Annotated in this window: 57 protein-coding genes and 3 tRNA genes (1 of these 60 running past the window's edge); 34 read left to right on the top strand and 26 right to left on the bottom strand. The window is 71.2% G+C overall.

Annotation, left to right across the window (positions count from 1 at the left end):
* Nucleotides 1-534 carry the 5' portion of a TetR/AcrR family transcriptional regulator gene (locus tag EG812_RS22165; RefSeq protein WP_126712644.1) on the bottom strand. Its footprint begins 63 nt before the window's first position, so the window shows 534 of its 597 coding nt (coding positions 1-534); its start codon is at nucleotides 532-534; the stop codon falls past the left edge of the window.
* Between the two features lie 100 nt (nucleotides 535-634).
* Here EG812_RS22165 and EG812_RS22160 point away from each other — a divergent pair, with 100 nt between their 5' ends.
* The gene (locus EG812_RS22160; protein WP_233579575.1) at nucleotides 635-1,792 is read left to right on the top strand and encodes an FAD-dependent oxidoreductase; all 1,158 of its coding nucleotides are present in this window, start codon (nucleotides 635-637) and stop codon (nucleotides 1,790-1,792) included.
* A gap of 35 nt (nucleotides 1,793-1,827) precedes the next feature.
* Nucleotides 1,828-2,343: a DUF3592 domain-containing protein gene (locus EG812_RS22155; protein ID WP_158632532.1), complete on the top strand. Its 516-nt coding sequence runs from the start codon at nucleotides 1,828-1,830 to the stop codon at nucleotides 2,341-2,343.
* Nucleotides 2,344-2,350: 7 nt separating this feature from the next.
* Here EG812_RS22155 and EG812_RS22150 read toward each other — a convergent pair whose 3' ends face one another.
* Complete coding sequence (locus tag EG812_RS22150) at nucleotides 2,351-3,031, bottom strand: TetR/AcrR family transcriptional regulator (protein ID WP_043719289.1); 681 nt, start codon at nucleotides 3,029-3,031, stop codon at nucleotides 2,351-2,353.
* Between the two features lie 105 nt (nucleotides 3,032-3,136).
* Here EG812_RS22150 and EG812_RS22145 point away from each other — a divergent pair, with 105 nt between their 5' ends.
* Nucleotides 3,137-3,826 carry a DUF4386 domain-containing protein gene (locus EG812_RS22145; protein ID WP_013730917.1) on the top strand — a complete coding sequence of 230 codons (690 nt, stop codon included), beginning with the start codon at nucleotides 3,137-3,139 and terminating at the stop codon, nucleotides 3,824-3,826.
* 64 nt (nucleotides 3,827-3,890) lie between these two features.
* Nucleotides 3,891-4,379, top strand: a complete 489-nt coding sequence (locus tag EG812_RS22140) for a DUF8243 domain-containing protein (protein WP_013730916.1) — start codon at nucleotides 3,891-3,893, stop codon at nucleotides 4,377-4,379.
* 56 nt (nucleotides 4,380-4,435) lie between these two features.
* Here EG812_RS22140 and EG812_RS22135 read toward each other — a convergent pair whose 3' ends face one another.
* Nucleotides 4,436-6,805 (bottom strand): glycoside hydrolase family 65 protein, encoded by a 2,370-nt coding sequence (locus EG812_RS22135; RefSeq protein WP_126712642.1) that lies wholly within the window; start codon nucleotides 6,803-6,805, stop codon nucleotides 4,436-4,438.
* A gap of 56 nt (nucleotides 6,806-6,861) precedes the next feature.
* Nucleotides 6,862-7,569 (bottom strand): prepilin peptidase, encoded by a 708-nt coding sequence (locus EG812_RS22130; RefSeq protein WP_126712746.1) that lies wholly within the window; start codon nucleotides 7,567-7,569, stop codon nucleotides 6,862-6,864.
* A gap of 667 nt (nucleotides 7,570-8,236) precedes the next feature.
* On the opposite strand from EG812_RS22130, the gene EG812_RS22125 reads away from it, so the two are divergent.
* From EG812_RS22125 to EG812_RS22070, 12 genes are read left to right on the top strand one after another with little or no spacing between them, the layout of a single operon-like run.
* Nucleotides 8,237-8,803, top strand: a complete 567-nt coding sequence (locus EG812_RS22125) for a hypothetical protein (protein ID WP_126712641.1) — start codon at nucleotides 8,237-8,239, stop codon at nucleotides 8,801-8,803.
* 44 nt (nucleotides 8,804-8,847) lie between these two features.
* Entirely contained in the window at nucleotides 8,848-9,768 is a 921-nt protein-coding gene (locus tag EG812_RS22120) for a hypothetical protein (RefSeq protein ID WP_043722583.1), read from the top strand.
* Nucleotides 9,765-10,427 carry an SAF domain-containing protein gene (locus EG812_RS22115; protein WP_013730911.1) on the top strand — a complete coding sequence of 221 codons (663 nt, stop codon included), beginning with the start codon at nucleotides 9,765-9,767 and terminating at the stop codon, nucleotides 10,425-10,427. The genes EG812_RS22120 and EG812_RS22115 overlap by 4 nt, the downstream gene beginning before the upstream one ends.
* Nucleotides 10,427-11,227 carry a CpaE/TadZ family protein gene (locus EG812_RS22110; protein WP_126712640.1) on the top strand — a complete coding sequence of 267 codons (801 nt, stop codon included), beginning with the start codon at nucleotides 10,427-10,429 and terminating at the stop codon, nucleotides 11,225-11,227. The genes EG812_RS22115 and EG812_RS22110 overlap by 1 nt, the downstream gene beginning before the upstream one ends.
* Entirely contained in the window at nucleotides 11,217-12,752 is a 1,536-nt protein-coding gene (locus EG812_RS22105) for a TadA family conjugal transfer-associated ATPase (RefSeq protein WP_126712639.1), read from the top strand. Before EG812_RS22110 ends, EG812_RS22105 begins: the two co-directional genes overlap by 11 nt.
* Nucleotides 12,753-13,658: a type II secretion system F family protein gene (locus EG812_RS22100; protein WP_502697208.1), complete on the top strand. Its 906-nt coding sequence runs from the start codon at nucleotides 12,753-12,755 to the stop codon at nucleotides 13,656-13,658.
* Nucleotides 13,655-14,518 carry a type II secretion system F family protein gene (locus EG812_RS22095; RefSeq protein ID WP_013730907.1) on the top strand — a complete coding sequence of 288 codons (864 nt, stop codon included), beginning with the start codon at nucleotides 13,655-13,657 and terminating at the stop codon, nucleotides 14,516-14,518. Before EG812_RS22100 ends, EG812_RS22095 begins: the two co-directional genes overlap by 4 nt.
* 30 nt (nucleotides 14,519-14,548) lie before the next feature.
* Nucleotides 14,549-14,743, top strand: coding sequence for a hypothetical protein (locus tag EG812_RS22090; RefSeq protein WP_013730906.1), 195 nt, complete (start codon nucleotides 14,549-14,551; stop codon nucleotides 14,741-14,743).
* Nucleotides 14,744-14,745: 2 nt separating this feature from the next.
* A complete protein-coding gene (locus EG812_RS22085) occupies nucleotides 14,746-15,189 on the top strand; it encodes a TadE/TadG family type IV pilus assembly protein (protein WP_050814516.1) in 444 nt (147 codons plus the stop codon).
* Complete coding sequence (locus tag EG812_RS22080; RefSeq protein ID WP_013730904.1) at nucleotides 15,174-15,641, top strand: TadE/TadG family type IV pilus assembly protein; 468 nt, start codon at nucleotides 15,174-15,176, stop codon at nucleotides 15,639-15,641. Before EG812_RS22085 ends, EG812_RS22080 begins: the two co-directional genes overlap by 16 nt.
* Nucleotides 15,638-16,063, top strand: coding sequence for a pilus assembly protein TadG-related protein (locus tag EG812_RS22075; protein ID WP_013730903.1), 426 nt, complete (start codon nucleotides 15,638-15,640; stop codon nucleotides 16,061-16,063). Before EG812_RS22080 ends, EG812_RS22075 begins: the two co-directional genes overlap by 4 nt.
* A gap of 16 nt (nucleotides 16,064-16,079) precedes the next feature.
* On the top strand, nucleotides 16,080-17,279 hold the full coding sequence (locus EG812_RS22070) for a LysM peptidoglycan-binding domain-containing protein (RefSeq protein WP_126712637.1): 1,200 nt from the start codon (nucleotides 16,080-16,082) through the stop codon (nucleotides 17,277-17,279).
* A gap of 25 nt (nucleotides 17,280-17,304) precedes the next feature.
* On the opposite strand, the gene EG812_RS22065 is transcribed toward EG812_RS22070, so the two are convergent.
* Complete coding sequence (locus EG812_RS22065; RefSeq protein ID WP_043719279.1) at nucleotides 17,305-18,156, bottom strand: Rieske (2Fe-2S) protein; 852 nt, start codon at nucleotides 18,154-18,156, stop codon at nucleotides 17,305-17,307.
* 287 nt (nucleotides 18,157-18,443) lie between these two features.
* Between EG812_RS22065 and EG812_RS22060 the strand changes: the two genes are divergently transcribed.
* Nucleotides 18,444-19,241 (top strand): hypothetical protein, encoded by a 798-nt coding sequence (locus tag EG812_RS22060; protein ID WP_233579574.1) that lies wholly within the window; start codon nucleotides 18,444-18,446, stop codon nucleotides 19,239-19,241.
* Between the two features lie 22 nt (nucleotides 19,242-19,263).
* On the opposite strand, the gene EG812_RS22055 is transcribed toward EG812_RS22060, so the two are convergent.
* The 6 genes from EG812_RS22055 to EG812_RS22030 all read right to left on the bottom strand — a co-directional run bounded on the left by EG812_RS22055 (nucleotide 19,264) and on the right by EG812_RS22030 (nucleotide 26,631).
* The gene (locus EG812_RS22055) at nucleotides 19,264-20,313 is read right to left on the bottom strand and encodes a C40 family peptidase (RefSeq protein ID WP_013730899.1); all 1,050 of its coding nucleotides are present in this window, start codon (nucleotides 20,311-20,313) and stop codon (nucleotides 19,264-19,266) included.
* Nucleotides 20,314-20,338: 25 nt separating this feature from the next.
* Entirely contained in the window at nucleotides 20,339-20,824 is a 486-nt protein-coding gene (locus tag EG812_RS22050) for a poly-gamma-glutamate biosynthesis protein PgsC/CapC (protein ID WP_013730898.1), read from the bottom strand.
* The gene (gene pgsB, locus EG812_RS22045; protein WP_013730897.1) at nucleotides 20,821-22,098 is read right to left on the bottom strand and encodes a poly-gamma-glutamate synthase PgsB; all 1,278 of its coding nucleotides are present in this window, start codon (nucleotides 22,096-22,098) and stop codon (nucleotides 20,821-20,823) included. Before pgsB ends, EG812_RS22050 begins: the two co-directional genes overlap by 4 nt.
* A 1-nt stretch (nucleotide 22,099) precedes the next feature.
* Nucleotides 22,100-24,301: a HAMP domain-containing protein gene (locus tag EG812_RS22040; protein ID WP_233579573.1), complete on the bottom strand. Its 2,202-nt coding sequence runs from the start codon at nucleotides 24,299-24,301 to the stop codon at nucleotides 22,100-22,102.
* Nucleotides 24,302-24,425: 124 nt separating this feature from the next.
* Nucleotides 24,426-25,646 (bottom strand): CapA family protein, encoded by a 1,221-nt coding sequence (locus EG812_RS22035; protein WP_232510642.1) that lies wholly within the window; start codon nucleotides 25,644-25,646, stop codon nucleotides 24,426-24,428.
* Between the two features lie 73 nt (nucleotides 25,647-25,719).
* Nucleotides 25,720-26,631 carry a phytoene/squalene synthase family protein gene (locus EG812_RS22030; RefSeq protein WP_126712636.1) on the bottom strand — a complete coding sequence of 304 codons (912 nt, stop codon included), beginning with the start codon at nucleotides 26,629-26,631 and terminating at the stop codon, nucleotides 25,720-25,722.
* Nucleotides 26,632-26,694: 63 nt separating this feature from the next.
* Between EG812_RS22030 and EG812_RS22025 the strand changes: the two genes are divergently transcribed.
* From EG812_RS22025 to EG812_RS21985, 9 genes are all read left to right on the top strand, one after another.
* Nucleotides 26,695-27,849 carry a polyprenyl synthetase family protein gene (locus EG812_RS22025; RefSeq protein WP_043719270.1) on the top strand — a complete coding sequence of 385 codons (1,155 nt, stop codon included), beginning with the start codon at nucleotides 26,695-26,697 and terminating at the stop codon, nucleotides 27,847-27,849.
* Nucleotides 27,849-29,351, top strand: a complete 1,503-nt coding sequence (crtI, locus tag EG812_RS22020) for a phytoene desaturase family protein (RefSeq protein ID WP_013730892.1) — start codon at nucleotides 27,849-27,851, stop codon at nucleotides 29,349-29,351. Before EG812_RS22025 ends, crtI begins: the two co-directional genes overlap by 1 nt.
* Before the next feature lie 46 nt (nucleotides 29,352-29,397).
* Nucleotides 29,398-29,988 carry an isopentenyl-diphosphate Delta-isomerase gene (gene idi, locus EG812_RS22015; RefSeq protein ID WP_013730891.1) on the top strand — a complete coding sequence of 197 codons (591 nt, stop codon included), beginning with the start codon at nucleotides 29,398-29,400 and terminating at the stop codon, nucleotides 29,986-29,988.
* Nucleotides 29,978-30,928 (top strand): MerR family transcriptional regulator, encoded by a 951-nt coding sequence (locus EG812_RS22010; protein ID WP_013730890.1) that lies wholly within the window; start codon nucleotides 29,978-29,980, stop codon nucleotides 30,926-30,928. The genes idi and EG812_RS22010 overlap by 11 nt, the downstream gene beginning before the upstream one ends.
* A gap of 115 nt (nucleotides 30,929-31,043) precedes the next feature.
* On the top strand, nucleotides 31,044-31,823 hold the full coding sequence (locus EG812_RS22005; RefSeq protein WP_126712635.1) for a polysaccharide deacetylase family protein: 780 nt from the start codon (nucleotides 31,044-31,046) through the stop codon (nucleotides 31,821-31,823).
* Nucleotides 31,824-31,977: 154 nt separating this feature from the next.
* Nucleotides 31,978-32,050 (top strand) — tRNA-Glu (locus EG812_RS22000).
* Between the two features lie 33 nt (nucleotides 32,051-32,083).
* Nucleotides 32,084-32,157: transfer RNA gene (locus EG812_RS21995), tRNA-Asp, on the top strand.
* Nucleotides 32,158-32,258: 101 nt separating this feature from the next.
* A tRNA-Phe gene (locus tag EG812_RS21990) sits at nucleotides 32,259-32,332 on the top strand.
* Between the two features lie 173 nt (nucleotides 32,333-32,505).
* Nucleotides 32,506-33,009 carry an SRPBCC family protein gene (locus EG812_RS21985; RefSeq protein WP_013730888.1) on the top strand — a complete coding sequence of 168 codons (504 nt, stop codon included), beginning with the start codon at nucleotides 32,506-32,508 and terminating at the stop codon, nucleotides 33,007-33,009.
* A 28-nt stretch (nucleotides 33,010-33,037) separates the two neighbouring features.
* On the opposite strand, the gene EG812_RS21980 is transcribed toward EG812_RS21985, so the two are convergent.
* A complete protein-coding gene (locus EG812_RS21980; RefSeq protein WP_013730887.1) occupies nucleotides 33,038-33,427 on the bottom strand; it encodes a hypothetical protein in 390 nt (129 codons plus the stop codon).
* A 153-nt stretch (nucleotides 33,428-33,580) separates the two neighbouring features.
* Between EG812_RS21980 and EG812_RS21975 the strand changes: the two genes are divergently transcribed.
* Entirely contained in the window at nucleotides 33,581-34,924 is a 1,344-nt protein-coding gene (locus EG812_RS21975) for an ABC transporter substrate-binding protein (RefSeq protein ID WP_126712634.1), read from the top strand.
* Between the two features lie 54 nt (nucleotides 34,925-34,978).
* On the opposite strand, the gene EG812_RS21970 is transcribed toward EG812_RS21975, so the two are convergent.
* The gene (locus tag EG812_RS21970) at nucleotides 34,979-35,719 is read right to left on the bottom strand and encodes an enoyl-CoA hydratase/isomerase family protein (protein ID WP_126712633.1); all 741 of its coding nucleotides are present in this window, start codon (nucleotides 35,717-35,719) and stop codon (nucleotides 34,979-34,981) included.
* On the bottom strand, nucleotides 35,716-36,639 hold the full coding sequence (locus tag EG812_RS21965; protein WP_013730884.1) for a 3-hydroxyacyl-CoA dehydrogenase family protein: 924 nt from the start codon (nucleotides 36,637-36,639) through the stop codon (nucleotides 35,716-35,718). Before EG812_RS21965 ends, EG812_RS21970 begins: the two co-directional genes overlap by 4 nt.
* A gap of 194 nt (nucleotides 36,640-36,833) precedes the next feature.
* Between EG812_RS21965 and EG812_RS21960 the strand changes: the two genes are divergently transcribed.
* Nucleotides 36,834-37,124 (top strand): hypothetical protein, encoded by a 291-nt coding sequence (locus EG812_RS21960; RefSeq protein WP_013730883.1) that lies wholly within the window; start codon nucleotides 36,834-36,836, stop codon nucleotides 37,122-37,124.
* A gap of 69 nt (nucleotides 37,125-37,193) precedes the next feature.
* On the opposite strand, the gene EG812_RS21955 is transcribed toward EG812_RS21960, so the two are convergent.
* On the bottom strand, nucleotides 37,194-37,973 hold the full coding sequence (locus tag EG812_RS21955) for a class I SAM-dependent methyltransferase (protein ID WP_126712632.1): 780 nt from the start codon (nucleotides 37,971-37,973) through the stop codon (nucleotides 37,194-37,196).
* A gap of 54 nt (nucleotides 37,974-38,027) precedes the next feature.
* On the opposite strand from EG812_RS21955, the gene EG812_RS21950 reads away from it, so the two are divergent.
* Complete coding sequence (locus EG812_RS21950) at nucleotides 38,028-38,414, top strand: PPOX class F420-dependent oxidoreductase (RefSeq protein WP_126712631.1); 387 nt, start codon at nucleotides 38,028-38,030, stop codon at nucleotides 38,412-38,414.
* Between the two features lie 95 nt (nucleotides 38,415-38,509).
* Here the strand turns inward: EG812_RS21950 and EG812_RS21945 are convergent, their stop codons facing one another.
* Entirely contained in the window at nucleotides 38,510-38,719 is a 210-nt protein-coding gene (locus EG812_RS21945; RefSeq protein WP_007073996.1) for a BldC family transcriptional regulator, read from the bottom strand.
* 276 nt (nucleotides 38,720-38,995) lie between these two features.
* Nucleotides 38,996-39,835, bottom strand: a complete 840-nt coding sequence (locus tag EG812_RS21940; RefSeq protein ID WP_013730880.1) for a DUF8083 family protein — start codon at nucleotides 39,833-39,835, stop codon at nucleotides 38,996-38,998.
* Between the two features lie 202 nt (nucleotides 39,836-40,037).
* Between EG812_RS21940 and EG812_RS21935 the strand changes: the two genes are divergently transcribed.
* The gene (locus EG812_RS21935) at nucleotides 40,038-41,120 is read left to right on the top strand and encodes a Glu/Leu/Phe/Val family dehydrogenase (RefSeq protein ID WP_126712630.1); all 1,083 of its coding nucleotides are present in this window, start codon (nucleotides 40,038-40,040) and stop codon (nucleotides 41,118-41,120) included.
* A 294-nt stretch (nucleotides 41,121-41,414) separates the two neighbouring features.
* Nucleotides 41,415-41,627, top strand: a complete 213-nt coding sequence (locus tag EG812_RS21930; RefSeq protein WP_043719245.1) for a DUF3073 domain-containing protein — start codon at nucleotides 41,415-41,417, stop codon at nucleotides 41,625-41,627.
* Nucleotides 41,628-41,767: 140 nt separating this feature from the next.
* Here the strand turns inward: EG812_RS21930 and amcA are convergent, their stop codons facing one another.
* The 5 genes from amcA to EG812_RS21905 form a co-directional block, all read right to left on the bottom strand.
* Nucleotides 41,768-42,004 carry a multiple cyclophane-containing RiPP AmcA gene (gene amcA / locus EG812_RS21925; RefSeq protein WP_126712629.1) on the bottom strand — a complete coding sequence of 79 codons (237 nt, stop codon included), beginning with the start codon at nucleotides 42,002-42,004 and terminating at the stop codon, nucleotides 41,768-41,770.
* Nucleotides 41,973-43,079 (bottom strand): cyclophane-forming radical SAM peptide maturase AmcB, encoded by a 1,107-nt coding sequence (gene amcB, locus EG812_RS21920; RefSeq protein WP_286047851.1) that lies wholly within the window; start codon nucleotides 43,077-43,079, stop codon nucleotides 41,973-41,975. Before amcB ends, amcA begins: the two co-directional genes overlap by 32 nt.
* A 168-nt stretch (nucleotides 43,080-43,247) precedes the next feature.
* Nucleotides 43,248-44,402, bottom strand: coding sequence for a phosphoribosylformylglycinamidine cyclo-ligase (purM, locus tag EG812_RS21915; protein WP_126712627.1), 1,155 nt, complete (start codon nucleotides 44,400-44,402; stop codon nucleotides 43,248-43,250).
* Between the two features lie 60 nt (nucleotides 44,403-44,462).
* The gene (gene purF, locus EG812_RS21910; RefSeq protein ID WP_013730874.1) at nucleotides 44,463-46,064 is read right to left on the bottom strand and encodes an amidophosphoribosyltransferase; all 1,602 of its coding nucleotides are present in this window, start codon (nucleotides 46,062-46,064) and stop codon (nucleotides 44,463-44,465) included.
* Nucleotides 46,065-46,223: 159 nt separating this feature from the next.
* Nucleotides 46,224-46,544, bottom strand: coding sequence for a sterol carrier family protein (locus EG812_RS21905; RefSeq protein WP_126712743.1), 321 nt, complete (start codon nucleotides 46,542-46,544; stop codon nucleotides 46,224-46,226).
* Between the two features lie 525 nt (nucleotides 46,545-47,069).
* Here EG812_RS21905 and EG812_RS21900 point away from each other — a divergent pair.
* On the top strand, nucleotides 47,070-49,067 hold the full coding sequence (locus EG812_RS21900; RefSeq protein ID WP_013730872.1) for a carboxypeptidase-like regulatory domain-containing protein: 1,998 nt from the start codon (nucleotides 47,070-47,072) through the stop codon (nucleotides 49,065-49,067).
* A gap of 99 nt (nucleotides 49,068-49,166) precedes the next feature.
* On the opposite strand, the gene EG812_RS21895 is transcribed toward EG812_RS21900, so the two are convergent.
* The 4 genes from EG812_RS21895 to purS form a co-directional block, all read right to left on the bottom strand.
* Nucleotides 49,167-49,925, bottom strand: a complete 759-nt coding sequence (locus EG812_RS21895) for a 2-phosphosulfolactate phosphatase (protein WP_126712626.1) — start codon at nucleotides 49,923-49,925, stop codon at nucleotides 49,167-49,169.
* A gap of 4 nt (nucleotides 49,926-49,929) precedes the next feature.
* Nucleotides 49,930-52,650: a phosphoribosylformylglycinamidine synthase subunit PurL gene (purL, locus tag EG812_RS21890; protein WP_126712625.1), complete on the bottom strand. Its 2,721-nt coding sequence runs from the start codon at nucleotides 52,648-52,650 to the stop codon at nucleotides 49,930-49,932.
* Between the two features lie 67 nt (nucleotides 52,651-52,717).
* Nucleotides 52,718-53,401 carry a phosphoribosylformylglycinamidine synthase subunit PurQ gene (purQ, locus tag EG812_RS21885; protein ID WP_013730869.1) on the bottom strand — a complete coding sequence of 228 codons (684 nt, stop codon included), beginning with the start codon at nucleotides 53,399-53,401 and terminating at the stop codon, nucleotides 52,718-52,720.
* Nucleotides 53,398-53,661, bottom strand: coding sequence for a phosphoribosylformylglycinamidine synthase subunit PurS (gene purS, locus EG812_RS21880; protein ID WP_013730868.1), 264 nt, complete (start codon nucleotides 53,659-53,661; stop codon nucleotides 53,398-53,400). Before purS ends, purQ begins: the two co-directional genes overlap by 4 nt.
* Nucleotides 53,662-54,108: 447 nt before the next feature.
* Between purS and EG812_RS21875 the strand changes: the two genes are divergently transcribed.
* On the top strand, nucleotides 54,109-54,789 hold the full coding sequence (locus EG812_RS21875; protein ID WP_013730867.1) for a S1 family peptidase: 681 nt from the start codon (nucleotides 54,109-54,111) through the stop codon (nucleotides 54,787-54,789).
* Nucleotides 54,790-54,816: 27 nt separating this feature from the next.
* The gene (locus EG812_RS21870; protein ID WP_013730866.1) at nucleotides 54,817-55,380 is read left to right on the top strand and encodes a YbjQ family protein; all 564 of its coding nucleotides are present in this window, start codon (nucleotides 54,817-54,819) and stop codon (nucleotides 55,378-55,380) included.
* Nucleotides 55,381-55,823: the final 443 nt, after the last annotated feature.

Here is a 55,823-nt window from a genome sequence, read left to right as displayed (position 1 = left end):
GGCCAGCGGGCCGGTGCCGTCGGTCAACGCCAGGTGGTGCAGCACTCCGGTCACGACCAGGGCCAGCGCCTCCGGGTCGGCGCTCGCGGGCACCCGGCCCAACTGCTGCTCGGCGGTGAGGTAGCGGAAGATCGCCCGTTCGACCGGTTGCAGGCCGGCGCTGCCGTCGCCCAGCACCGCTTCGACGCCGGCGGTGATGCCGGGTCGGTACGCCATCAGCCGGGTCATCGTCACAAGCGTGTCCAGCGGGAGCGCCTGGCTGATCTCGCTGAGGTTCTCGGTGATCGTCGCGCTGCCGGCGCGGGCCGGGAGCCCGGCCACTGCGCTTGCGAGTTGGAAGCTGCGGTCGACCGCGTAGCCGACGAGGAACTCGTCGAAGTTCGTGAAGTGGCTGAACAGCAGCCCGGTGGCGACGCCGGCCTCGCGGGTCACAGCCCGGCTGGTGAGCCGGCTCGGCCCTTCGCCGACGATGACGCGCTCCACGGCGGCGAAGAGGTGCTGCCGAGGTTCGGGGGTGGCGACTCCGCGCGGCATGCCTCTGATCTTAGGCGCAGGCCGGGAGGCTTCGGTTGCCCCGCATGAGCAAGTGCTCATACTATTTGAGCGTACGCTCATTTTTGGGAAGGGATACCGCATGAGGCGAGTGGTGATCGTCGGCGCGGGGATCGCCGGTCTGGCTGCGGCGGCACGGCTCGGCCGCGACGGCTGGCGCACGACCGTGGTGGAGCGGGCCCCGGGCCGGCGCAGCAGCGGCTACCTGGTGAACCTGCTCGGGTCGGGGTACGACGCCGCGCAGCGACTCGGCCTGCTGCCCGCACTCTCCGACCGCGCGCTGGGCTCCTTCTCCACCGTGCTGGTCCGCGCGGACGGTCGGCCCAAGTTCACCGTGCCGGCGGCCCTCGCCGAGGCCACCCTCGGCCCGCACGCCATGACGGTGTTCCGGGGCGACCTGGAAGCCGCGCTGTACGACGCGGCCCGCGAACACACCGACTTCCGCTTCGGCACCACCGTCACCGCGATCGAGCAGGATGCCGACCGGGTCCGGGTCACGCTCAGCGACGGCAGCACCGAGGAGGCCGACCTGCTCGTCGGTGCCGACGGGGTGCACTCCGCCACCCGGACGTCCGTGTTCGGCGCGCAGTACCGGGTCGACCTGCCGTACGTGGTGGCGGCGGTCCCCCTCGCCGAGCCGGTGGCGGAGGTGCCCGAGTCGTCCGCGACAACCTTCATCGGACCCGGCCGTACGGCCGCAGTCATCAACCTCGGGCCCGGCAGATCCTCGGCGTTCTTCACCTACCGCTGCGAGGACCCGGGGTGGGAGGTGGCGCGGGGTGCCCTCGACGCCCTGAGGGCGGCCTTCGCCGACCTCGGCGGGGGCATACCCGAGGCGCTGCGGCAGCTGGCCACCGATCCCGCCAGCGCCTACTTCGACCAGGTCAGCCAGGTGGTCATGCCCAGGTGGAGCGATGGCCGGGTGCTATTGCTCGGCGACGCGGCCTGGTGCGTCACCCTCTTCGCCGGGCACGGCGCCGCCCTCGCCCTGGCCGGCGCGGACCGGCTCGGCACCGCCCTGAACCGGCCCTACCAGGACATCCCGACCGCCCTCGCCGGTTGGGAGGCCGCGCTACGACCGAAGATCGTCAAGCGGCAGGCACTCGCCCGTCGCGGCATGCACCAGTACGCCCCACCGAGCCGCGTCCACGTGTGGCTGAACGACGTCACGATGCGCGCGATCACCCTGCCCGGCGTACGGGGTGTGCTGCGGCGCGCGGTCGAACGGCAGAACGGCTGACGCGTCCGGTTGTCGAGGGCGGGCAGGATTGCAGTGTGGGTTGGCGGGATCGGCGGAAGCCGCGCAGGCTGCGCGGCCGCTGGCTGCCCGGCTACTGGCTGCGCCACCCGCTGACCGGAATCGTGCTGCTTGTCGCCTTGCTGGCGGTGATCGTGCCGCTTGAGGTTCGGTCGATCCACCGGACCCATCGGCTGCACAACTACGGCGTGCAGACCGAGGCGACCGTACGCGAGGTGCATGCGCAGGGCCGGAACTCGTACGTGCTTGTCGCCTTCACCACCGCCGAGGGCCGCCAGGTCGTCGCGGAGGTCACCGACTACAGGTGGAACCCGGAACCGCAGGTCGGGGACGTCGCCACCGTGCGGTACGACCCGGAAGATCCACGACGCAACGTCCGCGACGTACGGATCGGTGCCGGCTACCTGGAGCCCGTGGTCGCCATCGCCGTGACGGTGATGTTCGGGGTCGGCGGCGGCGTGCTGCTCTGGCGTACCCGGTCGGTGTGGCGGCAGAACGCCGAGGACTGGCGTTCCGGACACCACTTCGCCTGACCCGGACTCAGTCGCGGGCCTTCTCCAGGCCGTCGAAGAGCAGGTCGAGAGTGAACTCGAACTCGACCTGGCTGTCGCACCAGCCGAGCGTCGGATCGTCGGCGGCGTGCGCCTCGGCCGCCACCATCGCGGTCAGGTGGGGCAGGTGGGCCGCCATCGCGGCCAACTCCTCCTCGGCGGCCTCGACGTCGGTCTCACCGCCCGCCGACGCGGGCCGGAAGACCTCCTGGGCGAAGCCGAGCGCCAGGCTGCCGAACGCGTGTAGTGCCCGGTGGGCGATCCGGTAGGAGAAGCCGCCGTCGCGCAACGTGGCGATGATGCCGTCGTAGTAGCCGTACAGGCCGACGGGGATGGTGGGGCGGGAGCCGAGCAGCGCGGGCGCCCAGGGATGACGCAGCATCACCGTACGGGCGGCCAGGAACCGTTGCCGCAGGCGGGCACGCCAGTGCCCGTCGTCAAGTGTGGTGTCGACGGCTGCCTGGATCTCGGCGACGACCGCCTCGGCGAGCCCGTCGAGCAGACCTTCCTTGCCGGGCAGGTGATGGTAGAGGGACATCGCCTCGACACCGACTTCGGCAGCCAGTCGACGCATGGTCAACGCGGCCAGCCCTTCGGCGTCCACCAGGGCGATCGCGGCGGCCAGAGCCCGCTCTCGACTCAGCGGCTCTCGAATTTTCCTCGCACCCAACCCGGCTCCCCTCTTCCCTTGACCTTACATCGTATGGTTGCCTTACGCCGTAAGGCTCGGATGTCTCGCCGCGCGACCCCGCCACCGCACACTGAAGGAGCGGCCATGCCTCCGCTGATCCGCACCGCCCGTACGACCGGGTTGCTCTACCTCGGCCTGGCCATCGCCGGCGCACTGGGCTTCCTGACCATCCGGCCCCGGATCTTCGCCGCCGGTGACCCCGAGGCGACCCTCGCCCACCTGGTGCAGAACGAGTCCCTGGCCCGCGTCGCCATCGCGCTCGAACTGCTTGTGGTGCTCACCCAGACCGGCACCGCCGTCTGGTTCTACCGGCTGTTCCGCACCGTCGACGGCGTCGCTGCCGGCTGCATCGCGGCCTTCGGCATGGTCAACGCCATCGCGATCCTCGGCAGCGCCGCGCTCCTCGCGACCGCCACCGAGGTGGCGGCCCAACCGTTCGGCGACGCCGCCGACAGCGTCCAACTGCTGTACCTGGTCAGCGGGAACCTGTGGACCGTGGGTGGACTCTTCTTCGGCCTCTGGCTCGTACCGATGGGCCTGTGCGTACTGCGGTCCGGGTGGCTGCCTCGCGCCCTCGGCTGGGTCCTCGTCGCCGGGGGTGTCGGCTACCTGCTCCACACGTTCGTCGCGTACCTCGCCCCCGGCACCGGGATGCTCGCGGACCTGCTGGTGGTCCCGGCGACCGTCGGCGAGTTCTGGATCCTCGGGTACCTGATCATCCTGGGCGTCCGCAGGTCGGCGCTGCCGACGCCGGCCGAGGCGCCGTGTCGTTGATCCGGTTGTGCCCGTTGCCCGCCGGTGCCCACGGTGGGAGCGTCGACCAACCGGAAGGTACGCCGTGACAAGCGAACGCGAGACCGTCGAGGTCGAACCCGCCCTGTTCCAGGCCGTCTACGACTCACCCGCCTCGCTGCCGGGCCGACACCGCTGGACCACCCCCGAGACGGACGTACGCCGCATCGAGAAGCTGCTCGGCATGCCACCACGCACCATCGGCGCTCCGCTGTGGGTCAGCGGCGACCAACCGGACTGCCCGAAGTGCGATCGCCGGATCACCTGGTACGACATCGTCTCCTCGGCGCTCAAGGGCGTGCACGACCCGACGATGATCGCCACGGTGATTCTCGGCGAACGCCGCTACGTCAACACCGGGCTCCCCGACGCCATCGCCGGTGTCCGCTGCGCCGACTGCCGCACCCCGATCGAGGGCCTGCGCAGCTTCAAGTGCCACAACTGGGCGTACGCCTTCGAGGAGCTGACCGCCGTACGGGAACGGATGGCGGGCGGTTCACTCCTCGGCGAGCAGCGGCGGATGCCCGTCGACTGACGGTTTGTTAATAAGGTGCCCTTCCTCTACCGGAGGCGTTAATAAGGTGCCCTTCCTTACCGCCCCTTGGGGCGGCGGCCGTCCGGGGAGGGCGGTTCGGGGCCGAAGTCGGGCACCGGCGGCATCGGCCGCGTCACCGGCTCGCCGGCGCTCACCCGCAGCCGATCGCCGTGGTGCCACAGCTCGACGGTGGTGCCGGTGGGAGCGTCGGGCAGTTCGTAGCGGGCCTGGTCGGCGGTGAGGGTGACCAGCAGCCGCTGGCCGTGCCAGCACAGGCTGAACGCCAGCCGCTCGATCCGGTCGGGCAGCCGGGGGTCGAAGGAGAGCAGTTCGCGGTCGTCGCGCATCCCGCCGAAGCCCTGCACCAGGGCCAGCCAGGCGCCGCCCAGCGACGCCAGGTGCAGGCCGTCGCCGGTCTTGTCGCCGAGGTCCTCCAGATCCTGCAACACCGACTCGGTGAACAGGTCGTACGCCAGATCGAGGTGGCCCAGTTCGGCGGCGAGCACGCCCTGCGGGCTGGCCGACAGTGACGAGTCGCGGACGGTCCGGGCCTGGTAGTAGGCGAAGTTGGCGGCCTTCTCCTCGGCGCTGAACTCGCCGGGAAACCGTTGCATGGCCAGCACCAGGTCGGCCTGTTTGACCACCTGGTGTCGGTACAGCTCCAGGTAGGGGAAGTGCAGCAGGAGCGGGTAGTCGTCCTCGCTGGTGCCGGCGAAGTCCCACTCCGGCTGCTCGGTGAAGCCGGCGGACTGCTGGTGCACCCCGCGTTTGGCGTCGTACGGCACGGTCATCGCGTCGGCCGCGGCCCGCCAGGCGGTCACCTCCGCCGGGTCGACGCCCAACCGGGTCGCCGCCTCCGGGTGGCGCTGTACCGCGTCGGCGGCACCGCGCAGGTTCCGCCGGGCCATCAGGTTGGTGAACAGGTTGTCGTCGACAAGCGCCGAATACTCGTCCGGGCCGGTGACCCCGACGATGTGGCAGCGGCCGTCGTCGGTGTAGTGCCCGAAGCCGGCCCACAGCCGGGCGGTGGCCACCAGCAGTTCCAGTCCGGGGCCGGCGAGGAAGTCGTCGTCGCCGGTGGCCGCGACGTAGCGCAGCACCGCGTCGGCGATGTCGGCGTTGACGTGCAACCCGGCCGTACCGGCGGGCCAGTAGCCGGAACACTCCTGTCCCCCGATGGTGCGCCACGGGAAGGTCGCCCCGGTCAGCCGCAGTTCCGCCGCGCGTTCGAGGGCCTGCGGCAGGTGCGCGTGCCGCCAGCGCAACGCCGATCGGGCCACCTCCGGCGCGACGTAGGTGAGCACCGGCAGGACGTAGCCTTCGGTGTCCCAGAGCACGTGTCCGTCGTAGCCGTTGCCGGTAAGCCCCTTGGCGGGGATGGTCCGGTCGCCGTCGGGGCGTCCCGCCTGGATCAGGTGGAACATCGCGAAGCGGATCGCCACCTGCAACTTGTCGTCACCGTCGAGGAGCACGTCGGCCGTACGCCAGGCGGCGTCCAGGGCCGCGCGTTGTTCGGCGCGCAGCGCGGCGAAGCCGTCGGCCCGAGCGGCAAGCGCGTCGGTCATCACCTGGTCGGCGAGGTCGTCCGGCGACGCACCGTCGACGGGCTGCCACTCGTACGCCGCGAACTTGGCAAGCGTGACCCGTTCACCGGGCTGCAGGACGCCGGCGAGGCTGAACCGGATCCGGTCCTCGGTCGCGTCCGCGCTGCTGGTGACATGCTCCGGTGCCGTCGGGTGGTGTGCGAGGGCGACGGCGACCCGCTGGTCGCTGTGCCCGGTGCGGTGCACCAGCGCCCCGGCGCTGCCGTCGAGCTGCTGCACCTCGCCGACAAGCGGATCGTCGATGACGGCGGCGGCTCGTGGGTCGTCGGCGCGGTCCTCCACCCGCTCGTTGGCCAGCAGGTCTGCGCAGATCCTCAGCTCGACCGGCCCGTGCAGGGCTTCCACCGTCCACTCGACGGCACCGACGCGACGGCGCGGCAGCGACACCAGTCGGGTGCTGCGTACCCGCACCGTGTGCCCGCCGGGCGAGGTCCACTCGGTGAGCCGTTCCAGCACCCCGGCGCGCAGGTCGAGGACCTGCTCGTGGTGGTGCAGCGTCCCGGTGCGTACGTCAAGTGGTTCGCCGTCGACCCAGAGCCGGACGAGGGTGGCGTTCGGTGCGCTGATCACCGTGTCGGACAGCTGTGGGAAGCCGTGACCGTCCTCGGGGTAGTTCAGCTTGCGCCGCTCGTGGAGGCCGTTGAGGTAGCTGCCCGGCATGTCGCACGGCCGACCCTCGTCGAGGGTGCCGCGCCAGCCCAGCCAGCCGTTGCTCAACGCGAACACCGACTCGGTCTCGCCGAGCCGGTCCAGGTCGTCGTGGGTACGCCGGATCCGCCAGCGCTCGTCGGGTGCGGACGAGCGTTCGGCTGTGCGCTGCAACTACGCCTCCTGACGCGGTGCGAACGGGGAGCATCAACAGTTCCCCGCCGGCCCGCTCACCACACCAGCAGCAGCGCCCCCACGGTGCCGAGCACCAGGTACGGCCCGAACGGCAGGTGGGACGACCAGCGGGCCCGTCGGGTGACCAGCAGCCCGAGGGCCACCAGGCCGGACAGCATCACCGCGAGCAGCAGCCCCAGCACCGGGGTCGCCCAGCCGTACCAGCCGAGCAGCGCGCCCGCGCCCAGGGCGAGTTTGGCGTCGCCGATGCCGAAGCCTCGGGCGCCGAACAGCAGCGTGGTGGTGGCGAAGAAGCCGGCCAGGCCGAGCGCGGCGGCGGTGGCGCGCAGCCAGGGTGCCGGCCCGGCGTCGACGAGGGCGGTCAGTCCGAGCAGCAGCCAGGTGCCGGCGGCGGCCGGGAGGGTGAGCCGGTCGGGCAGCCGGTGCACGGCGAGGTCGACGAAGACCAGCGGTACCGCGAAGATCAGCCACCAGGCGGCGGCGACCAGTTCACCTGCGGGCGGGCCGGCCAGCAGCAGCATGGCGAGGGCTACGACGGTGACCAGTTCGACGGTGAACGGCGGCGCGCCGATCCGAGCCCGGCAGGTGCCGCATCGGGCGGTGGGGCCGAGCGCCGGCCAGGGCCGGTCGAGGCCGATCGGGGTGCCGCAGGCGTCGCATCCGCTGCGGCGGTCGGTCCCCGTGGGCACGGCGTGCCGGGCGACGGCGTACCGCAGCAGCGGGGTGAGCGCCAGCACGGCCATCGGCCGGCGGCGGGCGGGGGTGGGTGGGATGTCGTCGGGCCGCGCCGACTCGGTGGTTGCCGGCCGGCTCACGCCGACCTCCCCGGCAAGGTGAATACGGTACGTAATCTGCCTGCTCGGATTCGCTGGTGATCCGATCGTTGCGAAACGGAACCCTGGTGGTCGGCGGAGACTCGGCCGAAATACGCGGCGCACGTAGATGGAATTCCCATGGAACGCAATTGGCGAACTCCTTGGGCGGCGAAAGCAGGGGACGGATCGGGCCACAAGCCATTTCCCATCCCACCGGCACCCGTCTCGGCGCCACCCACCCGAGGGTGGATCCCATCAGGGCGCGGACCCCACCGATCCGGCGTCGACACGACCTCGGCAGGCCTCGGCAACCCTCCGGTAACCATCGAGCACCACCACCGTTCATGACTCAGAGTAGTCACATGAATTGCCTCTGTTGCATCGGCCGGCGTCAGCTTATGCTCGCCCCTTGGATGTGACGCAACCCACGTCCGACGGCCATAACCACCCAGGACAGTGCATTTGTAGAAGATCCGTTAGGGCAAATGCGACTGCGTATTGGACCGGCCCGCAGAGGACCATCCGGTCGCGCTGCCGCACGCCCGAAAACGGCGGCGACGCCGGTCGCCGGGTCGGTACCGAGGAGGGCACGAGGGTGCGAGCACGGCAGCTGAGTCGCTGGACGGCCGGTCTGGTCGCAGTGGCCACGGTCGGCACGACCACCGCCTGCGGCAACCCGCCGACGACAGCCGGCACCACCGCGACGGACCGGAGTCGGCCGGTCGGCAACGAACGGATCGCCGAGGAGAAGGCCGCCGAGCAGGCGGCCCTGAAGGCGTACGCCGGATATCTGACCGCCTCCCGGTCGGCGAGCCGGCGCAGCGACCCGCAGCACCCGGAGCTGACCCGGTTTCTCGCCGACCCGCTGCTCACCCGGGTCCGGGTGGGCCTGATAAAGGCCCGCGCCAACGGGGCGGTCAGCACCGGCACGCTGCGCTCCGACCCCACGGTGATCTCCGTCGACCTGGACGGCAAGCCACCCACCGTGGAGATACAGGACTGCCTCGACGCCACCGGCTACCGGCTGGTCTACGTCGCCGACAAGAAGCCGGTGCCGGGCACCCGCGGTACGCGGCACCTCGCCACCGCCATCGCCACCCGCTACCCCGACGGTCGCTGGCTGATCAGCGGCGGCTCGGCCCACCAGGACCAGCCGTGCTGACCCGGGCGGCGAACCACCTCGACCGGGCCTCGGTCGATCCGCGCCTGCTGCGCCGGACGGCCGTCCGCCGGCTGCTGCTCGGCACCGCGCTGGCGCTGCTGCTGGTCACCGGTCCGGCGGTGCCGGCCGGTGCCGCCGACCCCGGTGCCGAGTGCCCGCCGGCCCAGCCCAACTGCAACGTCTGGGACGACGACCCGGGCACCCCCGGTGGTGGGGGCAACGGCGGTGACAACGGCGGCGACAACGGCGGGGGCGGTGGCGGCAGCAGCGTCTGCCGGTGGAAGGGGCAGACCGTCCCCTGCTACCGCGAGGGCATGGGCTGGTTCAACAGCCAGGACGGCTGCTACTACCGACTTTCCGAGCCACAACTGGAGGCACCCCCGGGGTGGCAGTGGTACACGCTCACCTGTGACGCCGTGTCCCTGGGCAGCGTGCGTAACGAGCTGCTGGAAGGGCCGCCGCCGGGCTTCGGTGCTCCGCCGGATCCGGAGGAACTGGCCCGCCGGGCGTTCGCCTCGATCACCCTGCTGGCCCCCCGAGCGGCGGTCGCACCCCGCAAGGACATCGGCCCCGGTCTGGTCGGGCTGCCGGTCTGGATGTGGGCCAGCCGAGGCGCCACCTACTTCGGCCCGCAGAGCGCCTCCGCCTCCGACCGGGGCCTGACCGTCACCATCCAGGCCGAGGTCGACGAGATCGTCTGGGACATGGGCAACGGCCACCGGGTCGTCTGCGACGGCCCCGGCACCGCGTACGACCGGCGGGGTCAACACGCCGGGAAGCGCTCCCCCGACTGCGGCTACCACAACGGCTACAGCAAGGCCGGCACGTACCGGGTGCAGGCGACGACGCACTGGAGCGTCACCTGGACCAGCAGCAGCGGCGCGACCGGGAGCATCGGTGGCGTCACCCGCACCACCGGCCCGGTGCAAATCCAGATCAACGAGCTTCAGGTGGTGACCCGATGAGCGTGGCGACCCGCAACGGACCCTCTCCGGTGGACGCGCCGGTCGCCCCACCCAAGGTGGTCCGGCAACGCCGGGTCCGCCCCGGGCTGCTCGGGCTGGCCGTACTGCTGATCGCCCTCGGTGGGCTGGGCTCGGCGTTCGCGGTCACCTCGGTGCGGGCGACCGGCAGTTACCTGGCGGTCGCCCGGACGGTCGAGGTGGGCAGCGTGGTCAGCGCCAGCGACCTGGTCTCGGTGCAGGTGGCCGGCGGGCAGGGCCTCGACCCGGTGCCGGCCGGACGGCTCGCCGACGTGGTAGGCATGCGCGCCGCCGTCTCGCTCGCTCCCGGGACGTTGCTGACCATGGCGCAGCTCACCGACCAACCCCTGCTCGGCCCGGGGCAGCAACAGATCGCCCTGGGATTGCGTACGGCCCAGGTGCCGGCCCCCAAGCTTCGCCCGGGCGACCAGGTTCTGCTGGTCAGCACCCCTCGCGACGACAGCAGCAGCGGCTCGTCCTCCGGCGTGACCCGATTCACCGCGACCGTCACCGACGCGGTCAGCACCGACGGCCGCGACGAGGTCGTGGTCTACCTGGCCCTGGCCGTACGGGACGTGCCGGCCGTGGTGGCGATGGCGGCGCAGGACCGGATCGCGGTCGTGCTCACCAAGGCGGCCTGATGGCGATCATCGCGCTGGTCTCGGCCAAGGGCTCGCCGGGGGTGACCACCACCGCGCTGGCCTGCGCGCTGAGCTGGCACCGTCGGGTGGTCCTCGCCGAATGCGATCCGGCCGGCGGTTCGATCCTCGCCGGCTACCTGGGCGGCGCGCTGGACGGCCCACGGGGCCTGGGGGAACTGGCCGTCGGGGAACTGCGCGACGGCAACCTGGACACCGCGTTCTGGTCGCAGCTGGTCGACCTGGACGCGCCGCGCCGGGAACGCCTGCTGCTGCCCGGCGTCGTCGACCCGGCCCAGGCCGGCAGTGTCATCCCGCTGTGGCAGCGGTTCGCGGACTTCTTCACCGGGCTGGAACGCGGCGACCCGCCGTACGACGTGATCGTCGATTGTGGACGGCTGCACGTGGTCGGCACGCCGTGGCCGCTGTTGCGGGCCGCGTCGGTGGTGCTGGTGGTGACCCGGGCGCAACTGCCCGACCTGTCCGGCACCCGCGCCATGCTCAAGACGCTCGAACGGGACTTCGCCGAGCATCGGGTGGAGCCCGGCACGCTGCGCCTGCTGCTGGTCGGCGACGGCCACGGCAAGGGCGAGATCAGCAAGGCCCTTCAGCTGCCGGTGATCGCCCGGCTGCCGCACGATCCGCGTACCGCCGGGGTGTTGAGCCTGGGCGGCACGGTGCGCGCCGGACGGCCGCTGCTGCGCGCGGCCCGCGAACTGGAGGTGCCGGTCGGCGCCCTGCTGGAACGGCGGCGAGCCCGCCTGGCCTGGCCGGTTTCGCAGGGGGTGCCCGATGCGCTTTGAGCCGGTCTCCTCGGATCCCCGGCGGCAGCCGCCCGGCGCCACCTCCACCGCGCCGCCGCTGCCCGTGGCCAACGGTCGGCACTACGCGTCCATGCCGGTGCCGGTGTCGGCCGCGCCGGCGGCAGCCGAACCGCCACCCCGGCCACGGGTGGACTTCCAGGTGGTACGGGAACTGCGCCGCCAGTTGAGCGAGCAACTCACCCGGTGGCAGCGGGGTCGGGAGTTCAGCGTCGACGAGGAGGACACCGAGCGGGCCCGGCTCGCGGTGCTTCTGGTCGCCGAGTACGCCGACTCGGTACGCCGGGCCGGCACCCCGATGGCCGCCGGTGAGGAACGGCTGCTGCTCGACCAGGTCACCGCCGAACTGGCCGGCCTCGGTCGACTGCAGACCCTCCTCGTCGACGACACCATCGAGGAGGTCCACATCCTCGGCTGCGACCAGGTGCGGATCACCCGGCACGGCGGTGGCGTCGACTGGGTCGAGCCGATCGCCGACAGCGACGACGAGTTGGTGGAGATCCTCCAGGCGGCGGCGCGCCGGGCCGGTGCCACCGAACGATCGCTGTCCACCTCGAAGCCGACCCTGGATCTGCAACTGCCCGACGGCAGCCGGTTGGCGGCGGTGTTCCTGGTCAGCCACCGCCCGTACGCGGTGATCCGCAAGCACAACACCCTCGACGTGACCCTCGACGACCTCGCCGGCACTCGCGGCGACCTGGACGAGATGATCGACCCGCTGCTGCGCGACTTCCTCCGCGCGTCGATGCGCGCCGGGCTGAACATCATGGTCGCCGGGCTGGCCGGGGCCGGTAAGACCACAGTCATCCGGGCGTTGATGAGCGAGATTCCGCCCGACGAGCCGTACGTGCTGCTGGAGGAGAGCCGGGAGTTGCTGCCGGCCCGCCGGACCGACCGGCACCGGGCGGTGATGAGCTTCGAGGCCCGCGAAGGACATGGCGAACGCGGGCCCGACGGTCGACCGGCAGGTGAGATCAGCATCGCCGACCTGATCCCGGTGTCGCTGCGGATGGGCGTCCTGCGGATCATCGTCGGTGAGGTGCGATCCCGTGAGATCGTGCCGATGCTCCAGGCGATGACCACCAGCCGGGGCTCGATGTGCACGATCCACGCCCGTACCCCGGGCGGGGTCAGCGAACGGATCATCGAGTTGGCGTTGGCCCACGGCCGGGAGATGACAGTCGACCAGGCCCGCCGGATGGCCGGCAACGCGCTCGACCTGATCGTCTACGTCACCGTCGAGGACGAGACCGGCATCGGCGGGCGCAAGCACCGGTTCGTCTCGCACGTCGAGGAGGTGATCGGTGTCGGTGACAGCAACCGGATCACCACCACCAAGGTGTTCGCGCCCGGCCCGGACGGCCGCGCGGTGCCCCGACACCTACCCGAACGGGTCCGGGACCAGTTGCTGCGGGTGGGCTACGACGCCCGACTGCTGAGCCGCTGGATCGAGGCCGGGCAGGGTGCCTGGCGCCGCCCCAAGCAGACCCGACTCGGTCGGCGGTGAGTGGTGCTCGACAACATCGAACTTCTCGCCGTGGTCTCCGGGGCGGCCTGCGTGGCCGGGCTGGTGTTGACGGTCGTCGCACTGGTCGGCACCCGCCGCCCGCCCGGCCCGGCACCGGGCGCCGGCCCCGGAATCAGCCGGCTGTGGCGCGGCTCCGGCACCACCGTCCGTGAACAGCAGGCCCACCAGGCGCTGCTGATCGGCGCGGTGGTCGCGGGCGCGTTGGCCTTCCTGCTGACCGGGCTGCCGGTGGTCGGCCTGCTGGTCGCGGTCGCGGTACCGGGCACCCCGTGGCTGTTCTCGGTCGGCCGGGCCGAACAGCGGGCCATCGCCCGGATCGAGGCCGTCGGCGAGTGGACCCGCCGACTCAAGGACGTCTCCGCCACCGGGCAGGGACTCCAGCAGGCGATCATCGGCACCGTCGGCACCGCGCCCGAAGAGATCCAGGACGAGGTACGGCTGCTCGCCGCCCGACTCCAGGCCGGTTGGCTGGCCCGATCCGCCCTGCTGGCGTTCGCCGACGAGATCGGAGACCCGGTCTGCGACCAGGTGGTGGCGGCGCTCATCCTGCACCTGACCGACCGGGGTGAACGGCTCGGCGACGTGCTCGGCTCGATCGCCTCGGCGGCGGCGGCCGAGGTCACCACCCGGCGGGAGATCGAGGCCAAACGCACCCAGCCCCGGTTCGCGGTCCGGTTCCTCACCGGCATGACCCTGGCCACCATCGCGTACGGGCTGTTCAACGCCGAGTACGTGCAGCCGTACGGCACGCCGTTCGGTCAGCTGGTGATGGCGCTGCTCGGTGCCGCCTTCATCGGCCTGCTGGCCTGGGTGCGCTCGATGAGCCAACCACCGCGACCGGCCCGCTTCCTGCCCGCCCCCGACCCCGAGGAGGTGGTGGCGTGAACCTGCACCTCTTCATCGCCGTGGTCGCCGGGGCAGCGGTCGGGCTGGGCGTGTTCCTGGTGGTACGCGAACTGGTGCCGGCCACCCCCGCGCTCGGCCCGGCGTTGCGCCGGCTGCATCCGCCGGCCGGAGTCGCCCGGCCGAGTCCCGCCGACCGTCAACTGGAGTGGCTCACCGGTCTGGCCCGCTGGCTGCGCCCACCGCACCGACAGCTCGCCCTGCTCGACCGCACCCCCGAGCAGTACACGCTCTCCCTGCTGCTCTCGGCGCTGATCGGCCTCGCCGCGCCGGCCCTGCTCAGCTTCGCGCTGTTCGCCGTCGGCATCTCGCTGCCACTTGTCGTACCGGTGCTGGGCAGCCTCGGTCTGGCGGCGCTCTGTGCCCTGGTGGCGCATCGGGCGGTGGTGACCCGCGCCGAGGCCGCCCGGGAGGAATTCCGCCAGGCGGTCTGCACCTACCTGGACCTGGTGGCGTTGCAGCTCTCCGCCGCGCACGGGCCGGTGCAGTCGCTGGAGCGGGCGGCGGCGATCTGCGATGGCTGGGTCTTCGAGCGGATCTCCGAGGCGCTGCGGATGGCCCAGATGCAGATGCACTCCCCCTGGGACGAGTTGCGTGACCTCGCCGATCGGATCGGCATCCCCGAGCTGGGCGATGTCGGCGCGATCATGCAGTCCTCCGGCAGCGAGGGCGCCCAGGTGCACGAGACACTGCGCAGCCGCGCCGACTCGCTACGCGACCAGATCCGCACCGACAACCTGGCTCGCGCCGAGGGGGTGACCAGTCGGCTCGACATCCCCGGCGCGCTGCTGGTCTTCGTCCTGCTCGGCTTCGCCATCTATCCGTTCCTGGCCCGCCTCTAGGCCAACCCCCGTCAGCAAAGGAGCAGTTCGATGTCCGTCCTCACCTACCTGCACGCCGCGCTACGCGCGCGGCTGGCCGAACTGGCCGGCGATCGCGGCGACAGCCCGGTGCCCACCGCCGTGATCATCTTTGGTCTGGTGACGGTGGCCCTCGCGGTTACCGCCGCCGCCCTTCTCGCCGCCGAGAACTGGATGGACGCCATCCCCGGCCCGCCGGCCAACTGACGATGCGCCGTTTTCGGTTCGAGAGGTGGTGCCGGTGGGCCGTGGCGCACCGGCACCACCGGCTACCCGGCGACGGTGAACGGGGTGGCAACCCGGTCGAGTTGGCCGTGACGCTGCCGGCGATCCTGCTGTTGCTCTTCGCCTCGATCCAGGTCGCCGCGGTCTTCGTGGCCCGCTCGACCGCGCTCAACGCCGCGCAGAGCGGCGTCAACGCCCAACGGCTGCACGAGGCCGCACCGAACGCCGGCGCCGAGCGGGCGACGAAGTTCCTCAACCAGGCGGGCGACTGGCTGGTCGGCTGGAAGAACCCGGGGCCCGACTGCGTCACCACGGCCACCGACGTGACCTGCACGGTGACCGGTCGCGCCCTGTCGGTCGTACCGGGCGTCACCTTCTCCGTCCGGCAGACCGCGCACGGAACGGTGGAACGATGGACCGCACCATGAGCCGGGGCTCGGTCTCGATCGAGGTGGCCGTACTGGCACCGGCCTTCGTGGCGCTGATGGTGCTGGCCGGGGTCGCCGGTCGTACCGCGGTGGCCAATGAGGCTCTGGAGGCCGCCGCCCACGACGCCGCCCGCGCGGCCTCGATCTCCCGGGACGCCACCACCGCCCGCCGGGAGGCCCGGGAAGCGGCCCGGCAGCAGCTCGACTGGCGCGGCGTGGCCTGCACCCGCGCCCCACAGATCACCTTCCGGGGTACGGTCGACGGCCGCTCCACCACCTTCAACGCGGCGTTCCGCAGCCGCGTCGGGCAGGACGCCTCAGTCACCGTGGAACTCGCCTGCACGGTGTCCTACCAGGACATCAGGCTTCCCGTGTTGAAGAACATGCCGGCGGGCAGCCGGATCACCGCCTCGTTCACCTCGCCGCTGGACCGCTACCGGAGTCGAGGATGACCGCCGGCCGGGGTGACGCCGGGCGGGTGAGCATCTTCCTCGCCATCGCCCTCGTCGGGGTGCTCGCCATCATCGGCATGGCGTTCGACGGTGCAGGGCAACTGCGTACCCTCCAGCGGGCCGAGAACCTGGCCGCCGAGGCGGCACGGGCGGGCGGGCAGGCCATCGATCTGGCCACCGCCATCGAGGGCGGGCCCAAACAGATCAACCGGCGGCAGGCGCGTCGCGCCGTCGCGGACTACCTCGCCGCCGCCGGGGCCAGCGGCCACACCGTCAGCTTCCCGGTGGTCGACGGCGAGACCCAGATCCGGGTACGCGTCTCGGTCACCTACCGCCGGGCCATGCTCGGCCTCTTCGGCTTCTCCAACACCGTCACCGTCTCCGGTGAGGCGACCGCGCGGCCGCTGACCGGGCTCCCCTGAGAGAAGGAAGGTCGTCATGGCCGCATCGGGTGGTACCGCCGTACGGCGGCTCGGTCGCATCCTGACCGGCTTCGGTGCGCTCGTCGTGCTGCTCGGCCTGCTGGTGGGCGGGCCGATCGCACTGCTGGCCTTCGCCGGCAACCCGCTGCCCGACCACGTACCGACACTGGCGGAGATCGGCACCACCCTCACCAGCCGCGACGACGGCCAGTTGTTCCTGCGGGCGCTGGCCCTGGTCGGCTGGTTCGGTTGGGCGACCTTCGCCATCTCGGTGCTCGTGGAGTTGGGCGCACAGGCGCTGCGCCGACCGGCACCCCGGCTGCCCGGGATGGGCCGGCAGCAGCGGGCCGCCGCCGCCCTGGTCGGCTCGGTCGCGCTGATCCTCGTCGCCAGCCCGGCCGCCGCCGCCACCGCCGCGTACACCTCCGGGCCGTACACCGCGCTCACCACAACCGTCGCGTACACGTCGCCGGCCGGCTCGACCACCATGGGTTCGCAGGCGACAGTACGGACGGACCTCGATGCTCCGGTCTACCAGGTCGCCAAGGGCGACTACCTCGGCAAGGTCGCCGACCGGTACCTGGACGATTTCGACGACTACCGCACACTGGCTGCCCTCAACGGACTCCGCAACCCCGACCAGATCCGCCCCGGCCAACTGATCACACTCCCGACCGAGGCCAAGGACCAGGGCGTACGGGCACACGCCACCGGCCGGCTGGTGACACCGAACCGACCCTCGCCCGCACCGGCCGCCCCGGACAGCGGCGCAGGAACGCCCACCCCGACGAAGCCGGACGGATCAGGACCGGGTGGATCGGGGCCGGGCGGGACGGGGCCGGGTGGGGCCACGCAGGACGGGGCGACGCGGGGTGGCGCCTCCGGTCAGCCGGGTGGGAGCACCTCGCAGCCGGGATCGGCGACACCCGCGCCCGCCGCGCCCGAAGATCGACAGCCGACCGCGCCACGCGACAAGGTTTCCGACGACCACCCGCCGGTGGTGACGGTGGGCGCGGCCCGCGCCGGCGATCCCGACCGGGTGAACCGTCCGTTGGCCATCTCCGCCGTACTGGCCGTGGCCAGCATCGTCGGCGCACAGATCGGTGCCGTCCTGGGGTTGCGCCGACGACCCGTGACCACCTCGGCCAGCACCTGGCAGCACCGGCGCAGCAGCGCACCCCGCGAACTTCCGACCGGCCGACACCGCAAGGACTGACGACGCCTGCCGCCGTACCAGGCGGTCAGGGCAGGCGTGCCTCAAGCTTGCCGTTCACCACGCGGGTGGGCAGGATCTGCTGGTCGTTCGAGGACGGACCGTGCACCACCTCGCCGCCGTTGAGGCGGAAGGTGCTGCCGTGCCAGGGGCAGACCACGCAGGCGTGGCCGTCGATCTCGCGTACCTCGCCCTCGCCGAGCGGCCCACTCTGGTGGGGGCAGCGCTCCAGCATCACGGTCACGTCGTCGCCGTGCCGGTAGAGGATCACCGACACCTCGTCGACCTTGCGGGTGACCAGTTCCCGCTGGGGCAGGCTGTCCATCTCGGCGATCGCATGCCACCCGTCGCTGATCAGGTGCAGGTCGGAGACGCTCACGTTCACCTGGGCACCCTGCTTGTACGCCAGATGCCCACCGATGTACGCCCCCGCACTCGCCGCACTGAGGCCGAGGAAGCCGAGCGTACGGCCGAGGCCGTGGCGACCCGACAGCCGCGCGGCCAGCGAGCCCCCGTACAACACCAGGGCCACGCTGTTCGACGCGGCGTGCACCAGGCCGACCCGGCGCTGGTCACGGGCCAGGGCCGCCCAGTCGTTGAGCCCCGCCACCGCGGACGGCACGGCGCTGGCGGTGCCCACCGCGATCAGCGCGGTGGCCGCCCGCCGCTGACCGGGCAGCAGATCCAGTACCGCCGCACTCATCCAGGAACCGACCGTGACCTGCACCATCGCAGGGTGCAGCGGATGCCCCAGCCAGACCCCGTGCAGCAGATCCCGGACCCGCTGCCCCCGCAGGGTGCCCTGCACCGCGCGCTGCAACCGATCACCGAACCGGTCAAGCCGGGAATTCTGCTCAATCTTCGTCAATAGCTCTCGCACAACTACCGACTTCCCACCCCACGCCCCCCCAAACCGCCCCCCGCCCCCCAATCTCCCCGTCGATCTTGCACTTTCGGTCGCCTATATGACGCCTCTAACCCGATTTGTCCAGGCAGAGGGTGCAAGATCGGCGAGGAGGGTGGGGGTGGGTTAGCCTGCTTCGGGTGGGGAAGCGGGCGGGGGGCGTGAGGGCTAGGCGACGGGCGGTGCTGGCTGCTGCTACGGGGGTCGGGCTGTTCGGCGGGGGGTGTGGTCCTGGCCCTTCATCAGCCGCCATCGAGTTGGATGTGGCGGGGCTTGTTGATGAGTTGACCGGGGCGTTGTCGGCTGTGGGGCCGTACCGTGATCCGGATTCGGCGGAACGGCGTACGGCTGCGCGGGCGGCTCGGGCGCTGGTGGCGGGGGGCGACAAGACGGAGGATGCCGATCGGCTCTTCGCTGAACTGGGGTTTCAGGCTCGGCACGGGATCGATTCGGCTACCGGTCGGGAGTGCAGCAGCTACCTGGCCACCGGTTCCGACAGGCGGACCTGGGGCGCGGTGCTCGTCGACCGGTCCGCCACCGCGCGCACGGTGGTCGAGGTGCCGCACCCCGGGTTCGACATCAACACCGAGAAGATCGGGCTGGCGTTGCACCGCCGACTCCCCGGCAGTGTGCTCCTTGTCGCCGGGGCGCACCGGCAGGCCGCCGCCGGCGCCGCCGACGTGGCGCACAACAACCGTTCGCTGTTCCACAGTCTGGCCGTGGCGTTCGCCGAGGCCGGCCTCGACGAGATCCAGCTGCACGGCTTCGCCGACCGCAACCTGCCGTCCTCGGACGTCGTCGTGTCGACCGGTGCGGCACCGACGAACCGGCTGGCCCGGCGGATCGCCGACAGTCTCTCCGAGCAGCTTGGTCTGCGCACCTGCCGGTCCTGGGTACGCCGCTGCGGCCAACTGGAAGGACGCACCAACCAGCAGGGACGCGCCGCCGCCGAGGCCGGGACCGTCTTCGTGCACCTGGAGTTGAACTGGTCGATCCGCAGCGACTCGACCATCGGCGACCGGGTGGTGGCGGCCCTGGCGGAGCGGCTCGCCGAGGACTGACCCCGACGAGCCGCCGCGAAGCTCACACTCGGCGGGCGGTCCGGAACCGCAGCGCCCAGTAGCCGGTGCCGTCGAGGATCGACTCGCCGCCCAGGTCACCCATCGTGGGCCCGTTGGCGGTGGTACGGCTGGAGATGAAGCGATGGTGACCACGGTCATCGACACCGAGGTAGATGCCCATGTGCTCGATGTTCGCGCCCTGGATCGGGCCGGCGTTGAAGAAGAGCATGTCGCCCGGGAGCAGACGGTCCAGCTCGCGGGCCCGCTTGCCGGTGTTCGGCATGAGCTGGGTGCCCGGTCCGACCGAGGCCATCGCGGTGGCCCGGCGGGGCAGCCCCGGACCGGCGTTGTTGGTACCGAGCAGCGGATAGCCGGCCCGGTAGCCGTACACCATCCGAACGAAGCCCGAGCAGTCCAGGCTGAGGAAGTGCGACGGGCTGGGCTTCTCCTCCTTGTCCGGGAAGCTCCACGAGATGCCCAGGTAGTCGTAGAAGTCGGAGTTCTCCGCCCGGCCATCCGGGTCGATGTCCGACAGGGGGCCGAAGGCGGCATCCCCGGAGTACTGCCGGCCCTGCCGGTCCCGCTTGGGCTGGCCCAGGTAGGTGTACTCCATCGCCAGGGCGAGGATGTCCGCCGACCGGTCCTTACGCGCCTTGGCGAACCAGTCGATGAACCACTTCTCCTCCTCCGCCCCGGCCCGCCACTGTCGGGGGGCCAGCCGTACCCAGAACTCGGAGTGCAGCTTGGCCTTGGTGAACCGAGGCTCGGCGAAGGTCCGCTTCTTGCCGATCAGATGGACCGTACGGGAACCGTCGGTCATGATCGCGATGGTCTTGCCCTTGTCGTCGAGCACCTGCGTGCGGTCCGGGGCGGTGAGCCGGATGTAGCGCAGGCCGCTGGCCGCCGCCGGGGTGGCGGCCTGTGCGGCCTGCGGACCGAGACTCAGTTCGAGCGGAGCCGGTACGGAGTGCCGGACGGCGACATAGGTGAAGGTGCCGCCACCGACCAGCAGGGTGAAGGCGGCGATCACCATCAGTGCCGCCTGGCTGCGGGAGTAGGTCCGGTAATTCATGTCCCGTCACCTCTTCGATGGATGATCAGGTGACCGGCACGAAGCCGGCCACGATGCCGCTCACCGCGACACCGTAGGTGATGGCGGTGACCATGATGGTGGCCAGCACGGTGGCCTTCGGCGGCTGCCGGACGAGTTGGTAGGCGATCAGTCCCGGCGCGACGAAGCCCAGGGTCTGGTGGGCGAAGAGCAACGGCAGGTCGCGTTGGACGATGATGAACAGCGTCATCTGGAGGAAGACGCTGAGCAGCACGATCGCGGCGAACAGTCGCTTGCCGTAGAGGATCACCATGCGCTGCATCAGGCGGGTCAGGCCGTAGGTGACCACGGTCATCACCACGATCACCCCGGCCTGGAGCGGGTCCTCGATCAGCGCCAACGCGATCCAGCCGGGCGTGATCATCCCGCCCGGGGACAGGTTGGTGGTCAGGTAACACAGCAACGCGAAGACCAGGCCGATGCCCAGGCAGGCGGTCGCGAGCTGAGCACTCAGCTCTCCCCCGAAAATCATCGCCGGATCCCTCCCAGGAAAACGGTCTCGGCGTCCACGTCGAACCCGGGCGTGCTCGGCGTACGCAACATCGATTCGGCGCGGTCACGGCCGCGCGGCTCCCAGCTCGGCAGGGCGGCCAGTTCGTGCAGCAGCACCTCACCCTGGCCGTGGATGTTGCCGACCGCGATCACCGAGCCGTCCGGGGCGGTGGCGGCCATCACCTCGGCGACCAGCCGTTCGGGGGGCAGCTTGCCGCCCAGGTCGACCACCCGGCTCTGCAGGTCCGCCGGCACGTTGACCCGGGCGCTGCGGGTCATCTCGCCGATCAGCACGATCTGCTGGGGCTGTACGCGGCCGGCCAGCGTACCCATCTGCCCGTTGCGTTCCACCCGGTCCGGACGGCAGTTGATCACCATGGTCAACGGTCGGTTGATCAACTGCTGCTGCTCCAGCTGCTGGATGTTCATGAAGGTCGACTCGGGGTCGTTGGCAGCGAAGATGTTGGCGAAGCGCACCCGCTTCTCCTGGTACAGCACCCGGGCCACGGAGAGCACCCCGGGATCGGGCGGTGCCGCCCACATCCCGGCCAACGCGCTCCGCCGGTCGACCCCCAGTTCCGCAGCGACGGCGAGCGCGATCGCCACGTTCTCCTTGAAGGTGATCCAGCCGAAGCCCGCCATCTCCTGATCGGTCACCGACTCCGGGTCGACCGAGATCAGCCGGCAGTTCCGCTTGGCCGCCTCCTGTTCCAGGATGGCCAACCGGTCCTTCTCGGCGGTGATGCAGATGCCACCCTCAGGCATGGAACGGCTCAGTGACCGGGCCACGTCGTCGAGGGTGGGCCCCATCTCGGCCAGGTGATCCTCGCGGACGTTGCACAGCACCCCGATGTTCGACCGGATCAACTTGCTCTGGTTGATCTCCTGAAGTGCAGGCATGACCGCCATGCACTCGATGACCAGGGCATCCGGGTGGTAGACCGCCGCTCGCCGGACGATCCCGATCTGCTCCACCACGTTGGCGATGCCGAACTTGCGGTGCACCGGCTCCTCGCTGGCGTCGGGGAAGATGAACCGGGCGGCGGTGCCGGTGGTCTTGGCCACCACGACCTTGTTCCCACCGCGCAGGGCACCAGCGCACAGCCGGGTGATGGAACTCTTGCCCCGGATGCCGTTGACCAGCACCCGGTGCGGGATGGTGTTCAGGTTGCGGTAGTGGTTCCGCTGCTCGATCACGCCCGCCACGACCAGGGCGAGACAGCACAGGCTGTAGACGGTGTACAGGTAGAACATGTCAGCCCTTCGTCCCCCGACCGGTGCCCGCCGCCGAACGCACCCGCGGCAGGACGGTGGTGCGGTCGGCACCGGCACCCCGCAACCGCAAGGCCCCGCCGAATCGCGCCGAGCCGGTGTGCCGGACCTGACGGCAGATCTCCAGACACATCGCGATCGCACCGATGTCGTCGTGCCGTTGCGGCGGCACCGGAAGCTCGACGTTGCCCTCGCTCATCCGGTCGGCGACATTCGCCAACCGACGCAGGGGCCGGACGAAGATGTAGAGCTGCCACACATGGGTCAGCAGGACGACCCCGACGGCCGCGCCGGCCATCAGCAGGGTCCAGCGCTGCTCGATCAGCTCCGGCAGCCGCAGCCCGGAGGTGTCCTGCTCGATCACGACCGCCCACTCCAGGTGGGCCACCGTCCCGGGTGCGGACAGACCGGCGGCGGCGACCAGCGCGGGTTTGCCGTCGGCGGTACGTGACCGGCCGACCGTCCCACCCGGCAGCGCCTCCACCGCGGCCTCCCGGACCAGGTCACCCTGCAAGGGTTGGAACGCCTGGAAGCCCTCGGAATCCAGCACGGTGCGTAGCTCGGCGTCGACCACGTAGGTACGCCCGCTGACCCGGCGCACCAGGCCCAGCAGGCGGTCCGGGTCGAACTCGCCGACGATCGAGTAGCCGTCGGCCATCTGGTTGTAGGCGTACACGACAGGTAGGCGCTGCACCGTCCGGTCCAGGTGAATGCCGATCTCGCCGGGCAGCGGCTCGACGGTACGCAGCGGACGTCGGCCCGCACCGGCCAGCACCTTGCCGTCCCGATCCACCAGGTAGAGCGCCCGCAACCGGTCGTCGGTGTCGAGTTCGCGGTCGAGTCGCCTACCGGCCTGCTCCAGATCCTGCACGTTGAAGCCGTACGAGGTCCGCGAGACCGTGACCAGTCCACCGTCGAGGAGGTTGCCGAGCGCGCTGCTGGCCTCCTCGGCACGGTTCTCCTCGTCGCGCATCAGCTGCACCGGAACGGTCGGGGCCGGAGCCCGCAGTCCGAGCACGACGACCGCCGCCGGCCAGAGCAGGGCGATGACGAGCGCGACGCTGAGCCCCTGCAGCACCGTCGGGCGCCAGCGCCGGTCGGTGGGGAACTGCTCACCGGAGGTGAGGGCCAGCGCGCGGGCGATCCGGTGCGCCTCCCGGATGCGCAGCTTGGGCCGCCGGGCGGTGATGGCGCCACAGGCATCGGCCTTGGCCTGGCTGAGCAGCACACGTACGGGCAGGAACAACGACCTGCGCATGATCCAGAAGCTGAGCAGGCCGACGGCCAGCAGGCTGAGTCCCAGCAGCAGGCCCTTGCGCAGCGACGTTCCGGTGCTCACCTCGGTGGTGAGCAGGGAGACGATCACCAGGCCGGAGCTGCCCACCGGGGCGGAGGAGACCAGCAGTCGCCGGTCCGACCATTCCTTGACGACGACCTGCCGGCTCTGCCGGGAGCCGGCATCGACCAGTCCTTCGAAGATCGCCGGCAGGTGGGCCGCCTCGACCGCGTTGGCCCCCTGCATCAGGCTGATCGTGCCGTCGGGGGTCAGGGCGTGGATGCCGTGTCCGGCGTCCGGGTTGAGTCGCAGGTTCCGCATGGTGAGCGGCTGCGTGGCCAGGACGACCCGGGTCTCGTCCAGCGCGATCCCGTACACCATGAGGGGCCCGTCGGCGTTGGTCACCGCCAGGGTGGAGCCGATCGGCAGCTCCGCGGGAAGCAGGTCCAGTGGCAGCTCCGCGCCCTCGGCGGCGATCACCTGCCGGGTTCCGGCGTCCATGATCGATACGCCGCTGATGTTGCGTCCCCCGCTGATCAGGCGGTTCAGCAGTTCGGCGTCGGAGGTCTCACCGCGGGTCTGCACCATCCGGGTCAGTTCCTCGCGTCGGGCGGCGGCGTCCAGCCGGATGCTGGAGGCGAGCTTGGCGACGATGTCCCGCTGTGAGTCGACCACGGCCGGCAGCGCGCCGTGCTGGGCGTTCACCGCGAAGCCGAGGACGGCCGCGACGACGACGAACATCGTCGCCAAGAGGTAGACCAGCGACGGGGCGTTGGTCCCCGCCGGGAAGGCCGCCGCCGGCAACTGCTGTTCCAGAGCACGGCGTCGCCATGCCACCAGTTGCGCCTGGTCGTTGACCGAACCGTCTATCGGCTGCTGTGGCGCACCTTGGGCCGAACCGCTTCGCACCTGAGGACAACCTTCCGGGGGTGGCCAGGCTGCCGTGAAGACCTGTCCGCCCAGCTCATCGCCAGGCAGGGACGCCAGGCCGGGCAGATGCTAGCAAGGCTCACGTTCATCCAAGGTCCTGCGGCTACGGTCGGGAGCCTGGTCGAGCCCCCCGGACGATCAACCCCTCCGTGTCGGCACCCCTGGTCAACAAGCTGCCCTCGATCCGGTCGACCGCCGCCTCGTAGATCATGCGCCGGCCCGGGGGCAGGGCAACATCGGCCAGTTTCCGCTCAAGATCAACCAAACGGATATCCGGATTCAGATCAACGAAGGTGGGGACGGCCTCCATGGCCACCACCTTCCACCGGTTCGTATCGCCCGCCGGGCCAAACACCGCCCGGACCATCACCCCGTCCCGGTTGGTGTTCACGGGCTGGGCGTGCCGGGCGATGTGGTTGCCCATGCCGTAGACGATCCAGGTGTCCCCGATCCGCTCGACCGGCTGCACCACGTGCGCGTGGTGACCGAAGACCAGGTCCACATCGTCGATCTCGGCCACCTCGCGCGCCCACGTCTGCTGGTCGACGTCGGGCTCGTGCTCGTACTCGGTGCCCCAGTGCAGGCTGACCAGGACGATCTCCGCGCCGGACTGTCGGGCAGCAGCGGCCTCGCGCCGGATGGCCTGCGGGTCGATGAGATTCGACACCCACTCCTTGCCGGCGGGCGGACGCAGACCGTTGTAGCTCTTGGTGTAGCTGAGGTGCCCGACCTTGACACCCTTGACCTCGTAGATCTTGGCGGCACCGGCTCCCCGCTTGGTGCGGTAGCTGCCGGTATGACCGAGGCCGGCCTCGTCGAGGGCGTCCAGCGTGCGTTTGACCCCCTCCATCCCCTGGTCGATGGTGTGGTTCGAGGCGGTCGAGCAGCCGTCGTACCCGGCGGCCTTGATGCCCTGCACGATCTCCCGGGGCACGCTGAACTTGGGGAAGCCGATGTACGGCCCGCCCGGCGGCGCCACGGGGGTCTCCAGGTGGCACAGGGCCAGGTCGGCCGCAGAGACGGTCTCGCGTACGTGCTCCAGCATCGGCCCGAAGTCCAGGTTGCCGGCGCCGTCCCGGCGGGCCTGGTCCCACAGTTCCGGGTGCACGAGGATGTCGCCGGAGCCGATCACCGAGATCGTCCGACCGGAGACCTTCGCCGCGGCGGCGACCGGACGGGGCGTGCCGATCGGCGCAGGTTCCTCGGAGGACCAGGGTCCGAACACGTAGATGGCACCCGCGGCGACCGTCAGCGCCGTCACCGAACCCAGGATCGCCCGAAGCGGTCCGGACAACCCGCCGCTGGACTGAGAGCTTCTCGACACTGCGACAGGCTAAACCTCCGGCCCGGCCCACTGATCCCACCCGGGCACCGGTGCCGGTCGACCCACACCTGGATCAGCGAGGCGGAGGACCAGGTAGGGCTACCGGAGCGCCGGTCGGGGCGAGCAGGGCGCGGGCCGCCACGGTCATCCGGCGTCGCTGCGGCACGGTGGCCCGCTTGGCGAACACGTCGTAGTCCTGCGCGGCCACCTCGTCGAGGATGCCGCCGTAGAGCAGGTACGCGGTACGGATGCAGGACTGTGAGCCGGCGTCCAGCAGGACCACGCCGGGCGCGGCGGCAGCGTAGTGCGCCTGAGCTCGGGTGACCTCGTACCGGATCAACTCCCGGACCGGCTCGGTGGCCCGGCCGGCGGCCCGGCAGGCCAGCAGGTCGTCCCGGGTCACGCCGAACTCGGCCAGATCCTCGTCCGGCAGGTACGTCCGGCCCCGGTCGAGGTCCTCGGCCACGTCCCGGATGAAGTTGGTGAGCTGGAACGCGAAGCCCAGTTGGCGGGCGGGCTCCCGGGCGGCCAGCAGGTTCGAGCTGCCCAGGATCGGCAGCATCATGGTGCCGATGACGGCCGCCGACCCCTCCATGTAGTCCAGCAGGTGATCGTAGGTGCGGTAGGACGTGACGGTCAGGTCCATCGCCATGCTCTTGAGGAACGAGGCGAAGTCCTCCCGGTCGAGGTCGAAGACGGCGATGGTGTGCAGCACCGCCGGCAGCAGTGGGTCGTCGACCGGCTCGCCGTGCAGCCCGGCCACGAACCGTCCACCCCAGTCGTCGAGCAGCGCGGCCCGTTCGGCCGACGGCAGCGCCTCGGTGCGGTCCACGATCTCGTCGGCGTAGCGGGTGAATCCATACAGGGCATGGACGTGTCGGCGTTTCCATGCGGGCAGCAGGCGGGTAGCGAGATAGTAGGTGCGTCCGTGCTGTCTGTGCAGGTCACGACACCGTTCGTAAGCGGCGGCGAGATCCAGATCCATTCGCCCTCCTCAGAATCGACGCACCAATCGACGCAACATGAACCCTAGGGTACGCTCAGCGGCATGGCCAACGACCGACTAACGGGTAACCTCCTTCGCGTGTTGCCTGAACAGCCGGTCGGTGGAGATGAACCGATTCCGGCCGTCCTCGCGGCGTACACCCGGGACCTCGTCACCGCGGTCGAGCAGACCCTCGCCGAATTCCTCGACGCCGAAGTCGACGCACTGGCCACGATCGATCCAGCCATGGGCGGATTCGCCGCCACGGCCCGCGACTGCGTCCTCGCCGGCGGCAAACGGGTCCGCCCGACCTTCGGCTACTGGGGTTGGCGCGGCGCGGCCAGCGGCGACGAGCCGCTGCACCGGGTGCTGCCCGCACTGGCCACCTTGGAACTGCTGCACACCTTCGCTCTGGTCCACGACGACGTGATGGACCACTCGGCGACCCGCCGGGGTCGGCCGACCGCCCACGTGGCCATGGCCGCTCAACATGCCGCCGCGGGGCGCTGCGGCGACTCCGGCCGGTTCGGCGAGGCGGTCGCGGTGCTGATCGGGGACCTCTGCCTGGTCTGGGCCGACCAGTTGCTGGCCCGGGCCGCGCTGCCGGCGAGCCGCCTGCTCGACGTACGCCGTGGCTACGACCGGATGCGGGTGGAGACGATCGCCGGGCAGTACCTCGACATCCTCGGCGAGGCCGACCCGGAGAACTGGTCGGTCGACCGGGCGCTGCGGGTCGCCCGTTACAAGACGGCCAGCTACACCGTCCAGCGCCCGTTGCTGTTCGGGGCGAGCCTGGCCGGTGTGGACGGCGGTACGCCGCTGACCGACGCGTACACCCGCTACGGCCTCGCCGTCGGCGAAGCCTTCCAGCTCCGCGACGACCTGCTCGGGGTGTACGGCGATCCGACCGCCACCGGCAAGCCGGCCGGCGACGACCTGCGCACCGGCAAGCCGACCGCGCTGCTCATGCTGGCCCGCGAGCTGGCCTCGCCGGCCCAGCGGCAGGCGTTGGACGGCACCGGCTCGCTGCCAGGCGAGCCGGAGGTGGCTCGCCTGGCCGAGATCGTGTTCGACACCGGCGCGGTCGACCGGATCGAGCGGATGATCGACGAACGGGTCCAGCAGGCACTGGACGCGCTCGCCACCGTCAGGATCGACGAGACCGCCCGCACCGCACTGTTCGGCCTCGCCAGCGCGGCCACCGACCGGAGGTCATGATGGGCGCACGATCGTCAACGGCGCGAACGGTCGCCGGGCGTACGGACCGGGTGGTGGTCGTCGGGGCGGGCCTCGGCGGTCTGGCCTGTGCCCTGCACCTGGCCGGCAGCGGACGGCAGGTGACCCTGCTGGAACGCGAGCCGGTGCCGGGTGGGCGGGCCGGGCGGCTCAGCGTCGACGGCTACGAGTTCGACACCGGCCCGACCGTGCTCACCATGCCCGACCTGATCGCCGAAGCGCTCGGCGCGGTCGGCGAGGAGCTGACCGACTGGCTCGACCTGGTTCCCCTCGATCCGGCTTACCGGGCCTACTACCCGGACGGGTCGACGCTTGACGTGATCACCGACACCGCCCGGATGGCGGCAGAGATCTCCCGGGTCTGCGGCCCCCGGGAGGCCGACGGCTACCTGCGGTTCGTCGACTTCGCGCGCAACCTGTGGCGGCTGGAGCGGGCCGACTTCATCGAACGCAACTTCGACGCGCCCACCGATCTGCTCACCGGCAACCTGCTCAAGCTGATGGCCACCGGCGCCTTCCGCCGACTGCAGACCAAGATCGACCAGTTCTTCCGCGACCCCCGTACCCGGCGGATCTTCTCCTTCCAGGCGATGTACGCCGGTCTGGCGCCGCATGACGCGTTGGCCATCTACGCCGTGATCGCGTACCTCGACTCGGTGGCCGGGGTCTTCTTCCCGCGCGGCGGCATCCACGCGGTCTCCCGCGCGCTGGCCGGGGCCGCGGAGAAGCACGGCGTACGCATCCGGTACGGCACCACGGTGACCCGGGTGGAGACCGCGAACGGCCGCGCCACCGGGGTGGTGACCGCCGACGGCGAGTTCGTTCCGGCGGATGCGGTGGTGCTCAACCCCGATCTGCCGGTGGCCTACCAAGACCTGCTCCCACCGGCCCGCCAGCGCCGGCTGGCCTACTCGCCGTCCTGCGTCGTGCTGCACGTCGGCTCGACCCAGGGGTACGGGCGGATCGCCCACCACAACATCCACTTCGGCCGTGCCTGGAAGGGCACCTTCGACGAGGTCATCCGGCGCGGCGAGCTGATGACCGACCCGTCCCTGCTGGTCACCAACCCGAGTCGGACGGACCCGGCGGTGGCGCCCGCCGGACGGCACACCTACTACGTGCTCGCGCCCGTGCCCAACCTCGACCGGGCCCCGTTCGACTGGCGCGGCGACCTCACCGCCCACTACACCGACGAGCTGATCCTCACCCTTGAGCAACGCGGCTACGTCGGATTCGGCGCGGGCGTCGAGGTGCTCCAGGCGATCACTCCGGCGGACTGGGCGGAACAGGGCATGGCGGCGGGCACGCCGTTCGCCGCCGCGCACAGCCTGTTCCAGACCGGCCCGTTCCGGCCGGCGAACCTGCACCGGTCGCTGTCCAACGTGGTGTTCGTCGGCTCGGGTACGCAGCCCGGCGTCGGAGTGCCTATGGTGCTCATCTCCGGCAAGCTCGCGGCGAGCCGGATCACCGGAGCGAGCCGGTGACGCCACGCGGCGCAACGCAGCCGAGCCTGAACAGAGGAATGCACTGATGTCCCCGTCCCGGGAGAGTCATCTGGTCGAGCTGGTGGACGAGACGGGTCAGCCCGTCGGCTCGACCACCGTGGCCACGGCCCACCAGCCACCAGGCCGGCTGCACCGCGCCTTCTCCGTGCTGTTGGTGGCACCGGACGGTCGGGTACTGCTCCAGCGCCGCGCCGCGATCAAGACCCGGTTTCCGCTGCGCTGGGCCAACTCCTGCTGCGGCCATCCGCAGCCGGGCGAGCCCCTGTCCGTGGCGGCCAACCGTCGACTCGACGAGGAACTGGGTGTCGGGCCGGTTCCGCTGACCGAGGTCGGCGTGCACATCTACCGGGCCGAGGACCCGGCCACCGGGCGCATCGAGGTCGAGTACGACCACGTCCTGCGCGGCGAGTTCCGGTCGGACGAGCCGCTGCACCCGGAACCGTCGGAGGTCGCCGAGCTGCGCTGGACGGACCCGGTGACCCTGGCCACCCAACTGATCGAGGATCCCGATTCGTACGCCCCGTGGCTCGGCGGGGTGCTGGACCGGCTGTTGCACCCGTCGAGCCCGGCCCAGCTGCCCCCCAGCGACCCGTCGGAGCGGTCGGGTGGCCGATGAGGCGCTGAGCGCCGGGGCGGTCGCCCGACGGCTCGGTGTCGCGGTCACCACGCTGCGCACCTGGCACCAGCGGTACGGCCTCGGGCCGAGCCAGCACGTCCCCGGCCACCACCGGCGCTACACCCCGGCCGATCTGGCTCGGCTGGAGATCATGCGGCGGCTCACCGCCGAGGGAGTCAACCCGGCGGAGGCGGCCCGCTGGGCCCGGCAGGCACCGGACCCGGTGTCCGCCCGCACCCCACGCCCGGTCCGGTCCACCCCGGCGCGGGCCGGCGGTGGCGCGACCATCCCGGTACGCCGAGCCGGCCCGGTGGCTCGCGGCCTGGCCCGAGCCGCGATGCGGCTGGACGCCGAGGTGATCAGCGAGACCATCGCCCGGTCGATCGCCACCGACGGGGTGGTCGACACCTGGGACCGACTGCTCCGCCCGGTGCTGGTCGGCATCGGTGAGCGGCATGCCGCCACCGCCGCCCTGATCGAGGTGGAGCACCTGGTCTCCCGGTGCGTGTCGGCGGCGTTCGCGGCGGTCGTGGCAGGTTGTCCCGCCCCCGCCGGGCAGCCACCCCGCATCCTGCTCTCCTGCGCCGACGAGGAGCAGCACAGCCTGCCGCTGGAGGCGCTCGCCGCAGCGCTCGCCGAGGTGGGCGTCAACCATCGGATGCTCGGTGCGCGGGTGCCGGTGAACGCCCTGCTGGACGCGATCGACCGGACCGGGCCGGCCGCCGTGGTGATCTGGTCACACACCCGGGTCACCGGCGACCCGGCCCAACTGAGCGCGTTGCTCGGCGCCCCACGCCGACCGCTGCTGGTCATTGCCGCAGGGCCGGGGTGGCCGGCCGACAGTCTGCCCGCCGGTGTGGTCCACCCCGGTGGACTGGCCGAGGCGGTCTCGCTCGCCGTCGCCGTACGCGACTCACTGGACCGGTCCGCCGCGTCCTGATCCCTCGTCCCGGGAAGATGCCGCGCGCTACGACGCCCCTACCCGCTGCTATCCGCCGAAAAGGGGTGAACTAGCGTCGGGGTTTGCGTACCCGAACCCCTCTCGGGAGCGACCCATGCGTCCTCGTCTGCTGCTCGCCTGCCTCACCGGGCTGACTCTCCTGCTGTCCGGCTGCGGCACGGGCTCCGCCGAGCCCAACCCGACACCCGCCGACGCACCCCCGTCGGCCGCCCTGCCGGACCCGCCCGCCCCACCGAGCCCAACCGCCTCGCCGAAGCCCAAGCTGCGGCCGCTACCGGCCAAGCTGCCGGCCGGCCTGGTACGCACCACCGGGGGCAAGAAGGTGGCGCTCACCTTCGACGACGGTCCGGACCCGGCCTGGACACCGAAGGTGCTGGACCTGCTGAAGGCAGCCAAGGTCAAGGCCACCTTCTGCGTGGTGGGTACGCAGGTCCGCAAGCATCCCGAGCTGGTCCGCCGGATCGCCCGGGAGGGCCACCAGCTCTGCAACCACAGCTGGAACCACGACCTCAACCTGGCTCGGCGACCGGTTGCCGAGATCCGCGCCGACCTGACCCGGACGAACCGGGAGATCCGACGTGCCGTTGAGGACGCGAAGGTGCCGTACTACCGGCAGCCGGGCGGCCGGTGGACCGCCGAGGTGGTCAAGGTGGCCAAGCAGTTGGAGATGCGCTCGCTGCACTGGACGGTCGACCCGCAGGACTGGGCCCGGCCGACCGCCGCCACGATCCAGAAGCGGGTGCAGCGGGCCGCCCGGCCCGGCTCGGTGGTCCTGCTGCACGACGGGGGCGGCAACCGGGCGGCCACCCTCGCCGCCTGCCCGAAGGTGATCGCCGCCCTCAAGCGCGACCACGGCATCACCCGGCTCCGCTAACCCCCTCCTGACCTGCGGCTTCATGAGCGCCTGCGGCTGGTGGCATACCGGTTTGGTCGTCCGGTCAGCCATCACGTATGCTTTCCAAGCCTCCGGCGGGGCCGGATGGGAGCAAGTCCGCACAGAGTTGCGAATGTGCAATGATGGCGGGGCCGCCCTCATCGTCTAGCGGCCCAGGACGCCGCCCTTTCAAGGCGGTAGCACGGGTTCGAATCCCGTTGGGGGCACGGTCCGGCTTCGGCCGGAGGCAACACCAGCAAGGTCCTGTGGAGCAGTTGGAGTGCTCGCCGCCCTGTCAAGGCGGAGGTCGCGGGTTCAAGTCCCGTCAGGACCGCAAGCGCTGACCGCCGCGCGCACCACGCGCGGCGTTCTGCGTATCGGGACAGGTGACCCAGTCGGCGGCGATCCCGCCGGGTAACATGGCCCGAGCAGCAGGGCCAGGTAGCTCAGTTGGTACGAGCGTCCGACTGAAAATCGGAAGGTCGGCGGTTCGACCCCGCCCCTGGCCACATAGCCTTTCGCCGGGCTACAGAGGTCCCCACCAGCGGAAACGTAGGTGGGGATCTTGCTGTATGCCCTCACTTCGCAGCCCTCGGGCACCTGTCGGTGCTCGCCGTCGGCGCTGCGACCCGGGCCCTGAGCAAGCTGCGCAGTCGGACAGCAGCCGGTATGGTCCGGGCGTATGGGAGACCGGCCGCCCGACATCCGACAGGAGCACGAGCGGTTCGCGCTGCGGACCACGGCGCTGGTCCCCGCGCCCGTGGAAGCCGCGTACGAGACTTTCACCACCAGGCTCACCGACTGGTGGGTGACGGAGTACACCTGGTCCGGCCCGGACGTGCTCGCCGAGTTGGGCATGGAGCCTCGGGCCGGCGGGATGCTCTATGAGATCGGCCCCTACGGCTTCCGCAACGACTGGGGTCGGGTGCTGATCTGGGATCCGCCGCGTCGGCTGGTGTTCACCTGGCAGATTGGCCCGGATCGGGCACCGGTGCCGGACCCGGCGCGGGCCAGCGAGGTCGAGGTGATTTTCACACCTGCGGCCGTCGGCACCCTGGTCGAGGTCTCACACCGGCATTTCGACAGGCACGGCGAGGCAGCCGAAGGCTATCGGCAGGCGCTCACCGCCGGGTGGCACGAGCTGCTCTCCCGGTTCGCCGCGACCGCGGTCGCCGAGCCGGCGTGAGGCCGGGCCAGCCCGGCCGTGGGAGCGTTCAGGTGGAGCGGTGCCGCAGAGTGGCGATGGTCGAGCCGGCGAGGGTGAGCAGGCATTCGGGCAGCAGGCCGTCGGCCGCCGCCGCACCGAACAGCGCCCGGGCCGTCTCCAGGTCGGAGTTGGCGTACGCGCTGACGAAGCGCGCCACCCAGCGGGCGTCGTACTCGGCCTGGTCGATGCCGGGGAAGTCGAGCGCGCAGGCGCCCGGGGGCACCGGATCACCGACCATGGTCGCGGCCAGGCACCACGCCACGTCGTACGCACCGGTGAGGCCGTCCCGGTCGACGACCGCGTCGAAGGTCCCCACCACGGCGTCGGAGTCTCCGTCGAGCGCCGAGCTGAGGATCGCGGTGGCGTCGGCAAACGTCTGCTGTGGCGAGTCGGTCACGCACCGCACAGTAGGCGTGCCGGTCAAGGAGACCGCGATCGTCACTCTCCGTGCATAAGCTAGGCGACCTGCGGATAGACGACCCTCCACGGTCCCGTCGTCCGGGTCGGCACGTTAGTCTGCGCAGCGGACCTTCGCGGAGGAAGGACGACAATGCACATGTCACGCGGTACGCGGAGCGCCGTCATGGCGGTCTGCGCCACGCTCCTGCTCGCCACCAGCGCTTGCGGGGATGACCAGCCCGAAGAGGCGACCGCCCACCAGGTGCGCCTCTACGGCACCGACGGCAACATGTCCAACTCGTACGCGGAGGAGCTGGGCGATCGAGCCAACCTGGTCGATGGCATGAAGGGCACCACCCCGCTCACACCGCTGCCCGAGGACTTCAAGAAGCGGCTACTGTCCGTCGATCCGAAGTTGGACGGCTTCCTCTACGCCGCCGAGTCATACGACGCGGTGGTGATCAGCGCGTTGGCCGCTGAGGTCGCGGGCACCACCGATCCGACGGCCATCGCCAAGCAGATCGTCGGGGTCACCAACACCGGCACCCGCTGCGGGACGGTGGCCCAGTGCCTGCGCCTGATCCGCGAGGGCAAGGACATCGAGTACCGCAGCGTCTCGATCACCCGGGCCGGGTTCACCGATGTCGGTGAGCCGGCGACCGCCAGCTACGCCACCCTGCACTTCGACGGGCAGCAGCTCAACGACGCCAAGACCGAGTTCGTCGGTGCCGGTGACGAGTCCGCGGCCAGCAACAAGCGACCGCCGCGCGGTAACGCCTCCTCGTCCCCCGACGGGCCGCTCGTCATCGGCGGACTGTTGCCCAAGACCGGTGACCTCGCGATCGCCTACCCGCCGCTGGCCGCCGGCGCGGCGCTGGCCATCAAGGAGATCAACGCGGCCGGTGGGGTGCTCGGCGAGGAGGTGGTCTGGGTCGACGGTGACGACGGCACCAACCCGGCGATCGCCAAGGCGACCGTCGCCCGGCACGTCGACGGCGGCGTCCACGTGATCATCGGTGCCGGTGGTTCCGGGATCTCCGCCGCCGTGCTGGAGGACGTGGTGAAGGCGGGACGGATCCTGTTCTCGCCGTCGAACACCGCGGCGAACCTGACCGAGGTCGACGACCGCGGCCTCTACTTCCGCACCGCACCGCCGGACGGGCTCCAGGGTCGGGCGCTGGCCGACGTGATCCTCCGGGACGGCCCGCAGAAGATCGCGATCGTGGCCCGTAAGGACTCCTACGGTGAGGGTCTGCAGGGCATCGTCCGGGCCGAGTTGGAACGGGCCGGGTTCGGCGGCGACAAGGTGAAGCTGCTCGGCTACCAGCCCGGCGAGGACGCCAACGCCGCGCCGATCGACTTCAGCGCCGGCGCCAAGGAGATCAAGGACTTCGGTGCCGACGCCGTCCTGATCATCGGGTTCGGTGAGTCCGCCGCCGTGGTCCGGGCCCTGGCGGACGCCGACGTACCGCTGGCGGCGCTGGCCAACAGCTGAGCGCACCCGCGACGGCCGCACCGACACCCGTCGGTGCGGCCGTTTCCGGTTGTCTCAGCGTCGCCGGTCGAGGAATTCGGTCATCCGGCGCCGCTTCTCCTCGTCCTCGAAGAGCACCGCCTGGCTGACCAGGTCCAGCTGCGGGTGTGCGGCGGCCGGGGCGTCGACGGCGAGTTTGGTCAGCCGCAGCGCCAGCGCCGAGCCCTTGGCCATCTCGTCGATGAGCGCGTGCGCCGCCGGCAGCAGTTCGTCCGGGGTCGCCACCACCCGGTTGACCAGGCCGATGCGCAGCGCCTCCGCAGCGTCCACCCGCCGCCCGGTGAACAGCAGTTCCTTGGCCCGGGTCTCACCGACAAGCGCCGGCAGGCGGTGGGTCGCGCCGGCACCGGCCAGAATGCCCAACCGCACCTCCGGCTGGCCGAACACCGCCCGCTCGGTGCACACCCGAAGATCGCAGCCGTACGCCAGCTCGGCGCCACCGCCGAGCGCCGGGCCGTCGACGGCGGCGACGGTCGGCATCGGTAGCGCCCGGATCCGGGCGAAGGCCGCCGAGTTGATCGCGGCGAGAGCGTCCAGCCGGCCGCGCTCGCGCAGTTGGGCGATGTCCGCGCCGCCCGCGAAGATCCCGTCGGTGCCGCCGGTCAGCAGCAGCATCCGGGGACGGGCCTCCAGTTCGGCGCAGACCTCGTGCAGCGCCGCGATGAGGTCGGCGTCGATGGCGTTGCGCTTCTCCGGCCGGTCGAGGGTGACCACCAGCCGGTCGGGAAGCTCCTCGACCCGCAGCCCGGCGCTCACCGTGTCGCTCCCGGCGCGGCGTCGGAGGCCGGGTCGGTGGTCGGGGCGGCCGACTCGGTGCCGCCCGAGCGGACCCCGTCGACCCACTGGTAGAAACCCTGGCCCGACTTCTTCCCCAGGCGGCCCGCCGCGACCATCTCCACCAGCAGCGGCGGCGGCGCGAACCGGTCGCCGTACGCGGCCTGGAGGGTACGGGCGATGTCGAGGCGCACGTCCAGGCCCACCAGGTCGGTCAGTTCCAGCGGGCCGATCGGGTGCCGGTAGCCGAGCGCCATCGCCTTGTCGATGTCGGCCGGGCTGGCCACCCCGTCGGCGACCATCCGGATGGCTTCCAGCCCGAGGGTGACCCCGAGTCGGGAGGTGGCGAAACCCGGCATGTCGCGTACGACGACGGGGTCCTTGCCCAGCCGGTCGGCGAGCGCGCGGGCCGCCTCGGTGGTCTCCGCGGCGGTGGCCGGGCCGACCACGATCTCCAGCAGCGCCATCGCCCAGACCGGGTTGAAGAAGTGCAGCCCGCAGAAGCGCTCGGGCCGGGCCAGTTCCCCGGCCAGCTCGGCAATCGCGATGCTTGAGGTGTTGCTGCCCAGCAGGGCGGGCTCCAGTCGCTCCGCCTCGGCCAGCACGGCCCGCTTCAGCTCCAGCCGCTCCGGTACCGCCTCGACGATCACCGCCGGTTCCGGGGCGACCTCGCCGAGCCCGGCCCGCAGGGTGACCGAGGCGCGGTTGGCGGCGGCCTGCTCAGCGGTCAGCTTGCCGCGCTGTACGGCCCGTTCCCAGAGTTGGGCGAGCCGTTCGACGGCCGCCTCACCGCGGGCCCGGTCGAGCTCGACCAACTCCACCGCATAACCCGCGCCGGCTGCCACGTACGCGATGCCCAGGCCCATCGTGCCGGCACCGACCACGACGAATCGCTGTGTCATCGATCCACCACCGCTCCGTGACGGCCCTCGGCTCCCGCGTGGCCGTTGGCGCGCGGGATCGCCGCCACGCCGGAGCCGGTCCGTACCCTCCGCTCAGTCATGGTGCGACCCTATGCAGCACGATCATCGTCGCGTGCGTGGGGGCGGGCGAGATCGGGTAGGAACCGCTGACAACCAAGGGAAGGGACGAACTGATGAGCCAGGCACCGGAGACCGGTACGGAGGCCCAGGAGACGGTCGAGACGCGCGGCGACGAGCGTGTCGAGTTGCTGCGCGCCGACACCAACAACGACGGCCGTACGGACGTCTGGGTGGTCGACACCGACGGCGACGGCAAGGCCGACCTGTTCCAGTTCGACACCGACGGCGACGGCAAGGTGGACGTCACGATGGTCGACATCGACGAGGACGGTCAGCCCGACGAGGTCGTCGACGGCGACGGTGGCCTCCCCCCGGAGCAACTTCCCCCCACCGTCCAGGTCTGAGTTGTAAGGAAGGGCCCCCTGTTAACGCCTCCGGTATAGCAAGGGGCCCCTCTTAACGTTCGCGCCCGGTCAGCCGGGCAGCCGCAACGTAGCGAGATAGTACGGAGCGTCGCGATCGTCGATGTCGGTCAGTCGCCAGGCGGTGCCCCGGACCAGGTCGGCCAGCTCGTCCGGGGAGCAGACCAGGTAGTCGAACCAGGTGGTGGCCAACTCGCGGTACCGCAACCGCAGCCGTAGCTGCCCGCCGAGTCGGCCTCGACGCCGGTTCTGTTCGTGGTAGCCGGTGTGCACTGGGTCGCGGGTGCCGTACGGATCGGTGCCATGGGCGATGACCTGCGCACCGGGGTTGGCCATCGCGGCCAGCGCGGCGAGGAAGGCGGGTGCCCGTTCTCGCCCCTCCAGCAGCCCCAGGTTGTTGCCGAGCAGCAGAAACGTGTCGTAGCGCCGCCCACTCGCCGCGTGCTCGTCCACGGTGCCGTGCACCAGTTCCCGTACGCCCCGACGGCGGCACACCGCGAGCGCGCCCGGTGAGACGTCCAGCCCGGTGACCGGTACGCCGCGCTCCTGCAGCAGCAGCGCGATCCGCCCGGCGCCGACGCCGACGTCCAGGGTGGCGCCGCGTACCCGGTCCACGGCGCGGTGGTCGTGCGGTTGCCACTCCTGCGGCCCGTCGAGGTACTGCGCGGCCGGTGCCCCGTTGATCAGCCCGTCGTCGCGTTCGATGATCTCGATGACCGGGCGGGGTACGCGCCCGCCGGCCAGCGGTCGGGGACCGATCCCGGTGGCCACCGCCAGCGTGTCGCGCAGCAGTTCCCCGAAGACGTCACCGATTCGTGGTTCTCCCGTCACACCTGCCACGCTATCGGCCTGCTCATTGCCCGTCCGCGCCCGTACGCTGAGGGGGTGACCACGTTGGACCGCCTCGCGGCGGAGAAGTACATCCTCCTCACGACCTTCCGCAAGGACGGCCGAGCGGTGCCCACCCCGGTCTGGGCGGTTCGCGACGGCGACGCCCTGGCGGTGTGGACCGCGTCGGACGCCGGCAAGGTGAAGCGGATCCGGCGCAGCGGAGAGGTCACGGTGGCGCCGTGCGACGTCCGTGGCCGGCCGCACGGCGCGGCGGTACCGGCCCGGGCGACCCTCTACGACCCGGGCGCGACCGAGCACATCCGCGGCCTGATCAAGCAGAAGTACCGGATGATCGGCCGGCTGACCCTGCTCGGCAGCCGGCTGCGTCGCGGGCAGGGCGGGACGGTCGGCATCCGGCTCGAACTGACCGACCCGAGCTGACCGGACCGGGCGGGCTGCCTGCCCTGACACGCCGCAAGGGCGGCGGATCTGACGATCCGCCGCCCTTGCGCTCAGCTCTGTTATCCGTCGTGCAGTCAGTCCCCCTGGCGCTGCTGCGGGATCTGACCCTGCAGCAATGCCCTGACCTCCGACTCCCGGTAGCGACGGTGGCCGCCCAGGGTCCGGATGGCACTCAACTTGCCAGCCTTCGCCCAACGGGTCACCGTCTTCGGGTCGACACGGAACATCGACGCCACCTCGGCCGGTGTAAGTAGCGGCTCTGGTTCGTGCGTTCGCGATGCCATCGGTCACTCCTCCACATGTATAGACATCGGCCGGGGTCCCGCCGGCCGACGCGTCTCCCATGGTCCGGCTAGTCCCCGATGTCCGACATGGGCCGAACGGCCGAACGTCCCTAGACGGACGGATGAACCATGCCCGATATATAGGACTTTTACACGCCAGAAGCCACCTTATTCGGACTCATGATCACGGTTCGTGATGCATCAACTACGAAGGAGCCTCGTGTTGTGGCCCGACATTGATGGACAATGCCCCACTAATTGCCCCGGCACGCCGGGCTAGTTGCACCGCTCCAAAAGTTGCACGGCGCGCCACCGGGCGACCAGCTTGTCGTACGCTGCGGACGCCTCCTCCGCCTCGCCCTGGGACAGCCCGGCCAGCCCCGCCGCGACCAGCTCCGGCGAGTCGTCGTCCGCCAGTGTCTCGTCCGAGAGCAACTCGACCAGGCCGCCGTAGTCCAACTCGACCACCGAACCCGGGTGGAACTCCTCCAACCACCGGGCTGCCTCCTCGACCGCCTCGGTGATCGGGGCGTCCCCGATCGACTTGCGCAGCACCGACAGGGCCCGCGAGGAACGACGCCGCGCCTTGGAGATCTCCGTCCGGAACCGCAGCGCCCGACGCCCCGGCGCGGTCACGTGCTGCCGCTCCTCCGCCTCGAACAGCACGAACCAGCGCAGCGGCACCCCCCAGGTGGCGACCTGCTCGTGCACCCGGGGCACGCCGCGCTCCAGCACCCGGGCGCCGCTGCGCCAGTCCTCCACCACCGCCTTGGCCTGCCCGGCCAGCACCGGCGGGACGAACGCGTCGGCCAGCACCGGCGGCACGCCGTCGCGCGCGCTCAACGCCGCCTCGGCCACCCTGATCCGCAGGTTCCACGGGCACACCAGCAGCGTCTCGTCCGTCTCCAGGACGTACGCCTCCTCGGGCAGGTCGGGCAGCCGGGTCCAGCCGGCGCCGAGCGCCTCGATCACCGAGGTCCGCTGCCGGCCCGGCCCTTCCACCGGCGCCACTGCCCGCCCCTGCTCGACGTAGCGCCGCCAGTACGCCTGGCGGTCCCGGTCGAAGGCGGTCAACGGCTCGTACACGCGCAGGTATGAAGCGAAGAGCGACGGCACGGCGCGATCCTCCCACGAATCGCAGGCCGAGCGTTGCTCGGCGTCATCGTGGCCGTGAATGGGTGCCCGCTGGACGGGACGAGGTGCTCGCGCAAGCAGCCCGAGGTCAGCCGATACTAGGCTCGCTACACCGGCAGCATCCCCGCCGGCAGTAGACCAGGTCCGCGTCCCACAAGGGCGCCCACCGACACAGGAGCCAGTCATGGGCGTATTCGCCAGCACCGACGACCCGGAATCCACCGGCCACGAGCAGGTCGTGTTCTGCCAGGACAAGCAGACCGGCCTGAAGGCGATCATCGGCATCTACTCCACCGCGCTGGGCCCCGCGCTCGGTGGCACCCGCTTCTACCCGTACGCCAGCGAGGAGGAGGCCCTCGCGGACGTCCTCGACCTGTCTCGCGGCATGGCGTACAAGAACGCCCTCGCAGGTCTGGACCTGGGCGGCGGCAAGGCGGTCATCTGGGGCGATCCGGCGCAGATCAAGACCGAGGCGCTGCTGCGCGCGTACGGCCGCTTCGTGGAGTCGCTGGGCGGGCGCTACTACACCGCCTGCGACGTGGGCACCTACGTACCGGACATGGACGTGATCGCCCGCGAGACCCGGTACGTCACCGGCCGCAGCGTCGAGCACGGCGGTGCGGGCGACTCCTCCATTCTCACCGCCTGGGGCGTCTTCCAGGGCATGCGGGCCGCGGCCGAGCACGTCTGGGGAGTGCCGACGCTGCACGGCCGACGGGTCGGCGTCGCGGGCCTGGGCAAGGTCGGCAAGTATCTGGTCGGCCACCTGGTGGAGGACGGCGCCGAGGTGGTCGCGACAGACGTCAGCCCGCAGGCACTGGAGTGGGCCCGGACGACCCACCCGCAGGTCTCGCTCCTCGACGACGTCTCCGCGCTGGTCGCCGCCGACATCGACGTGTACGCCCCGTGCGCGCTCGGCGGCGCGTTGAACGACGACACGGTGGCGGCGTTGCGCGCGAAGGTGATCGCCGGCGCGGCCAACAACCAGCTCGCCCACCCGGGCGTCGAGAAGCTGCTGGCCGACCGGGGCATCCTCTACGCGCCGGACTACGTGGTGAACGCCGGCGGTGTGATCCAGGTCGCCGACGAGATCGAGGGCTTCGACTTCGAGCGGGCCAAGTTGCGCGCCACCCGGATCTACGACACCACCCGGGAGATCCTCCGGCTCGCCGACGCCGACGGCGTCCCGCCGGCGGTGGCGGCCGACCGGCTGGCCGAGCGGCGGATGGCCGAGATCGGCCGACTGCGCGCGATTCACCTGCGCTGACGACTCACCGGCGAGGGCGGGGCCGTTGGTCCCGCCCTCGACCGTCGTTCCCGGCTAAGCTGAGGATACGACGCATTCGTGAGGTTTCACCCCGTGTCACGACCGTTCCCGGCATCGCTCCTTACCGGGTACAATGGGTGACGACCGCACGACCGCAACGCGCGGTGGCGGTCGACGGTAACCCGAGGTGCCGAACGGTGGCATCCCCATGTACCGTAAGAGCCACGAGAGATGCCTGACGTCATCGGGGCCCGCCTTCGGGCTGCCCCGCATTCTGTGCGAGGGGGTCGAGCCATGGGGCGCGGCCGTGCTAAGGCCAAGCAGACAAAGGTGGCGCGGGAGTTGAAGTACCACTCCCCGAACACCGACCTCGCCGCCTTGCAGCGAGAACTCGGCGGCGGCGGTAAGTCGGACCGCAACTTCGACGACGACTACCAAGAGTACGTCGACGATGACGAGGACCATGCCGAGGACGACCCGGACAAGTGGGTACGTCCGACCCGCTGACCCCCGGTCACATCTGAGCACGCGGTAACTCCCCGCGTGCTCACGTATGTGCCCGCTAGGCGGCGTAACACCCGACGATCCAAGGGCCTGCCACGCCCGGACACCCTCTGGCAGTGTGGCGGGCCCTTGGTTCAGCCCGGTCAGCGTGGCCGGTTGTTCCAGTTGTAGAACGTCGGGATGTTCTCGAAGTGGTTCCAGGCGCAGACCGCGCTGGCGCCGTCGCCACCCGCCACCTCTGCCCGTGACTGTCGCGCGACTTCGGCCTCGTGCAGCAGCGCAGCGAGCCCGGTGGCGGCCTCCCGCACCCGGGAGGCGACCTGGTCGGGTCCCTCGTCCGTCACTCGCTCAGGCTCCCGGTGACTGGTGGTTTCGGGCATGCTCCAACACTCCCTCCAGTAGGCGGATCTTGCTGTTGCGGCAGTGCTCGGTCTCCGTACCGTCGAAACGCCCCAGCTCGAAGTAACGGTTCGCAGCGTGGCCTCCGCCACAGAAGCCGAAGTAGGGGCACGACGAGCGGCACGCCTCCACCCCGGTCAGGAACTCACCCACCCAGGCGGTGTGCTCCGCCGCGTCGGCGAGGATCGCGTGCAGCGGGGTGGCAAGCACGTTTCCGCTGCTGAAATCGCCGTAGCGAGGGTCGGTGAAGCCGGCCAGCTCGGGCGAGAGCACCACGACCGAGCCGTCGTACGCGATGGTCGGGATCGGGTCGAGGCGGCGCGGCAGAAGATCATCGGCGGTGCCGTCCAGCACGGCCGCGGCGTACCGCAGCGACCACTCGACCTCACGCAGATGGATCCGCGGCTGCCGACGCCAGGCGGCCACGAGTTCGGCCCAGAACCCGGTCACCACGGCCGGGTCGTGGGCGTTGGTCCGGGTGTTGACGCCCTCGGTCTCCTCGATGTTCACCCCGAGCACCTCGCAGCCCAGGTCGAGGCAGTAGTCGTACAGCTCCGCCGCCCGGCCGGGTGCCGGATCGTTGACCACCGCGAGCGCCGAGAAGGGCAGGTCGTGCCGGCGCAACGCCGCCACCCCACGAACGATCCGGTCGTACGCGGGCCGGCCCGACCGGGTGACCCGGTCGCCGTTGCGCTCCCGGGGGCCGTCCACGCTCACGCTCACCCGCATGCGATGCGCCACGAAGAACTCGCACCAGGCGTCGTCGATCAACGTGGCGTTGGTCTGGACGTGGTGCTCCACCTCCGGGCCGAACGGCGCCATCAGCTCCGCCAACTGCTCCCGGCCGGCGGTGAGCGGCTCACCGCCGTGCCAGACCACGGAGAAGCGCGCCGACGCCGCCCAGGGGTTCACCGAGGCGGCCACCGCCTCCGCCACGGCGACCGACATCCGTCGGTCGGCCGCCCGAAACGGCAGGTAGCAGTAGGCGCAATCGAGGTTGCAGAGCGTGGTGGGCTGCATCACGACGTACGACGGGACGGCAGCCATGCCGCGCATCCCATGCAGTGACCGTCCCGGTGCAGCCATCGCCCTCCTCGTAACAGTTGAAGGCTGCCGGGCACACCCCGGCAGGGCATGCCCACAGCGTTGAGGGTGCCCTTCAGGCTAGGCCGCGATGGCCACTCGGGTGAAGCCCGGATCAGGTGGCCGTGAGCTCAGCTCACGTCACCCGCGGGTGTGCTGACCGACCATCTGCACCTCGCCGGTGCCCTCGATGATCTCGCCCACCTGCCAGGCGTCGACGCCCCGGCCGGTCAACGTGGCCAGCGCCCGGTCGGCGTCCTCGGCCGAGACGATGGCGAACATGCCCACGCCCATGTTGAAGGTCGCGTCCATCTCCGGGTCCTCGATCCGCCCCTTGGACTGGATCAGGTCGAAGATCGGCTGCGGCCGCCAGGTGGAGCGGTTGACCACCGCGTCCACGTTCTCGGGCAGGATCCGCACCAGGTTGCCAGGGATGCCGCCGCCGGTGACGTGGGCCAGCGCCCGCACCTCGGCCTCGGCGATCAGCTTGAGGCAGTCCTTGGCGTAGATCTTGGTCGGCGTGAGCAACTCCTCGCCGAGCGTGCGCTGCCGGCCGAAGTCGTCGATGACCACGTCCAGCCGCATCCGCCCCGCGCCGAGCAGCACGTGCCGCACCAGGGAGTACCCGTTCGAGTGCAGACCGGACGAGCGCATGGCGATCACCACGTCGCCCACCTCGACCCGATCGGAGCTGAGGATCTCGCTCTCCTCCACCACACCGACACCGGTGGCGGAGATGTCGTACTCGTCGGGGCGCAACACGCCCGGGTGCTCGGCCGTCTCGCCGCCGAGCAGCGCGCAGCCGGCGTAGCGGCAGCCGTCGGCGATGCCGGCACCGATCTCGGCGACCTTGTCCGGCACCACCTCGCCGGTGGCGATGTAGTCGAGCAGGAACAGCGGCTCGGCGCCGCAGGCCACGAGGTCGTCGACGACCATCGCGACCAGGTCGATGCCGACCGTGTCGTGGATGTCCATCTGCTGGGCGATCACCAGCTTCGTGCCGACACCGTCGGTGGACGACGCCAGGATCGGGTTCTTGTACTTCGTGGTGTCCAGCCGGAACAGGCCCGCGAAGCCGCCGAGGTCGCCCATCACCTCCGGCCGGCGGGTCTCCTTCACCTTCGACTTCAGCAACTCGACCGCGCGGTCACCCGCCTCGATCGACACGCCGGCGTCCGCGTACGAGACGGAACGTTTGCGAGCCTGGCGGCCGCTGCCGGCAGTCCAGGGCTGGCGGTCGTTGCCAGCGCCGCTCGGGCTGCTTCCTGCGCCGCTGCGCTCGGACACGTGCGTCACGGTTCTCCCCTTTGTGGTTCTCGGCGGCGGTCGACGGTGACCGACCGCAGCCGGGCGATGCTACGGGCGGTTTGTGGTCGCCGAGATCTTCAGGTCGGAGCGCGACGCGCGACGCGACCGGTTGAGATCGTCGTCAGCTCCCGCAGCGGCGACGAGCGGAGGGACGGGCTGCTCGGCGGAATCACTGTCGTCCGAGTTGTGGGCGACCCGACGGCCGATTCCTTCGAGGACGTGCTTGCCGATCAGGTTGCCGACGGGAAGGTCGATCGGATACTCCCCGTCGAAACACGCCCGGCACAGGCGGGTCTTCGGTTGCTCGGTCGCGGCGATCAGGCCGGGCAGCGAGACGTAACCGAGGGTGTCCGCACCGATGGAGCGCCGGATGCCCTCGTTGTCGAGACCGTTGGCGAGCAGTTCGGCGCGGGTGGCGAAGTCGATGCCGTAGAAGCACGGCCAGGACACCGGCGGAGAGGAGATGCGGACGTGCACCTCCAGCGCGCCGGCCTCACGGAGCATCCGGACGATCGCGCGCTGGGTGTTGCCGCGGACGATGGAGTCGTCCACCACGACCAGGCGCTTGCCGCGTACGTTCTGCCGCAGCGGGTTGAGCTTGAGTCGGATGCCCAGCTGACGCAGGGTCTGCGACGGTTGGATGAAGGTGCGCCCGACGTACGGGTTCTTCATCAGGCCGGCGCCGTAGGTGATGCCGGACTCCTCGGCGTAGCCGATCGCCGCCGGGGTGCCCGACTCCGGCACCGGGATGACCAGATCGGCCTCGACCGGGTGTTCCTTGGCCAGCTGCCGGCCGATCTGCACCCGGGCCGCGTGCACGTTACGACCGGCGATGGTGGCGTCCGGGCGGGCGATGTAGACGTACTCGAAGAGGCAGCCCTTGGGCTCCGGGGCGGCGAACCGGCTGGACCGCAGCCCTTCGGCGTCGATCGCGATCAGCTCGCCGGGCTCGACCTCACGGACCACGCTGGCACCCACGATGTCCAGCGCCGCCGTCTCGCTGGCCACCACCCAGCCCCGCTCCAGCCGGCCGAGCACCAGCGGGCGTACGCCGTGCGGGTCCCGCGCGGCGTAGAGGGTGGTCTCGTCCATGAACACGAAGCTGAACGCACCGCGCAACTGCGGCAGCACCTCCAGCGCGGCCGCCTCGACGGAGAGATCCGGTCGACTCGCCAGCAGCGCGGTCACCAGCGAGGTGTCGTTCGTCGAACCGTCCGCGGTCAGGCCGCGGTCGGTCACCTCGCGCTGCAACTCGGCGGTGTTGACCAGGTTGCCGTTGTGCGCCAGCGCGATGGTCGTGCCGGAGCTGGTGGCACGGATGGTCGGCTGGGCGTTCTCCCAGGTCGACCCGCCGGTCGTCGAGTAACGGGTGTGGCCGATCGCGACATGGCCGCGCAGACTGGCCAGCGTCGGCTCGTCGAAGACCTGGGCCACCAGACCGAGATCCTTGTAAACCACCACGCCAGAGCCGTCACTTACCGCTATGCCGGCCGCCTCCTGCCCCCGGTGCTGCAACGCGTACAGCCCGAAATAGGTCAGGTTGGCAACCTCTTCCTCCGGCGCCCAGACACCGAAGACGCCACAAGCGTCCTGCGGGCCGGGTCGTTGGGGATCAAGGTCGTGGCTCAGCCGGCCGTCGCCTCGGGGCACCTGCCGCTCCCTCTTGCTGGTCTGGACTGGCCTCGCGGAAGCCGAAGGGCCTGCTCCGCGCTGATCGGCCGGGACCACACTGTCGCCTGACAGTGTACGCGAATCCGAGTCGGCACATACAGTCACGTTGTCACCGCTTTAGGTCAGCTGAAACACGCGTCACTCCAGTTCGAGGGGCAGGTACGGGGAGAGGTCGGCCCGCGTCCCGCTCGCCCGTACGCGACCCTCCGTGACCGCCTGGGTCCATTCGAGTCGCCCGGTCGCCAATGCGAGCCAGGTTTCCGGATCCATCTCGACAGTGTTCGGTGGCGTACCGCGGGTGTGTCGCGGCCCCGGAACACACTGAACTGCACCGTAAGGTGGGACACGCACCTCCACCGATCGGCCGGGGGTGCGGTCCGCGAGGGTGGTCAACAGGGCCCTGACCGCCACCCGCAGGACCGACCGTTCGGGCGCGCGGCCCTCATCGAGCGCCGCCATCGCCGCCGCCACTGCGGCGGACTTATCGTACGGAGAGGACACGACGGGACGATACGGCCTCTCCTCGCCGCGCGCGACGCTGGCCCTGGGTCGCGCCGATCCGCCCCGACAAGGCATAGTTGCCGACGGCGTATTCGTACCGTGATGTTCCCCCGGCCCGGCACCCCGCCCGGCCACGGAAAGTCAGTCCGGAAGGCGGTGGACGTGTCAACACACCGACGAGCCTGGCAAAAGCGGGCCGGTGTGGTCGTGGCGCTGGTTGTGGGTGCCCTGCTCGCCGTCCCCGCCACACCCGCCCTCGCCGCGGAGCCGCAGGTACAGATCACCGGCCTATCGTCCGGCACTCTCAGTCCAGGCCAGCGAGCGACTCTCTCATTCCGCGTAACGAATGCAAACCCAATAGAAATCCCACCCGAGGGCGACGCGGTCAACATCAGGGTCAGCACGTCTTTTGGTGAACTCACGTGTGACGGTCGATGCGACTTCACCGAGGAGATCGGCCGCGGTCGGTCACAGAGCTACAGCGTGACCCTCGTGGCGGGCAACGTCGCTGCCGGTGACACGAAGTCCGGCAATGTACAGATCAGTGCCACCATCGGCGGCGAATCCGGCGGCGCCCAGCGCGAAGTCACGGTGCGTGGGCCCAACCCGCCGCCGACCACGCAGGCGCCGCAGACGGTGCGGTCGATTTCCGGCAAGGTGGTCAACCAGGCCGGTGACGGGGTGCCGAACGCGTACGTCCTGCTCAAGGACAGCGCGGGCAAGCAGTACGAGACCAACGCGAACTCCGACGGCAACTTCCGCTTCACCGGCACCAGCGAGCGGCCCATCGCTCCGGGCCGGATCGACCTCGGCGCGAGCGCGAACAGCGTCCGCGAGGTCGTGAGCTTCACGGCGAACGCGGGTCAGAGCGTCACCGGGCAGCGGATCACGCTCGCGATCCAGGCCTCGAACAGCCCGACTCCGACCCCCACCGCCAGCGAATCGGCGGTGCCGACGGAGGACCCGTTCGACGACGAGCTCGCCGACGAGGTGGACGAGGCGCCGGCCGAGTCCGCGGCGCCTCCGGCCCAGGCCAGCAACGAGGACTCCGGCGGCTTCGGCAACTGGCTGCTGGTCCTGCTCGGTGGCCTCTTCGTGGCCGTTGGTGTCGGCACGATCGTGCTGCTCTGGATGAAGCGCAAGGAGAACGACGACGCCGAGGTCGACGGGGATGCACCGGCCGGTGCCCCCGCTGGCGCGGTTCCGGCGGCACGAGGCTCCTTCGCCGGCGCGGACGACCAGACCCGCGTGGTCAGCCGGGTCGGCAACACTCCCGACCCGACCATGGTCGCCGGTGCCGGGATCAGCAACGCGCCGACGATGATGCACCAGCCGATCGTCGACGACGTTCCTCCGGACCCGTACGGCGCGCCGCCCGCACCGCCCTACGGCGCTGCGCCCGGTGCCGCGCAGGCCTGGTCGGGCGGTGGTTACGGCGACGAGCCCGGCGGCTACGGCGCATCCGGTTACGGCAACGCGCCGTCGTCCGGCAGCGGCTACGGCACCAGCCCCTCGTCGGGGGCGGGCTACGGCGGCCGTGACTACGGCGCAGGCAGCGCCGGGGCCGACTACCCGCCGGCCGGTGGCGCAGCCGGCTACGGCGAGCGGTACGACGAGCCGACCGGCCGCTACACCGGCGACGAGACCCGCTACCCGGCGCCCGCCGACCCGTACGCGACCGGGTTGTACGAGCCCGAGGCGGGCAAGGGCTACGGCAGTTCCGAGCCGGCCGGCTACGGCCGGGGCGAACCCACCGGTGGCTACGGCCAGAGCGAACCGACCGGTGGCTACGGCCAGGGTGCGCCCGCTGGTGGGTACGGGCAGGCCGAGCAGCCTGGCGGCTACGGCCAGGGCGGGTCGACCGGTGGTTACGGTTCGGCTGATCGGGACTACAACCGGGGCGAGCCGACCGGCAGCTACGGCAACGGCAGCGGGTACGGGCAGAGTGAGCCCGCCACCGGCTACGGGCAGGGCGCGCCGACCGGCGGATACTCCCCGAGCACGCCCGCCGGCGGTTACGGCCAGGGCGAGACGACCGGCAGCTACGGTCGGACCGATCCCGTAGGCGGTTACGGCCAGAGCGAGCCGACCGGCGGTTACGGCCAGAGTGAGCCGGCCGGCGGTTACGGGCAGGCGGCCGAGCCGACGGGTGGCTACCCGCCGCAGACCGGTGGGTACGGACAATCCGCAGCCGGCTACGGCCAGACCGGCGGGTACGACGATCCCGGCCGCTACGGCCAGGCCGGCTACGGCGGCGGCTACGGCGGGCAGGAGCCCCCGCAGCAGCGCAGCGGTTACGACGGTGGCTACGACCAGAACACCGGCGGGTACGGCCAGGAGCCGCCGCGCCAGCGCGGAGGCTACGACAACGGCTACGAGCAGGGCGGTGCGTACGGCAGCGACCCGGCACAGGCCGGCCGTGGCCGACCGGACGGCAGCCCCACGGAGCGCGGACGCCGGCTCGACTGGCTGGACGACTGAACCAGCCCCGGGGCAGGCGTAAAGAACAACGTGTGACGGGCGACCTACCGCGAGGGGGTCGCCCGTTCCGTGTGTATGCCGTCGGGCGGGCCTGGCCCGTCAGGCGGCGGGTGTGAAGACGCCCTGCCGCAGCAGTGGCACCACTGCCGAACTGTCGACCCGTACGGCGATCTCGACGTCCTCGGCGAAGCCGCCCCCGATCAGTTCACGGCCCGACACGGAGCCCCGGATCGCCGCAGGTACGTCCGGGATGCTGGCCAGCGCCGCAAGTGCCACGGCCGCTTCGACGGAGAGGCCGCCGGGAACCCCGGACAGCGCGTCCAGCACGCTCGCCGCACCGAGCTGATCCTCCACCGACGGGCGCAGCGAGCCGTCCGGCCATTGTTCACCGGCGGCGATCACACCGATCGGTTCGTCTGTCGAGCCGTACCCCTGGGTCAGCAGCCAGCGCCCGACGGCGCGCGCGTTACGCAGGTTGCCCGCGACCACCGGTACGCCGGTGGCGCTGGCGGCCGCACTGATCGCCGAACCGTTCGGGGAGGGGAGCACCAGGTCGGAGACGACAGGTGCCCGGCTCAGCGCGGCCGGCGACAGCGACCACGGATGTTCCGGCGTGACCTGCCGACGCCCGGCGGCGGGCACGGCACCGACCCGGCGCGCGTACTCGGCGGCCTGTTCTCCCCAGGGGAACGGGTGGACGCGCATTCCGCGCCCGACCGCCACCTCGACGGTGGTGGTGAACGACAGCACGTCCACCACCACCAGCACCGCGCAGACGCGGCCGAGTTCCGCCGCCCCCGCGAGGCCCCAGTCGAACCGGGCCCCGGAACCGGATTGGGCGTGAACGGACTCGGCCAACGCCTCAGCGCTCGTCGGCGGAGGGCTGCTCCTGTGGTGCGTCGGTTGCGGTGTCCTGCTCGATCGGCTGCTGGCGGACCGGCGGTGCCGCCCGCTCGACCGGCCGGTCGTCCTCGGGCGACTCGACGCCGTCGGACACCGGCACAGCAACCTCCGCGTGCGGGTCGGCGTCCTCGACCGAGGGAACCGGGTCGGCGTCCTCGACCGACGGTACCGGGTCAGCCTCGACCGGCGCCTCGACCGCGTCCACCGGCGCGGCCTCGACCACGCTGTCCTGCGCCGTCAACTCGACCGGCTGCACGCCACCGAACAGTGCCGGCAGCGTGGCACTGTGCGCCTCCCGCAGCTCGTCCAGGCCGATGCGGAACTGGCCGTGCACCTCCAGCGCGCCGCCCGTGGAATCGGTGACGCCGATGAGCTCCCACGGCACGCCGTGCTCGGCGCAGAGCGCGGTGAACGCCTTCTCGTGGCCGCGAGGCACCGAGACCAGCACCCGACCGGCGGACTCGCTGAACAGGAAGACGAAGGGCATCGAGTTGCCCTCGAAGCGCTCCGGCACCGCGATCCGCGCCCCGACGCCGTAGCGCAGGCAGGACTCCACCAGGCTCTGCGCGAGGCCACCATCGGAGAGGTCGTGCGCCGAGCTGACGTGGCCGACCCGCGCGGCGGCGGCCAGCAGCTCGCCGAGCCGCTTCTCCCGGGCCAGGTCGACGTGCGGGGGTACGCCACCGAGGTGCTGGTGGGCCACCCAGGCCCATTCCGAGCCGGAGAGCTCCACGTGCGTCTCACCGAGCAGGAAGAGCTGGTCGTGGTCGCCGCTGGGCCGCGGGACGAAGCCCATCGCCACCCGCTCGGCGACGTTCTCCAGAACGCCGAGCACACCGACCACCGGCGTCGGGTGGATCGCCGCCGCCCCGGTCTGGTTGTAGAAGCTGACGTTTCCACCGGTGACGGGGATGCCCAGCTCCGCGCAGCCGTCGGCGAGACCGCGGACCGCCTCGGCGAACTGCCACATCACGCCCGGGTCCTCGGGGGAGCCGAAGTTCAGGCAGTCGGTGACCGCGATCGGCGTCGCCCCGGTGACCACCACGTTGCGGTACGCCTCGGCCAGCGCCAACTTGGCACCGTGGTACGGGTCGAGCCGGGCGTACCGGCCGTTACCGTCGACCGAGAGCGCCACGCCCAGGCCGGTCCGCTCGTCGATCCGGATCACGCCGGAGTCCTCCGGCTGGGCGAGCACGGTGTTGCCCAGCACGTAGCGGTCGTACTGCTCGGTGACCCAGGTCTTGTCGCACAGGTTCGGCGAGGCGATCATGCGCAGCACGGTCTCGCGCAGCGCGTCCGGGTCGCTCGGCCGGGGCAGCGTCTCGGCCCGGTCGGCCTGGAGCAGGATCAGGTCGGCCGGCTCCCGCATCGGGCGGGCGTAGACCGGACCGTCGTCCACCAGCGAACCCGGCGGCACGTCGACCACCAGCTGGTCCCGCCAGGTGATCAGCAGTCGACCCGGCTGGCCGTCCGGCTCCGGAGCGGTGACCTCGCCGATCGCGGTGGCGAGCACGCCCCACTTCTCGCAGGTCTTGAGGACGGTCTCGAGCTTGGCCGGCTCGACGACCAGCAGCATCCGCTCCTGGGACTCGCTGGCCAGGATCTCGTGCGGGTCCATCGACGGCTCGCGCAGCGGCACCCGCTCCAGCCAGACCCGCATGCCCGTGCCGGCCGCCGCGGCGGTCTCGGTGAGCGCGCAGGTGAGCCCGGCACCGCCGAGGTCCTGGATGCCGGCGACGAGTTCGGCGTCGTACAGCTCCAGGCAGGCCTCGATCAGCAGCTTCTCGGTGAACGGGTCACCGACCTGCACGGAGGGGCGGCGCTGCTCGCTGCCCTCGGTGAAGGTCGCGCTGGCCAGCACCGACACACCGCCGATGCCGTCGCGGCCGGTCTTGGCACCCATCAGCACCACGACGTTGCCGGGGCCGACGGCGGCCTTGTTCTGCAGGCGGCTCACCGGCAGTACGCCGAGGCAGAGCGCGTTGACCAGGGGGTTGCCCTGGTAGCAGGGGTCGAAGACCACCTCGCCGCCGATGTTGGGCAGGCCCAGGCAGTTGCCGTACCCGCCGACACCGGCGACCACGCCGGGCAGCACCCGGGCGGTGTCGGGGTGGTCGGCCGCGCCGAAGCGCAGCGGGTCCATCACCGCGACCGGGCGGGCGCCCATGGCGAGGATGTCCCGGACGATGCCGCCGACGCCTGTCGCCGCGCCCTGGTACGGCTCGACGAAGCTCGGGTGGTTGTGCGACTCGACCTTGAAGGTCACCGCCAACTCGTCGGAGACCCGCACCACACCGGCGTTCTCCCCGATGCCGGCGAGCAGCCGGTCACTCGGCGGGGCCTTCTCGCCGAACTGGCGCAGGTGCACCTTGCTCGACTTGTAGGAGCAGTGCTCGCTCCACATGATCGAGTACATCGCCAGCTCGGACTGGGTGGGCCGACGGCCCAGGATGTGCCGGATGCGGTCGTACTCGTCGTCCCGGAGCCCCAGTTCGGCGTACGGCTGAAGTTCCTCCGGGGTGCCCTCGGCGCGCGGCACGGTGTCCACCCGGTCCGCCCAGTCGGCCTGCCCGGAGGCGTGCCGGGCCGGTGCGGCGGCCGGATATGGCTGGACCGGCTGTGCCGGCGTGGCCGGGACTGCCTCCGGGGTCTCCCGTACCGGGTCCGGATGCGTAGTCATGACCTCTCCTCGTTGCGCTCGCCGCCGTACGGGCGGGTGAGCCGACCGATGATCCCGACGCGGACGGTCACGCCGGCGCCCCCACCAGGTGCTTGAGCACCGAGGTGAAGAAGCCGAGGCCGTCGAGGGAGGGGCCGGTGAGCGCCTCCACCGCGTGCTCGGGATGCGGCATGATGCCGACCACGTTGCCGGCCGGGTTGGTGATGGCCGCGATGTCCCGCTGAGAACCGTTCGGGTTGACGCCGACATAACGGGCGACGACCCGACCCTCGGCTTCGAGGGCGTCAAGCGTCGCGGGGTCGGCGACGTAGCAACCTTCGCCGTTCTTGACCGGGATCAGCACCTCCTGGCCGGGCTGGAAGGCGTTCGTCCAGGCGGTGCCCGCCGACTCGATGCGCAGGATCTGGTCGCGGTTGCGGAAGTGCAGGTGCTGGTTGCGGGTGAGCGCACCGGGCAGCAGGTGGGCCTCGCAGAGGATCTGGAAGCCGTTGCAGATGCCGAGCACGGGCAGGCCGCCGGCAGCGGCGTCGACGATGGTCTCCATCACCGGGGCGAACCGGGCGATGGCCCCGCAGCGCAGGTAGTCACCGTAGGAGAAGCCGCCGGGCAGGACGACCGCGTCCACCCCGTGCAGCTCCGGGTCACCGTGCCAGAGGCGTACGGGCTGGGCGCCCGCGATCCGGACAGCCCGAGCGGCGTCCCCGTCGTCGAGCGAGCCGGGGAAGGTCACCACTCCGACCCGCGCGGTCACGACCGGGCTTCCGCGGGCTCGTCGGCCTCGACCAGGTGGACGGTGAAGTCCTCGATGACCGGGTTGGCGAGCAGCTTGTCGGCGATCTCCCGGGCCCGGTCCAGGTCCGGTTCACCGGTGAAATCGATCTCGATGCGCCGACCGATCCGCACCGAGGCGACATCGTTGACACCGAGCCGGGGCAGCGCGTTTGCGACGGCCTGGCCCTGCGGATCGAGGATCTCGGGCTTGAGCATGACGTCGACGACGACGCGAGGCACTGGGCACTCCTGACTGTGTACGCAGTTGGGTGCCGACCCACAACGGGCGAGCGCAGCCAGCCTACCTGGCAGATGTCGCACCGGACGCACCGGTGGGAGGGCGTCGAGGCGCGGCTCGCGGCCACCCGCCTGGCCCTGTCGAGAACGATACGGGTTCGTTGCTGTCCCGATACGGCATTGTTGCCCGATCTCCCGGCGGGTCGCGTAACGCACGGGTCGGTAGGTCCTGGCCGAAGGTGGACACCGAGCACGACTGGGCCCGACATCGGGAAATCCGACTGTTACATCTACTTGTTTGAATGAACCTCTTGTGAAACACCTCACCCAGCCCTACGGTACATCGTCAGACGTCGATTTATCGGTGTCGCGGTGACGGACCACCCCCCGCCCGTCGCCGCAGGTCGACCCGGCCACCCGGGTCCCGCGATCCCCGAAGGAGCCCTACCGATGCGCATCCGATCCCTGCTCGCGGTCCTCGCCACAGCCCTGGCCGGCGTGCTCGGCGCCAGCTCCGGCGCTGTCGCCGCGCCCGTCGGCCCGTACATCATCGGCGGCGGAACCGTCTCCTCCGCGCCGTGGGCCGCGGCGGTGTTCAGCAACGGCTCGTTCACCTGCTCCGGCACGATCATCGCCCCGCAGTGGGTGCTGACCGCCCGGCACTGCCTCGGCGGCACCATGTCCGTGCGGGTCGGCAGCGTCTACTACGGCTCCGGCGGCGTCACCCGCACCGTCAGCGCCACCTACGGCCGCTACGACCTGGCCCTGATGCGCCTGTCCAGCTCGGTGAGCACCAGCTACGTCACGCTGGCCAACAGCAACCCGCCGGTCAACTCGACCAACACGATCTACGGCTGGGGCATGACCTGCTACAGCGGCTGCGGGGCTTCTCCCCAGCTGAAGACCGCCTCGGTCCGGGTGACCAGCACCAACGTCACCGACGCGTACGGCGGGCAGGCGATCCGCAGCACCCGGATCAACGGCAACGCCTGGCGGGGCGACTCGGGCGGCCCGCAGTTCTACAACGGCGCCCAGGTCGGCGTCGCCTCCACCGCCGACGGCCAGAGCATCCAGAACTACGGCAGTGTCGCCTTCAACCGGGCCTGGATCACCTCGGTGGCCGGTGTCTGACCGAAAGCGTCCGATGCGGCGCGGAAGGTGGGCAACGCGCCCGCCGTCCGCGCCGCGCTGTTTTTCAGCATCCGAGCAGGTGAACGCGGCTCACGTTGCCGGGCGTCGGCGGCTGCCAGCATCGAAAACGTGCTGGTCGTGACGACGGATCAACTTCCCGGCTACGAGATCCGCCAGATCCTCGGCGAGGTGGTCTCCTCGATGGCCAGGACCCGCAACCCGTACCGCGAGGGCGTGAAGAACCTGCGCGGTGGCGCGTACGACCCGATGGCGCCGGACAACCTCACCCGGTGGCGTACCGACTCGGTGGCCCGGCTCGGCGAAGAGGCCCGCCGGCTCGGCGCGAACGCCGTGGTGGGGATGCGGTTCGACAGCCGCGACTGCGGCGAGATGTGGATGGAGATCTGCGCCTACGGCACCGCCGTGATCGTGGCACCCAAGGTCCCCGACGTCATGCCCCCCGACCAGCCACTCATCGCCGCCGAAACCGCCAACGACCCGTCCTTCGCCAGCACTCCCGGCGGCATCGCCGAACCCGCAAGCGCCCCCAACCTCCGCACCGCCGCCGAAACCCCCACCCGCGACAGCTAACCCACGCCCCTACGCCCACTGCCCCCGCCCACGCCCACGCCCACGCCGACGCCGATCTTGCACTTTCGGTCGCCGTTTTGCGGCTTTCACTCGCTTATGCCCTGACAGAAGGTGCAAGATCAGCGCTCTGGGAGGGCGTGCGCACAGGGAATGCGCGTGCGCAGGCAGTGCCGTCGCTCGCCTTGTTCGCAGCCCTGCCCGCGATGGCGCCCTCACCCCTGCCCACACGATGCAGCCCGCGCCGATCTTGCACTTTGGGTCGCCGCTATGTGGCTTTCATCCGTTGATGTCGCGACAGAAAGTGCAAGATCGGCGCGCGGGGCTGGGTGCGCGGGGCGGGGGTGGGAGGGGAGGGGGTGGGAGGGGAGGGGGTGGGAGGGGGGGGGGGGGGGGGGGGGGGGGGGGGGGGGGGGGGGGGGGGGGGGGGGGGGGGGGGTGGAGGG

Source organism: Verrucosispora sp. FIM060022, from assembly GCF_003977705.1.
Lineage (GTDB): Bacteria > Actinomycetota > Actinomycetes > Mycobacteriales > Micromonosporaceae > Micromonospora > Micromonospora gifhornensis.
The sequence above is the reverse complement of the archived record's forward strand: the minus strand, read 5'-3'. Positions and strand labels throughout refer to the sequence as shown.

What these genes read in the sequence shown, in the direction of transcription:
- amcB (WP_286047851.1), bottom strand. Translation starts at nt 43,079, where the DNA reads ATGCGCGGCATGGCTGCCGTCCCGTCGTACGTCGTGATGCAGCCCACC.
- EG812_RS22110 (WP_126712640.1), top strand. Translation starts at nt 10,427, where the DNA reads ATGGCGATCATCGCGCTGGTCTCGGCCAAGGGCTCGCCGGGGGTGACC.
- EG812_RS22030 (WP_126712636.1), bottom strand. Translation starts at nt 26,631, where the DNA reads ATGGATCTGGATCTCGCCGCCGCTTACGAACGGTGTCGTGACCTGCAC.
- EG812_RS21965 (WP_013730884.1), bottom strand. Translation starts at nt 36,639, where the DNA reads ATGACACAGCGATTCGTCGTGGTCGGTGCCGGCACGATGGGCCTGGGC.
- purL (WP_126712625.1), bottom strand. Translation starts at nt 52,650, where the DNA reads ATGACTACGCATCCGGACCCGGTACGGGAGACCCCGGAGGCAGTCCCG.
- EG812_RS22025 (WP_043719270.1), top strand. Translation starts at nt 26,695, where the DNA reads ATGGCCAACGACCGACTAACGGGTAACCTCCTTCGCGTGTTGCCTGAA.
- EG812_RS22055 (WP_013730899.1), bottom strand. Translation starts at nt 20,313, where the DNA reads ATGAATTACCGGACCTACTCCCGCAGCCAGGCGGCACTGATGGTGATC.
- amcA (WP_126712629.1), bottom strand. Translation starts at nt 42,004, where the DNA reads ATGCCCGAAACCACCAGTCACCGGGAGCCTGAGCGAGTGACGGACGAG.
- EG812_RS21945 (WP_007073996.1), bottom strand. Translation starts at nt 38,719, where the DNA reads ATGGCATCGCGAACGCACGAACCAGAGCCGCTACTTACACCGGCCGAG.
- EG812_RS21935 (WP_126712630.1), top strand. Translation starts at nt 40,038, where the DNA reads ATGGGCGTATTCGCCAGCACCGACGACCCGGAATCCACCGGCCACGAG.
- EG812_RS22085 (WP_050814516.1), top strand. Translation starts at nt 14,746, where the DNA reads ATGCGCCGTTTTCGGTTCGAGAGGTGGTGCCGGTGGGCCGTGGCGCAC.
- EG812_RS21905 (WP_126712743.1), bottom strand. Translation starts at nt 46,544, where the DNA reads ATGGCGGCGCTCGATGAGGGCCGCGCGCCCGAACGGTCGGTCCTGCGG.
- EG812_RS22090 (WP_013730906.1), top strand. Translation starts at nt 14,549, where the DNA reads ATGTCCGTCCTCACCTACCTGCACGCCGCGCTACGCGCGCGGCTGGCC.
- EG812_RS21930 (WP_043719245.1), top strand. Translation starts at nt 41,415, where the DNA reads ATGGGGCGCGGCCGTGCTAAGGCCAAGCAGACAAAGGTGGCGCGGGAG.
- idi (WP_013730891.1), top strand. Translation starts at nt 29,398, where the DNA reads ATGTCCCCGTCCCGGGAGAGTCATCTGGTCGAGCTGGTGGACGAGACG.
- EG812_RS22145 (WP_013730917.1), top strand. Translation starts at nt 3,137, where the DNA reads ATGCCTCCGCTGATCCGCACCGCCCGTACGACCGGGTTGCTCTACCTC.
- EG812_RS22005 (WP_126712635.1), top strand. Translation starts at nt 31,044, where the DNA reads ATGCGTCCTCGTCTGCTGCTCGCCTGCCTCACCGGGCTGACTCTCCTG.
- EG812_RS21960 (WP_013730883.1), top strand. Translation starts at nt 36,834, where the DNA reads ATGAGCCAGGCACCGGAGACCGGTACGGAGGCCCAGGAGACGGTCGAG.
- EG812_RS22080 (WP_013730904.1), top strand. Translation starts at nt 15,174, where the DNA reads ATGGACCGCACCATGAGCCGGGGCTCGGTCTCGATCGAGGTGGCCGTA.
- EG812_RS22105 (WP_126712639.1), top strand. Translation starts at nt 11,217, where the DNA reads ATGCGCTTTGAGCCGGTCTCCTCGGATCCCCGGCGGCAGCCGCCCGGC.
- EG812_RS22130 (WP_126712746.1), bottom strand. Translation starts at nt 7,569, where the DNA reads ATGGCCGTGCTGGCGCTCACCCCGCTGCTGCGGTACGCCGTCGCCCGG.
- EG812_RS21985 (WP_013730888.1), top strand. Translation starts at nt 32,506, where the DNA reads ATGGGAGACCGGCCGCCCGACATCCGACAGGAGCACGAGCGGTTCGCG.
- EG812_RS22070 (WP_126712637.1), top strand. Translation starts at nt 16,080, where the DNA reads ATGGCCGCATCGGGTGGTACCGCCGTACGGCGGCTCGGTCGCATCCTG.
- EG812_RS22075 (WP_013730903.1), top strand. Translation starts at nt 15,638, where the DNA reads ATGACCGCCGGCCGGGGTGACGCCGGGCGGGTGAGCATCTTCCTCGCC.
- crtI (WP_013730892.1), top strand. Translation starts at nt 27,849, where the DNA reads ATGGGCGCACGATCGTCAACGGCGCGAACGGTCGCCGGGCGTACGGAC.
- EG812_RS22160 (WP_233579575.1), top strand. Translation starts at nt 635, where the DNA reads ATGAGGCGAGTGGTGATCGTCGGCGCGGGGATCGCCGGTCTGGCTGCG.
- pgsB (WP_013730897.1), bottom strand. Translation starts at nt 22,098, where the DNA reads ATGTTCTACCTGTACACCGTCTACAGCCTGTGCTGTCTCGCCCTGGTC.
- EG812_RS22050 (WP_013730898.1), bottom strand. Translation starts at nt 20,824, where the DNA reads ATGATTTTCGGGGGAGAGCTGAGTGCTCAGCTCGCGACCGCCTGCCTG.
- EG812_RS22115 (WP_013730911.1), top strand. Translation starts at nt 9,765, where the DNA reads ATGAGCGTGGCGACCCGCAACGGACCCTCTCCGGTGGACGCGCCGGTC.
- EG812_RS21975 (WP_126712634.1), top strand. Translation starts at nt 33,581, where the DNA reads ATGCACATGTCACGCGGTACGCGGAGCGCCGTCATGGCGGTCTGCGCC.
- EG812_RS21875 (WP_013730867.1), top strand. Translation starts at nt 54,109, where the DNA reads ATGCGCATCCGATCCCTGCTCGCGGTCCTCGCCACAGCCCTGGCCGGC.